This is a genomic window from Niabella beijingensis (assembly GCF_020034665.1).
In the GTDB taxonomy this organism is placed as follows: domain Bacteria; phylum Bacteroidota; class Bacteroidia; order Chitinophagales; family Chitinophagaceae; genus Niabella; species Niabella beijingensis.
This window is the reverse complement of record NZ_JAIQDI010000001.1, coordinates 1,780,083-1,837,753: the sequence shown is the minus strand read 5'-3', so window position 1 is coordinate 1,837,753 and position 57,671 is coordinate 1,780,083. Positions and strand designations below refer to the sequence as shown.

Annotated in this window: 49 protein-coding genes (2 of these 49 cut by a window edge); 25 read left to right on the top strand and 24 right to left on the bottom strand. The window is 48.7% G+C overall.

The window, feature by feature from the left end:
- Positions 1-187, top strand: the end of a protein-coding gene (locus K7B07_RS07705; protein WP_223708702.1) for a helix-turn-helix domain-containing protein. 752 nt of this gene lie to the left of the window's left edge; the window shows 187 of its 939 coding nt (coding positions 753-939); its start codon lies beyond the left edge, outside the window; its stop codon occupies positions 185-187.
- Positions 188-246: 59 nt separating this feature from the next.
- Here K7B07_RS07705 and K7B07_RS07700 read toward each other — a convergent pair whose 3' ends face one another.
- Together K7B07_RS07700 and K7B07_RS07695 are read right to left on the bottom strand one after the other, a co-directional pair.
- Positions 247-1,536, bottom strand: coding sequence for a sugar MFS transporter (locus K7B07_RS07700; protein ID WP_223708701.1), 1,290 nt, complete (start codon positions 1,534-1,536; stop codon positions 247-249).
- Positions 1,537-1,670: 134 nt separating this feature from the next.
- Positions 1,671-2,246, bottom strand: a complete 576-nt coding sequence (locus K7B07_RS07695) for a DUF6580 family putative transport protein (RefSeq protein WP_223708699.1) — start codon at positions 2,244-2,246, stop codon at positions 1,671-1,673.
- Positions 2,247-2,646: 400 nt separating this feature from the next.
- On the opposite strand from K7B07_RS07695, the gene K7B07_RS07690 reads away from it, so the two are divergent.
- From K7B07_RS07690 to K7B07_RS07680, 3 genes are all read left to right on the top strand, one after another.
- The gene (locus K7B07_RS07690; protein WP_223708698.1) at positions 2,647-3,438 is read left to right on the top strand and encodes a M12 family metallopeptidase; all 792 of its coding nucleotides are present in this window, start codon (positions 2,647-2,649) and stop codon (positions 3,436-3,438) included.
- A gap of 97 nt (positions 3,439-3,535) precedes the next feature.
- Complete coding sequence (locus tag K7B07_RS07685; RefSeq protein WP_223708696.1) at positions 3,536-4,417, top strand: hypothetical protein; 882 nt, start codon at positions 3,536-3,538, stop codon at positions 4,415-4,417.
- 245 nt (positions 4,418-4,662) lie between these two features.
- Positions 4,663-5,958 (top strand): glycosyltransferase, encoded by a 1,296-nt coding sequence (locus K7B07_RS07680; protein ID WP_223708694.1) that lies wholly within the window; start codon positions 4,663-4,665, stop codon positions 5,956-5,958.
- 9 nt (positions 5,959-5,967) lie between these two features.
- Here K7B07_RS07680 and K7B07_RS07675 read toward each other — a convergent pair whose 3' ends face one another.
- The 5 genes from K7B07_RS07675 to K7B07_RS07655 all read right to left on the bottom strand — a co-directional run bounded on the left by K7B07_RS07675 (position 5,968) and on the right by K7B07_RS07655 (position 14,945).
- On the bottom strand, positions 5,968-7,638 hold the full coding sequence (locus K7B07_RS07675; RefSeq protein ID WP_223708693.1) for a C45 family autoproteolytic acyltransferase/hydrolase: 1,671 nt from the start codon (positions 7,636-7,638) through the stop codon (positions 5,968-5,970).
- Complete coding sequence (locus K7B07_RS07670) at positions 7,631-9,130, bottom strand: phytoene desaturase family protein (RefSeq protein ID WP_223708692.1); 1,500 nt, start codon at positions 9,128-9,130, stop codon at positions 7,631-7,633. The genes K7B07_RS07675 and K7B07_RS07670 overlap by 8 nt, the downstream gene beginning before the upstream one ends.
- Positions 9,123-12,974 carry a 1-acyl-sn-glycerol-3-phosphate acyltransferase gene (locus tag K7B07_RS07665; RefSeq protein ID WP_223708691.1) on the bottom strand — a complete coding sequence of 1,284 codons (3,852 nt, stop codon included), beginning with the start codon at positions 12,972-12,974 and terminating at the stop codon, positions 9,123-9,125. The genes K7B07_RS07670 and K7B07_RS07665 overlap by 8 nt, the downstream gene beginning before the upstream one ends.
- A gap of 10 nt (positions 12,975-12,984) precedes the next feature.
- Positions 12,985-14,214, bottom strand: coding sequence for a DUF2062 domain-containing protein (locus tag K7B07_RS07660; protein ID WP_223708690.1), 1,230 nt, complete (start codon positions 14,212-14,214; stop codon positions 12,985-12,987).
- Between the two features lie 254 nt (positions 14,215-14,468).
- The gene (locus K7B07_RS07655; RefSeq protein WP_223708689.1) at positions 14,469-14,945 is read right to left on the bottom strand and encodes a hypothetical protein; all 477 of its coding nucleotides are present in this window, start codon (positions 14,943-14,945) and stop codon (positions 14,469-14,471) included.
- A gap of 238 nt (positions 14,946-15,183) precedes the next feature.
- On the opposite strand from K7B07_RS07655, the gene K7B07_RS07650 reads away from it, so the two are divergent.
- Positions 15,184-16,068, top strand: a complete 885-nt coding sequence (locus K7B07_RS07650; RefSeq protein WP_223708688.1) for a LytTR family DNA-binding domain-containing protein — start codon at positions 15,184-15,186, stop codon at positions 16,066-16,068.
- A gap of 15 nt (positions 16,069-16,083) precedes the next feature.
- On the opposite strand, the gene K7B07_RS07645 is transcribed toward K7B07_RS07650, so the two are convergent.
- The 7 genes from K7B07_RS07645 to K7B07_RS07615 all read right to left on the bottom strand — a co-directional run bounded on the left by K7B07_RS07645 (position 16,084) and on the right by K7B07_RS07615 (position 23,661).
- Entirely contained in the window at positions 16,084-16,605 is a 522-nt protein-coding gene (locus tag K7B07_RS07645) for a hypothetical protein (protein ID WP_223708687.1), read from the bottom strand.
- 227 nt (positions 16,606-16,832) lie between these two features.
- Complete coding sequence (locus K7B07_RS07640) at positions 16,833-17,348, bottom strand: hypothetical protein (RefSeq protein WP_223708685.1); 516 nt, start codon at positions 17,346-17,348, stop codon at positions 16,833-16,835.
- An 80-nt stretch (positions 17,349-17,428) separates the two neighbouring features.
- On the bottom strand, positions 17,429-20,356 hold the full coding sequence (locus K7B07_RS07635) for a serine hydrolase domain-containing protein (RefSeq protein ID WP_223708684.1): 2,928 nt from the start codon (positions 20,354-20,356) through the stop codon (positions 17,429-17,431).
- A gap of 144 nt (positions 20,357-20,500) precedes the next feature.
- Positions 20,501-21,208: a response regulator transcription factor gene (locus K7B07_RS07630; RefSeq protein WP_223708683.1), complete on the bottom strand. Its 708-nt coding sequence runs from the start codon at positions 21,206-21,208 to the stop codon at positions 20,501-20,503.
- A gap of 25 nt (positions 21,209-21,233) precedes the next feature.
- Positions 21,234-22,226, bottom strand: a complete 993-nt coding sequence (locus K7B07_RS07625; RefSeq protein ID WP_223708682.1) for a sensor histidine kinase — start codon at positions 22,224-22,226, stop codon at positions 21,234-21,236.
- Positions 22,226-22,699, bottom strand: a complete 474-nt coding sequence (locus K7B07_RS07620; protein WP_223708681.1) for a gliding motility lipoprotein GldH — start codon at positions 22,697-22,699, stop codon at positions 22,226-22,228. Before K7B07_RS07620 ends, K7B07_RS07625 begins: the two co-directional genes overlap by 1 nt.
- A gap of 86 nt (positions 22,700-22,785) precedes the next feature.
- Positions 22,786-23,661 (bottom strand): YicC/YloC family endoribonuclease, encoded by an 876-nt coding sequence (locus K7B07_RS07615; protein ID WP_223708680.1) that lies wholly within the window; start codon positions 23,659-23,661, stop codon positions 22,786-22,788.
- A gap of 552 nt (positions 23,662-24,213) precedes the next feature.
- On the opposite strand from K7B07_RS07615, the gene K7B07_RS07610 reads away from it, so the two are divergent.
- The 4 genes from K7B07_RS07610 (at position 24,214) to K7B07_RS07595 (ending at position 29,278) form a co-directional block, all read left to right on the top strand.
- Complete coding sequence (locus K7B07_RS07610; RefSeq protein WP_223708679.1) at positions 24,214-25,158, top strand: UDP-3-O-(3-hydroxymyristoyl)glucosamine N-acyltransferase; 945 nt, start codon at positions 24,214-24,216, stop codon at positions 25,156-25,158.
- Positions 25,159-25,191: 33 nt separating this feature from the next.
- Positions 25,192-27,579, top strand: coding sequence for an ATP-dependent helicase (locus tag K7B07_RS07605; RefSeq protein ID WP_223708677.1), 2,388 nt, complete (start codon positions 25,192-25,194; stop codon positions 27,577-27,579).
- A 214-nt stretch (positions 27,580-27,793) separates the two neighbouring features.
- Positions 27,794-28,423, top strand: a complete 630-nt coding sequence (locus K7B07_RS07600; RefSeq protein ID WP_223708676.1) for a hypothetical protein — start codon at positions 27,794-27,796, stop codon at positions 28,421-28,423.
- A 99-nt stretch (positions 28,424-28,522) separates the two neighbouring features.
- On the top strand, positions 28,523-29,278 hold the full coding sequence (locus K7B07_RS07595; protein ID WP_223708675.1) for a glycoside hydrolase family 25 protein: 756 nt from the start codon (positions 28,523-28,525) through the stop codon (positions 29,276-29,278).
- A 27-nt stretch (positions 29,279-29,305) separates the two neighbouring features.
- Here K7B07_RS07595 and K7B07_RS07590 read toward each other — a convergent pair whose 3' ends face one another.
- Together K7B07_RS07590 and K7B07_RS07585 are read right to left on the bottom strand one after the other, a co-directional pair.
- Positions 29,306-29,635, bottom strand: a complete 330-nt coding sequence (locus tag K7B07_RS07590; RefSeq protein WP_223708674.1) for a c-type cytochrome — start codon at positions 29,633-29,635, stop codon at positions 29,306-29,308.
- A gap of 101 nt (positions 29,636-29,736) precedes the next feature.
- Complete coding sequence (locus tag K7B07_RS07585) at positions 29,737-30,054, bottom strand: c-type cytochrome (protein ID WP_223708673.1); 318 nt, start codon at positions 30,052-30,054, stop codon at positions 29,737-29,739.
- Between the two features lie 165 nt (positions 30,055-30,219).
- Here K7B07_RS07585 and K7B07_RS07580 point away from each other — a divergent pair, with 165 nt between their 5' ends.
- A complete protein-coding gene (locus tag K7B07_RS07580; protein WP_223708672.1) occupies positions 30,220-31,020 on the top strand; it encodes a hypothetical protein in 801 nt (266 codons plus the stop codon).
- Between the two features lie 5 nt (positions 31,021-31,025).
- Here K7B07_RS07580 and pnuC read toward each other — a convergent pair whose 3' ends face one another.
- Both pnuC and serS read right to left on the bottom strand, forming a co-directional pair.
- Positions 31,026-31,700, bottom strand: a complete 675-nt coding sequence (pnuC, locus tag K7B07_RS07575) for a nicotinamide riboside transporter PnuC (protein WP_223708671.1) — start codon at positions 31,698-31,700, stop codon at positions 31,026-31,028.
- Between the two features lie 202 nt (positions 31,701-31,902).
- Complete coding sequence (gene serS, locus K7B07_RS07570) at positions 31,903-33,177, bottom strand: serine--tRNA ligase (protein ID WP_223708670.1); 1,275 nt, start codon at positions 33,175-33,177, stop codon at positions 31,903-31,905.
- Between the two features lie 309 nt (positions 33,178-33,486).
- Between serS and K7B07_RS07565 the strand changes: the two genes are divergently transcribed.
- Positions 33,487-34,569, top strand: a complete 1,083-nt coding sequence (locus K7B07_RS07565; protein WP_223708668.1) for a COX15/CtaA family protein — start codon at positions 33,487-33,489, stop codon at positions 34,567-34,569.
- A gap of 17 nt (positions 34,570-34,586) precedes the next feature.
- Here the strand turns inward: K7B07_RS07565 and K7B07_RS07560 are convergent, their stop codons facing one another.
- Positions 34,587-35,207 (bottom strand): helix-hairpin-helix domain-containing protein, encoded by a 621-nt coding sequence (locus K7B07_RS07560; RefSeq protein WP_223708666.1) that lies wholly within the window; start codon positions 35,205-35,207, stop codon positions 34,587-34,589.
- A gap of 156 nt (positions 35,208-35,363) precedes the next feature.
- Here K7B07_RS07560 and K7B07_RS07555 point away from each other — a divergent pair, with 156 nt between their 5' ends.
- Together K7B07_RS07555 and K7B07_RS07550 are read left to right on the top strand one after the other, a co-directional pair.
- Positions 35,364-36,083, top strand: coding sequence for a ThuA domain-containing protein (locus K7B07_RS07555; RefSeq protein ID WP_223708664.1), 720 nt, complete (start codon positions 35,364-35,366; stop codon positions 36,081-36,083).
- A 53-nt stretch (positions 36,084-36,136) separates the two neighbouring features.
- Positions 36,137-36,724 (top strand): Crp/Fnr family transcriptional regulator, encoded by a 588-nt coding sequence (locus K7B07_RS07550; protein WP_223708662.1) that lies wholly within the window; start codon positions 36,137-36,139, stop codon positions 36,722-36,724.
- Positions 36,725-36,732: 8 nt separating this feature from the next.
- Here the strand turns inward: K7B07_RS07550 and K7B07_RS07545 are convergent, their stop codons facing one another.
- Genes K7B07_RS07545 through K7B07_RS07535 form a run of 3 tightly spaced genes read right to left on the bottom strand, consistent with a single transcriptional unit; the run spans position 36,733 to position 38,079 of the window.
- On the bottom strand, positions 36,733-37,098 hold the full coding sequence (locus tag K7B07_RS07545; protein ID WP_223708660.1) for an Hsp20/alpha crystallin family protein: 366 nt from the start codon (positions 37,096-37,098) through the stop codon (positions 36,733-36,735).
- A 43-nt stretch (positions 37,099-37,141) separates the two neighbouring features.
- A complete protein-coding gene (locus K7B07_RS07540) occupies positions 37,142-37,492 on the bottom strand; it encodes a hypothetical protein (protein ID WP_223708658.1) in 351 nt (116 codons plus the stop codon).
- Between the two features lie 11 nt (positions 37,493-37,503).
- On the bottom strand, positions 37,504-38,079 hold the full coding sequence (locus K7B07_RS07535) for an RNA polymerase sigma factor (RefSeq protein ID WP_223708656.1): 576 nt from the start codon (positions 38,077-38,079) through the stop codon (positions 37,504-37,506).
- Between the two features lie 169 nt (positions 38,080-38,248).
- Between K7B07_RS07535 and K7B07_RS07530 the strand changes: the two genes are divergently transcribed.
- From K7B07_RS07530 to K7B07_RS07475, 12 genes are all read left to right on the top strand, one after another.
- Entirely contained in the window at positions 38,249-38,980 is a 732-nt protein-coding gene (locus K7B07_RS07530) for a FadR/GntR family transcriptional regulator (protein WP_223708654.1), read from the top strand.
- 18 nt (positions 38,981-38,998) lie between these two features.
- Complete coding sequence (locus tag K7B07_RS07525) at positions 38,999-41,137, top strand: heparinase II/III domain-containing protein (protein WP_223708652.1); 2,139 nt, start codon at positions 38,999-39,001, stop codon at positions 41,135-41,137.
- Positions 41,137-41,472 (top strand): cupin domain-containing protein, encoded by a 336-nt coding sequence (locus K7B07_RS07520; protein WP_223708650.1) that lies wholly within the window; start codon positions 41,137-41,139, stop codon positions 41,470-41,472. The genes K7B07_RS07525 and K7B07_RS07520 overlap by 1 nt, the downstream gene beginning before the upstream one ends.
- 163 nt (positions 41,473-41,635) lie before the next feature.
- A complete protein-coding gene (locus tag K7B07_RS07515; RefSeq protein ID WP_223708648.1) occupies positions 41,636-42,517 on the top strand; it encodes an alpha/beta hydrolase in 882 nt (293 codons plus the stop codon).
- 9 nt (positions 42,518-42,526) lie between these two features.
- The gene (locus tag K7B07_RS07510) at positions 42,527-43,546 is read left to right on the top strand and encodes a right-handed parallel beta-helix repeat-containing protein (RefSeq protein WP_223708646.1); all 1,020 of its coding nucleotides are present in this window, start codon (positions 42,527-42,529) and stop codon (positions 43,544-43,546) included.
- 10 nt (positions 43,547-43,556) lie between these two features.
- A complete protein-coding gene (locus K7B07_RS07505; protein WP_223708644.1) occupies positions 43,557-44,849 on the top strand; it encodes an MFS transporter in 1,293 nt (430 codons plus the stop codon).
- 3 nt (positions 44,850-44,852) lie between these two features.
- Positions 44,853-45,605 carry an SDR family NAD(P)-dependent oxidoreductase gene (locus K7B07_RS07500; RefSeq protein ID WP_223708642.1) on the top strand — a complete coding sequence of 251 codons (753 nt, stop codon included), beginning with the start codon at positions 44,853-44,855 and terminating at the stop codon, positions 45,603-45,605.
- A gap of 378 nt (positions 45,606-45,983) precedes the next feature.
- Positions 45,984-49,187 carry a SusC/RagA family TonB-linked outer membrane protein gene (locus K7B07_RS07495; protein ID WP_223708641.1) on the top strand — a complete coding sequence of 1,068 codons (3,204 nt, stop codon included), beginning with the start codon at positions 45,984-45,986 and terminating at the stop codon, positions 49,185-49,187.
- Between the two features lie 18 nt (positions 49,188-49,205).
- Complete coding sequence (locus K7B07_RS07490; protein WP_223708640.1) at positions 49,206-50,798, top strand: RagB/SusD family nutrient uptake outer membrane protein; 1,593 nt, start codon at positions 49,206-49,208, stop codon at positions 50,796-50,798.
- 17 nt (positions 50,799-50,815) lie between these two features.
- A complete protein-coding gene (locus K7B07_RS07485) occupies positions 50,816-52,102 on the top strand; it encodes a hypothetical protein (RefSeq protein ID WP_223708639.1) in 1,287 nt (428 codons plus the stop codon).
- Positions 52,089-54,428, top strand: coding sequence for a polysaccharide lyase 6 family protein (locus K7B07_RS07480; RefSeq protein ID WP_223708638.1), 2,340 nt, complete (start codon positions 52,089-52,091; stop codon positions 54,426-54,428). The genes K7B07_RS07485 and K7B07_RS07480 overlap by 14 nt, the downstream gene beginning before the upstream one ends.
- Before the next feature lie 23 nt (positions 54,429-54,451).
- Entirely contained in the window at positions 54,452-55,855 is a 1,404-nt protein-coding gene (locus K7B07_RS07475) for a polysaccharide lyase 6 family protein (RefSeq protein ID WP_223708637.1), read from the top strand.
- Between the two features lie 13 nt (positions 55,856-55,868).
- Here the strand turns inward: K7B07_RS07475 and K7B07_RS07470 are convergent, their stop codons facing one another.
- The gene (locus tag K7B07_RS07470; RefSeq protein ID WP_223708636.1) at positions 55,869-56,621 is read right to left on the bottom strand and encodes a LytR/AlgR family response regulator transcription factor; all 753 of its coding nucleotides are present in this window, start codon (positions 56,619-56,621) and stop codon (positions 55,869-55,871) included.
- 19 nt (positions 56,622-56,640) lie between these two features.
- Positions 56,641-57,671, bottom strand: the 3' portion of a protein-coding gene (locus K7B07_RS07465) for a sensor histidine kinase (RefSeq protein WP_223708635.1). Its footprint extends 577 nt past the window's final position; only the last 1,031 of its 1,608 coding nucleotides appear in the window; the start codon falls outside the window, past its right edge — the gene reads right to left on this strand; it ends in the stop codon at positions 56,641-56,643.

Sequence of the window (57,671 nt, the reverse complement as noted above, 5' to 3'; positions counted from 1 at the left end):
CTCCACGATCTTTGATTTCTATCAGAACCAGCGCATGGAACACGCCAAATACCTGCTTTATGAAAAGGGGTTAAGCGTAACGGATGTATCCATGATGCTGGGCTATTCTTCCATATCCCATTTCAGCACTGCGTTTAAAAGATTAACCGGTTTAAAGCCCTGCGAACTGCTGTTTGCATCCAGATAAAAGCCCTGCAAGGCTTTTCTGAAACCTTACAGGGCTTGCCTGCGCATTGCGCGCAGCAATTATTTTTTCAATCTGCTCAGTCCTACCTTATGGCCGCTTACGGCAAAGTACAGGATGTAGAGGTAACAGGGAAGTACCAGTATAAAATAGGCTAACTGAAAGTTAACACCCAAATGGTCCTTAATATAACCATACGTTAAGGGAAGAATGGCGCCACCGGCGATACCCATGATCATAATGGCCGAACCGGTTTTGGTAAATTTACCCAAATGACTAATTCCCAACGGGAAGATTGCCGGCCACATGAGTGAATTGGCAAGTCCCAGTAACGCAATAAAGATAACGGATGTGTAGCCGGAACCGAAGTAGGCAATAATGGAAAATGCTATTCCCAGCAGGGCACAGATCCGGAGGGCGAACTGCTGCGAAATCAATTTAGGGATTGTAAAAATACCGACCACATAGCCCAGCAACATTCCGCCAAGCGTTAATGAGGACAAATATTTAGCCACATCCGCATGAATACCCAGTTCCTTTCCATAAATGCCGATCACATCTCCCGCCATTACTTCTGCACCCACATAAACAAAAATACAAAGTGCACCCAGGAACAGGTGGGGAAACTGAAAGACACTTTTATGATGAACAACTTCGCCGCTGGCTTCATCCACTACATCTTCTTCCGGGTTCACTTCCGGAAGATGGAGCGTTTTAATCAGTAATGCAAACAGCACAAATACAACAGCCAATACGATATAAGGAGTATTAACACGTGCTAAAACATCGCTCAGTAATTGTTCTTTTTCTGAACCGGTTGCTGCAGTGATTTTAGCTTCAGTTTCGGCGGCATTTTTCATGAACAGCGCCCCCATAATAAAGGGTACAATCATTCCGGCGAATTTGTTACAGATGCCGGCCATGCTGATGCGCTTGGCAGCACTTTCGATAGGTCCGATAATAGACAGATAGGGATTGGCCGCTGTTTGCAGTAATGCGAGCGCAGCTCCCTGAACAAAAATACCGCCCAAAAAAAGCTCAAATGATCTGGACCGGGCCGCCGGGATAAAGATCAGCGATCCAAGCGCCAAAACAATCAACCCCAGGATGAGGCCATTTTTAAAACCTGTTTTTTTCAGGATCCAGGAAGAAGGCAGCGCAAGAAAGAAATAAGCAATATAGGAGGAAAAAGTTACTAGAAAGGCCTGCGTATCCGATAATCCAAATGATAATTTAAAAAAAGGAATTAAAGGAGCATTCGCCCAGGTGACAAATCCGAAAATGAAAAAAAGTCCGCAGATCGTAGCTAATGGTAGCAATATGTTTTGGGAATTGGAATTTGTTCCTGCCATTACAAATCGTTTAAAATGAATTAATGGCTCTAAAAATAGGGAAATTATTCCTGTTAACTGCTATTGCTGCAACCGTTTGCACATAAAAAAAGCATGAATGGTCGATTCATGCTTTCATGATTTAGATTTATATATCAGGCTTTTGAATACCGGAGAGAAGGAAGGCGCTTTTGCGCCAGTGCATAAACACCAAATAGCACTGCTGTATAGAACAGATCACCACCAAAGGCGCCCAGGAACAGCTGATTGCTGAACTGGTTGTAAAACGGAAGCGCTCTCAGGTAGGTCATGCCCAGGGTAAGTCCCGGCTCATATTCAATGCTGCCGGCAATACCACTGGCTACCCATACGCCAAAATTGGATACGATCCAGAAAATAGCGGAACCGGTGAGCGAATAACCCAGGAGCTTTAACGCCTTGGGCTGACGAAGCGTGGTACCAAGCGCCGTTACCAGGATCATTCCGCCGTACACAAAGAGCTGACTGATGCCATAAAACCCCCTTGCGCCGGAAAGACTCATTACAAGATCCGAAAGTAAATAAGCCAGCAGGGGCATTATATACGCCATCCATTTTTTATCAAACGTGGCCCCGCTGAACAGCGCCATGGCTACCAAAGGGGTAAAATTATAGGGATGGGGGAGTATGCGGCTTAATGCAGCGATCAGTATCATCAGGGTGATGACCTGGAATTTGTTTGTTACTTTCATGATCCGAAATCCGATTTATACAGTGTAAAAGTAAAAAACTTTTGGGAATTGGGTAAAAAACCCTGTTTTGGCCGATCCGTGGGTCGCAGGATGGACATTTGGCTGTAAAACAAATGGCTGCCTGCGGCCGGCTGCATCCTGTGGATATAGCCGGTCCTGCCGGGGAACTTAATCGCAGTCAAAAAAAGAAAAACGGGCTTTTTTTTAAAAGCGGCATCGTATATTTATCATGCTTTTATATGAATACCTTTAATCCGTTACAACAAAGTTTGTTGTAAGTAACACAATGTGATTTACATGAGAAAGAACCTGAGTGACCCGCTATGCCCCTGTGTCAATTTCCACGCAACCGCTGACCGCCCCGCTATGTGTATTATTCACCAAATCAAATATCCGAATTATGAAGCAAATCAAAATTGCAGCGTTGGTGTTGTTTGCCAGCGGCGCTTTTACCGCCTGTCAGAAAAGCGGAGTAAATGAACAAAGCCAGCCCACGCCCGAGGCAGCCGCATCCATTTCTCCCGAATTTCTAAACCTGAAAGTATGCACCGAGCTTTACCCGGATGGAACATCGCCAAGAGGTGCCACCATTAAAGCGAAGCAATGGCCCAACGGAAGCACGATCACCGTGAGCCTGAACGGAGGCACCACCTTTGTAAGAAACAAGGTCATCCAGTTTGCAAGACAGTGGGAGACCTATGCCAATGTGAAGTTCAATTTTGTTACCAATGACCGGAAGGCTACTATCCGCGTGAGTTTCTCTCCCGGTGGCTCCTGGTCGTATATAGGTACCGATGCCTATGCCATAAAAGGCGGTAAGGCCACCATGAACTTCGGATGGTTCGATAACACCACGCCGGATGAAGAATTCAGCCGTACGGCGATCCACGAATTTGGGCATGCCCTGGGCCTGATCCACGAACATCAGCATCCCCTTGCAGGTATCCCCTGGGATAAACCCAAGGTATATGAATACTATAAACAAACACAGGGCTGGACAACGCAGCAGGTGGATGTAAATCTTTTCCAGAAATATTCGACCTCCGAAACAAACTACAGCACCTATGACCGGGCTTCTATTATGCATTACCCGATAGAGGAGGAATTAACCATCGGTAATTTTTCGGTGGGCTGGAATACGGTGCTTTCCAGTACCGACAAATCATTTATTGCCACCGTTTATCCGAAATAACGAATCGCAATTTTGTACCGGAAGGTACCCGGCAGCTAGCTGATCCTGCCGGGTACCTGTTTTAAGATGTACACGGAAACCGGTAATTTTATTTTGTATGTATCACACAAAGATTTTCTTTATCTGTCTGTTATTACAATGCGGCAGTGTATTTTATTTGTCTGCACAGAAAAACGAGATCTGGCTGTCTGCCGGTTACAGCGAGGCCGATCTGCATTGGTCCATAGCCGGTAATGCGAATGGCAAGGACCCGGATATCTTATCGGAGTTGATCTGGCACCGGTTAAGAGGACCGCTGTGGAGCGCGGGCAGCCGGTATTATTTTAACAACAAATGGGGTGTTGAACTTAATGGCGGATACCATGCTGTTAAAAAAGGGAGGGTGATCGACAGGGACTATGCGGATGATGACCGGCAGAACAATTATTATAACGAACAATTTAACAGCGGCGGAAAGGAACTGTTACTGGATGTCGCTGTAAATTACAATGCCGGAAAACTATCCGGCTTTACTATCCGCCCCTTTATAGGATATACATTACAAAAGCAGGAAGCGCTGATCATCGGGGATGGAGCAAATGAAGCCGGATTGCACAGCTCTTATAATACAACATGGATGGGAGCACAGGCAGGGGTGGATGCCTCGGGTGCCTTTGAACAGTTTGATATACGGTTGGGTTGCTCCGGAGGGCTTTTAAACTACAGGGCTACGGCCTTATGGAACCTGATCGAGGAATTTGCCAAGCCCGTAAGTTTCCGGCACAATACAGGGGGATATCAGCTTAAAGGCAGGGTGGAGATGGGCTACAGCCTGAAGCAGAAAATACGGGTGATGGCGTACTACCAGCTGATGCATGCCGATGCCTGGAACGGCACGGATAAAGCCTATTATACCGATGGGCGTACTGTGGAAACCCGTCTGAACTGGGTGACCACTACCAGCACCGGTTTTGGAGCAGGCCTGGGCTATTTATTTTGACCACTCCGCACCGTGATTGTTTTTCCCGGTATGCGCTCTGATAAAAATCATAGGAGCTAAAGCAGCAGATCTACCCGGCACACAAGCGCAAAAAAACAGAACTGACTGACCGGCTGGCTTGCTCTTCATTGAGAATTATTTTATATAAAAATTATTTTTTATATAAAATAATGAATAAATACTATTTTTACCCCTGATTGCAACCCTTGAATTGCATTTTTTTCAAACTAACCCAATTACAGCACATGCATTATGGTATCATTACTTTCGGTTCCAGGGGGGATGTACAACCCTATATCGCACTGGCACAGGAACTGACCGGCCGGGGAAACACCGTGGGAATTGCCGGAAATGAGAATTTTTCCGATTTTGTACGGTCATACGGAATTCCTTTTTATGCGCTTCCCGGGAATACGCAGAAAATGCTGCAGTCTTCCGAAATGACCGGGATCCTCAGATCCGGCAATGTGATCGCATACCTTCGTGAACTGCGGAAGCTAATGCAACCGGAACAGGAGCGGATTCTGGAAAAAATGGTCGATTACTGCGCGGCTTTTGATGTGCTTATCGCAACACCGCTTACAATGGTATGGGTATTTTCAGTAGCGGAAAAACTGAAAAAACCCTGGGCGGTTGTTCAGCTAACCATTCCTTCAGTGCCTACAGCCGCCTTCCCTTACATGGCACTTCATTTTTTTGATACTCCTGTCTATAACAGGTTTACATATCGGCTCATGCGCTGGCTTTTCTGGAAGGAGAATAAAAAAGAAGTGCAGGCACAGCGGGCAATATTAAAACTACAGCCGCTTGAAAAATCATTGCTGAAAAAGATGGATGAACAGCAGATTTTACAGCTACATGCATTCAGCCGTTTCCTTATTCAACGGCCTTCCGACTGGCCTGCGGAAGCTGCCATCACCGGTTTTTTAAAACTGCCGGAAACAAAAGAAGGATCAGCAGGAATCGATCCTGCAGCCATGATCAGTGACTGGCTGGGGCAGGGAGCGCCACCCGTCTATATCGGCTTTGGGAGTATCCCTGTTCCGGACCCTGAGCTCTTTTATACGATCCTGGAATACCTGCTGCGCAATACGGAAGAACGGTATATTTTCTGCCAGGGCTGGAGCCAACCGGTTGCACTGCCTGAAGATGACCGGCTTTTGATAATAAAAGCAGCAGCTCATTCCTGGTTGTTCCCGCAATGCAAGCTGGCGGTTATTCATGGAGGAATCGGAACGATCGGGGCCGCACTCCGTGCTCGACTTCCCGTAGTTGTAGTGTCCATCTTCGGTGATCAGCCGGTCTGGGGCAGGTTCATTGAAAAAAAAGGCTGGGGAACGCATATACGGTTTAGAAAACTGACCGCACAAAAACTTTTGAGTGCCATTAGAACAGCTGACCAGGCAACGGTCAGGACCTCCGTACAGCATATGGGCAGCATGATGGAACAGGAGAACGGAACTGCAGAAGCGGCATCACGGCTTGAGACCTATTTTAAATTATCGGCACAGGCACTAAACAGCGAGCCTGTGATGATGTGAAAGAACAGGTCAGTTTTCAGTTTTATGCAGTGCTTTTTTTAACTGGCTCCGGGCATGTTCCTGTTCGCCATGATTGGCGATCTCAAGCGTCAGCGATTTTTGATAAAAGCGGGCGGCTTTTGAATACTCCTTTTTCTTAAAGCAATAGTCTCCTGCCAGGATATAGCTGTTGTAAAAAGTGGGATTTTCTGCTACCAGACTATCCGGGTTAATGGTTTCGCCGTCCCGGACCTTTGCCTGGTAATTGCGGAACTGCTCAAAGTGTTTGAACTGAGGGGTATAAATGAACGGATCGGCAGGGAAGGCCAATTGCGGCTCGTTAATTTCCCGGTTTGTTTTCATTCCCTGTAAGGAAAACACTTTGTTAAGATCATAGCAAACAAAAGGTCCCAGCTGCCAGGGAGAAGTAGAGACCCAGACCAGCAGCTTCTGTGGTTCGAATACAATGGAGTGATGCGCGATAAACTGGTTAACGGCTTTCTCATTTCCCAGTCCGATATCTGCATTATTTATTCCTTTATAATCCCGGAGCACTGCGATTGTCTTTTGCACGGAGTTTTTTCCGTTTTGGGTTAACAGTTGATTCAGCCGGTTGTAGCGGTATACCGAAGAGCTTTTATCACGCATTTCCCTGTTGGGCGCCGAATTCCAGAATTCAGCGCTCTGGAAATGATTGGTACATTGAATCGCATTTTTACCAGGATCGTATACCGCAAGCGAATCCGGTGTTTTTTCAATGATCACGGCTTTGCCGTCTGCTGCAGACCCTACCAGGAAGGATTCCGATACAAACATCTTTCGTTTTCCGGCAATAGCCAGTGCTTCACGAATGTTCTGCGCGTATTGCACGATCTCCCGGGCTACCAATGACACAGGGGTTGCGGCGCCTGTGGGATAACTGCTTTTAGCAGCATTGATGGTTACGGTAAGTCCTTTCTCATTCATCCCCGAAACCACCCCTGTAAACCCGCCCCAGGTCACACTCATGAATTTATAGCCGGAGGAAGGGTTGATGAATGCCACGATCTTGTTCTTCGCAAAATCATCTCCCACGTAAAAATCAAAATTCCTTCCGATGATCAGGGAGCTGTCTTCCGAAGCGGTACCCCAGGTACCAAACGAGGTGCAGCCCACGAGTGCCAGGTTTTGGAGTGCATGCCCGATATCGTGTGCGGAGTGGTAATTAAGGATACGCTGGTATTTATCGCCGATATAACCATAGTTATCAGAAGCCGACCGGGAAACGCCATAGATCTCTTCCTTGTATTCTTCCGTTACATAGTCGGGCAGCTTCCGGTTAAAAAAACCGATAAAATATTTTAGGAAATGGCGGTAGAATTTTGAAGGCACCAGCTTATTGATCTGGGCACTGAAATAATCTTCCTGCAGTTGTACCAGCTCTTTGCTCAGTTTGCCGTTGATCACCCCCCGCTCAAAAGGCGTTCCTTCGGCATACAGTTCGTATAAGCCGGAGTTGCTTTTACGGAACCAGCTGTTATTGATGGTATACAGGCCGCTGTCCGGCTGCTGCCGTTGTAATTGCAGGGCGGCCGTATCTTTTATTTTGGGCGCTGGAATATCAGACACCCATACCAGGTACGCAAAGAACAGACCGAACAATAAAACGGTAACGGCCAGAACCCGTAATAGTCTTCTTAAAAATTTACTCCGTTTAAGCATTTCTTATTTTATCAACCAGTGTGTTGTCGTTTAGCAACAAGGTACAGGTGAGTACCGCACTGAGCGAAGTTCCCAAAATTCCATGTAAATTGAGGTTTTGTCCTGTTAAAAACAAGTTCGGGAGCTTGGTGCGGGGGCTGATGACCGTTTTCAACGGGTCGTTAAAGTCTTTTTGAATGCCGTACATACTGCCGTCTTCACTGCCGATATAATCCCGGTTGGTAAGCGGGGTGGCTGCATAACTGTGCCGGATATGTGCTACCAGTTCCGGGAACCGCTCTTTTACAAGATCCAGCAGCTGGTTGATCCTGGATTGTTTAAATCGTTCATAGGACCGGCCGCGTTCTTTTTCTTTTCCCACCCGGTTATAGGTATTTTCCCATTGCTTTACATCACCGGAGCGCATCGGTGTTAAAATGGAAACCGCAGCGGCAAATTTTTTGTTCTTCCGGTCGGGTGAAAAATACAGCCCGTAGCCCAGGGGCCAGTTCTGCTCCGTATAATCATTCAGATGCCATAATGCCCCTTCTTTATGGAAATAATAATTGTGGTTGGGGCAGGCAATGGTTCCCGGCTCCAGCACGCCGTATAGTGAAAAAGACGCCACGGTATTGGGCTGACTGCTGATGCGGTTGCGGTAAGCAGCTTTTAACAGATGAGAGCTGGTCCTGTTCAGTGTTTCCGCCGGACTGATATTGGAAATAAAATGCCGGGCGCAGATAACCTGACCGTCTTCCGTTTCCACATGTGAAATAATGCCACCGGTCTCCACGATTTTTTCAACGGCACAGTTGCGGATGATGGTGCCCTGGTGTTTCCGTATTTCAGCGGCCAGCAATTTGGCGATCTGTGAGCCGCCGTCAATGCATTTCCAGCTGCTTTCGATATAGCTGTTCACGATCAGGGCATGTACATGAAACGGTGTTTTCTCTGCCACACCGGAATAGAGCAGGTTATTGCCCGCCAGCACCGCCTGTAATTTTTTATTGGAAGTGAGGGCGCTGATGGTCTCTTTGGCGCTGAGGCCGAGCACGGCATCTTTCGAGATGGTATCGTCCAGCGTTAAATGATACAATGGAAACCTGCTGCATACTTCTTTAACCAGGTCGCAATAGCGGGTGATGGCCGTTTCTTCTTCCGGAAAGTCGGCTACCAGGTTCTTTATAAAGGATCCGTAGCCCTGGCTCTGAACATAGGTCTTCGGGTCATTCCCGATGAGGATATGATCAAAATCCGTGTCCATTTTTTCTATCCGCAACCGGTCCATGATCCCTACGTATTTGAAGATCTGGTGCAGGTTCTGGCCCTTGTCCAGTCCGCCGATATAGTGAACCCCGGTATCAAAAAGCTGTTTATTTCTTGAAAAGGTCTGCAGGTTGCCGCCGAGTTGTTTGTTCTTTTCGATCACACAAACCTTATGCCCCTGCTTTGCAAGGATGCTGCCACACAAAAGGCCGCCCAGTCCGCTTCCTATGATAAGGGTGTCAAACATTGTCCGTTTCTTTTCGCAGTACCCAGATCACGTTCGAGGTGTACTTCGTCTGATCGATCCTTTCAAAAGAAAGCTGGTGCTGTATGGCCAGTTGTTCGATCAGTTGCCCCGACAGGAAATAAAGCTCATTGGCGGTTTTGTTGAAGGAAAACACTTTGGTGGAAAAAAATTCGGTCAGCCTCGTTCCCTTATGTTTCTCCTTCAGGTCCTTATCACCCTCGCGGATGACCAGCACCCCACCAGGTCTCAGACTGCGGATGGCCTTTTCCATCACGGCCACCTGTTGCTCGGGTTGCAGGTAGTGCAGCACATCACTGATGATGATCCCGTCGTAGGTTTCAAATACAAATCGGGTGATGTCTGCATGAACGAACCGGACCTCCTCCGTCCTGCTGAAACAATGCGCGGCCGTAGCAATCTTCTCTTCATCATAATCCACGCCGGTAAGGCGCCGTTGTTCCTGGCTGCTCCAGTACAGGATATAACTCATAAAGCCATATCCGCAACCGAGATCCAGGATGTTGCCCGAAGCGGGCATCAGTTCATGAAAAGGCTGGTAATAATTTTCAAGTTTCAGTTTGATCTTCAGGTACCATTCCAGTACCGGTCCCTTATAGATATAATTAAAAAAGAGGTGCTCTTTAAAATATTTCGGTTGCTCCAGCTCACGGGTCAGCTGCAGGTGCTGTTCTTTAAAATACCGCGAAACCGCTTTGGTACGTTCCTGGTAATTCGTGCCCCAGCTGGTATCGGTCGCCCTGATCCTAGGTAAATACGCGGCAGTTACCGGACCGTTCTTAAGAAGATAGTCGCCCTTTGTCATGGTATATCCCAATCCGTGCAGTAATACGGGTACAATATCCAGTTGTAACTTTTCGGCCAGGAAGAAAGCGCCTTTGTGAAACCGCTTTATGGGCGGACGGGTACTTCGTGTTCCTTCCGGAAAAACAACGATCGAGTAACCCTCATCCACAAGCTGCTTCAGAAGCGGCACGCTGTTCTCGATCCCGTTCGCTACCGGATAAAAATCAGCCATACGGATGGCCCAGCCAAAGACCGGCGATTTCCATACCCATTGATTGGTGAGCAGGATGAGTCTTGGGTTCAGCATGGCCATCTTCAGAATGTCTAAAAAGGATTGATGGTTGGCAATGACCACCGCCGGTTTGGTGAATTTTTCATTGTCCGGATTGATGATCTTCTTCCGGAAATTGCCCATGATGTAGAGCACGGACATGCAAAATTTTGAAAGCAGGATGTGGTAAAGGTATTTTCCTTTTTTCCGGTTGAAAGGGTTCAATCTTACCAGGAAAAGCCCCACAAGGGTCAATAAGACACTGGTGGATGCAAAGTAAACGAAGGAGAACGAGGAGCGGTGCCAGCTCCACAGGGTCCAGGGATGGAAGTGTTTTTTGACACGGCTTTTTATCAGCAGCGAAAAAAAGAACGGGATCAGTACCTGAGCCATCAGTACCACGCAGATAATACCTGTTACTGAAATAAAAGCAATGGAGCGCAATGCGGGGTGTTTTGCAAAAACCAGTACCCCCAGTCCGGCAACGGTGGTAATGGCAGAGATGATGATGGAGGATTTATAGGAACCCAGTAGTTTTTTCCCCGTCTTGTATTCGGATAATAAACCATCCATAACAAACAGGCTGTAATCATCTCCCAGCCCGAAGATCAGGGTGGATACGATGATATTCACCAGGTTGAATTTGATGCCCGCCATTCCCATGATCCCAAGGATCCAGACCCAGCTGATGAGCATGGGGATGAATGCCATCAGCATCAGCTCAATACGTCCGAAGGTGAGGAACAGGACCACGGCCACCAGTATGGAAACGATCCAGGCGATCCGGTTGAAATCTTCGTTTACCATTTGTGTCAGTCTTGCGGTAAGATACTGACGGTCCAGCACGATCGCTGTATTACCGGCTTCCAGCTCATGGATGACGTTCTTTTTAAAAGCATCGGGAACTTTCAGCAGGGTGACCACCGTCGCATGGCCGGGTGTTTCCGTTATATAATCGTCCAGGTAGCTTTTGCGGATCGCTGAAAGCTGCGCGGTATCTACTGTTTTAAAGTCGGTGCCGAGCAACTGCTCAAAGGACCCGAAGGCATCTGTTTTAAATCCAAGCGGTACGCCCTGTGCTTTTATATCCGCCAATAGTTTTGTTTTCTTTTCAGCTGTCCAATAACGGTTCCAGCGGGCAATGCGGGCCTGCTGCAGCGAGTCCGACAAAAAAAGTGCACCGGCACCGGCAGTACTGCTGATGGCGCCTTCCGACCGGAACCGGTCGATGCGTTCCTGCAGCCGTTCATTTTTCCGGAGGGCCTCATCCAGATCATGGCCTTCCGTTACCAGGTATACCGATTTTAGCGCCGCGCCGCTGATACGGTGCAGTTGCTGTTCGGATTGTTTGACTTCGGCAGACATATAGTTCAGCTCCATCATGTCCGGTTCAAACTGTACGTTCCGGGCAAAAAAAGCAAATACGATGGTCAGCAGCAGGATGCCTCCGATCAGCCAGCGGTTCGATTCCGGCCGGAAGTCGGCGATCCGGTCGATCCAGGAAGACTGGTGATGGTCCTGTGTTGTGGCTGTTCCGATGAAATGCGGCAGGAAGATGAGGGAGCAGACAACAGCACCGATCAGACTAAGACCGGCGAAAAGCCCCAGGTCCTTCAGCATATCGGAAGCGGCATATTGCAGGGTAAGAAACCCGGCGATGGTGGTGAAGCTGCCGATGGTAAGCGGAAACGAAAGGTCCCTGATCACCTGCCGCATATTGCCCGTATGCCGGAAATGGTTGAAAACATGCAGGGAATAATTGACCACGATCCCCAGCACAATAGAACCGGTGCCCAGGGCAATAACCGAGATGCTGCCTTTGAGCAGACTGATCATACCGAGAGCAAATGCCGCTCCGTAAATCACGGGCACCAGGATCAGCACCGGTGCGCGTTTCTTTTTAAAATAAATGCTGATAAAAAAGACCAGGAAAAGAACGGTGATGGTTAGCGTGAGCTGTGTATCTTTTTTCAGTTGTGCGGCATTCCCTTCGGAAACAAGTGCACCACCAAAATACTGTGCCTGTACCAGCGGATAATGCTGCCCGAGTGAATCGATGGTGTGGCGAAGCGTCTCAAAAAGCCATTTGTTCCTGCCCGTATTACCGGCAGGAAACCCGGGCGTGATCAGCACCAGCATGGTTTTCTGATCCCGGGTGATGATATGGTTGCTGTACAATTCAAAATTGTCGTCCACCTGCAGCTCCTGCAGTTTTTTTAACGCAAGAAAGGAAATGCCGCTGGGATCATTGCTGATGATATTGGTAAGGGCAAAGCCCGTCGGACTGCTCAGCAGCCGGATGTCGTTTTCCAGGGTGGTTTTCAAGGTGGCCGGCTGGATCAGCGTATCCATTTTCCGGTAATCGCTTTCCGATAAAAAAACAGGAAGATGGTCCTGGATGGTCTGGAACAGTTCCATGGTGAAATCGTCCTCAACCTTATACCGTATGTTTTTGATATAAGGAGCGGTGTTGTTTTCCAATGCACCGGCCAGGGCGTCGGTAAAGGCTGCGAGGCTGTCCGGCGCTGTTTTTGAGGTGTCTTTTAAGGACACCATTACCGTCAGTTTATCGGCAAATTTTGAATTTCCAAAAAGCTGCGTAACCTTCTCCGTCTTTTTATCCTTGGGAATGATCGCATAGACATCTTCTATAAACGTGATGCGGGAAGCCAAAAGAAGAAATAAAAGAAACGTGATAAGGAACAGCGTATAAAGCAGTCCCTTCCTGGGTTTTAAAAAATCATATATGGAAATAAAAAACTGTTGCATGCCCGCGCGGTTATTCCGGATTTGAATTGGCCAGGGATGTTTTTTGTTTCCTGGTGAGTTTTAAAATAAAAAAAGTAAGGATCCAAAATAACAGTGCGGCCAGTACCGCAAGAAGGATGCTGCCATAAAGATATTGTTCCAGGTTCTGACTGATATCTTTTAATGTAAGTTGCTTGTTGAACGACAGTTCCATTGCCCTTCCCCGCATCAGGGGCTTGCCCATCTTGTAACTGAGAAATACGATCAGCGGGATCATGGGGGGGATGCTGATATTGGCTGCAAGGATGAACAAGGCTTTGTTCATCCGCATAAAATGCGCCAATGGTATACCTACCAGCAGCTGAAAGCCCCATATAGGGATAATGCCCATAAAGGCACCAAATGCCATGGAATTGGCTTTGGTAACGGTGGATTCATTTGTATTGATCAGCCGCTGCCGGAGCTCCTGTTTCCAGTTTTTTTTTGTAAAGAGCCACCGGAAAAAATCACGTGGCTTGATGTACAGGAATGTGATCAGTACCAGAACAGTATTCAACACACTGATACGGCTGAAGTCCTTAAAGGGTCTGAAATGTGTGATCCGTTCCTCTTTAGGCGGGTAATAAACCGTAATGGGCACCCAGGTTACAGGAACGCCGGCCCAGGCCAGCCGCACGATCACTTCTATTTCGAGTTCGTATTTACGGGTAAAAAGGCGCATCCGGCCGATCGGCTCCAAAGGATACAGGCGGTACCCGGTCTGTGTATCCGGGCAGCTGATCCCTGTTTCTACCTTGAACCAGAAGTTGGAAAATTTATGACCGAAGCTGCTTTTGCCGGGCACATTGGCGGTTTGCTCCATATTCCGGCTGCCCATGATCAGCGCCGGACTTTCCTGCTCCAGCTTATCAAGGAACAGGGGCAGATCCTTTGCAAAATGCTGTCCGTCCGAATCGATGGTAATGGCATATTTATAACCCATCTCCAGCGCTTTCCTGAAACCGGTACGTAAGGCGACCCCCTTGCCTTTATTGGGCATATAGGATACTACCGTGATGCCGGGAAATGCATTCAAAACTGCTGTTGTGGAATCTGTGGAACCGTCGTTTACCACGATGATACTGGTAGTAAAACGAAGCACACCGGTGATCACGTCCCCGATACTGGCGGCATTATTATAGGTGGGAATAATAACACATACTTCCAGTGCCGAGAAGCGCTCCGGGGAACCGGCAACAGTTGAAGGAAAATCTGGTTTCACAAAGTCCCAAAAGTAAAGCTTGTGCGGGGATTTTCGTGATTCTGTGTTTTAAATTTATGCATACCAGAACGGCTGCCCGGGTCCGGATCTGCCTTGAGGGAGGATTTCCGGAGCGCCATTCCCTTCTTTTACGTTTTTACACAAAGCGTTACAGCACCGGAGCCGATATGCCGCAGGACCCGTTCCTGCCGGATGAGTTCCGGGCAACGATCAGTAAAAAGACCCCCGGTTTTTGTATTACGGATCCTGTGGGTTCAGGGTACCCTTTTAAAATCAAAAGTGAACGTTTCTTTATCTGCTTCAGCATTATTGGATGCCGGTGACGCTGTTTGCGAAAAGACCAGTTGCTGACCGGAAAGGGTCAGCACGGTTGCTTCGGTATGTTCCCCGGCTTCCGCGTTTTCCAGAATAAGGCTTCCGGTACCGGGGGTGTAAATGTAAGTTCCCCTGGCATGCCATGTTACTTCCCATTTCCCATCCTCCAGACTGCGCTCATAGGTTTCAAAACGGCCATCTTCAAAAAACTGTATCGTTATCTGTTCATCACCTGCGGTGGCTTCGGTATATTCTTCTATAACCTGCGTTCCTTTATAGGCCTTGTAGTGAAGCGAGGTCTCCGACCACAGGCCGGTTAATGCATCAGGGGTGCTGATCTCCTGCCTGTTTTTAGTACAATTGAAAACGGTAACTGCAATCATTACCAAAAGAAGCGGATAAGTGATTTTTTTCATATACGAGTGTTTAGGGTTTTTCAAAAGCCGGAACTAAAAGCCCGGCAGATCGACCCTGCAATGATAAGATCTAAATCGGCGATTGCGCTGTTTTGCGGATGGATAACAAGGGTTTGTGACAGACAGCAGGTTGTTGTGACGAAGTACAGGCTGCTGTGATGAACTTCAGGGCGGTTTTTATGGTTGTGCGGGATATTTTGGCCGTAAAAAATATTATTTTCGTTGGTAAAGCACATTTTTGAACAGGCTGATCAATACCTTAAAGCAACCACACCCGGGATATGGAGACCTGCGTATTTATTTCCGCACGGTATTGGGTATCGTCTTGGTTGTTTTTTTAATATTAAGCATTCTGCAACCGTTTAAGATCGGCGAACGAAATATAGAAGGGAATGCTTATATAACAGCTGCCGTGTATGCCGGGGGCGCTTTTCTGGCGATGAGCCTGAATGCCTTATGGCTGCTGCTATTCCGGGATTGGTTCCGGGCGGAAAGCTGGACCCTGGGAAAGGAACTGATCGTAATGGGCTACCAGTTCTTCAGTATTGGCATTACCATCTGGCTCATCAACCATTTCCGGGGAACGCTGGCGCCGGAAGACACGGGTTTTGCCCGGTCTTTTTTCCTGGCTATTGCCATTGGTATCCTGCCGTACATCATCGCTACTTTCGGACGGCACAATTATTTATTGAGGCATCATCTGAAGGCGGTTGCAGCGTTTAACGAGCAACTAAAAGAGCTGCAGATGCTGAAACAGGAAGACGCCGGCCGGAAAACAGGAACCGGCTATTTAAATATTCCCAGACTGGAGCACCCTGTCGGGGTGGATGATTTTTTGTTCGCCGAATCAAAAGGCAATAACCTGCTGATACAGTTTGTTGCAAATAACCGGGTGCAGACCCATACCGTAAGAAGTACGTTGAACGATTTTGCACAGGCAAATGCGGATATCAGCCATCTTTTCCGTTGTCACAGATCCTTTATTATCAACCTTGATAAAATAATGCAGGTGCAGGGCAATGCCGCCGGATACCAGGTTGTATTGCACCCTGAACTGCCGCCTGTTGTTGTAGCCCGTTCGAATGTGGCGGCATTTAAACAACTGCTTGCCGAAAAGGGCTGAAAACCGGCCTCCCTGTCAGAAAGTATAACGTGCAGCAATGCCAAACGTGTGCCCGTGAAATGTGCCAAAACCCGACGGTGCTGCAATATGAAGCACCGGGCGGAAGTCCGCAGACAGGTTCAATGGGATGGCCGGAAACTGATAATCGATCCCGCCCGTGGCCAAAATACCGGTACCAAAACCATCATAATAGTTTTGCTTGGAGAAAGAATTGAATATCAGCAAACCTCCGCCCACAAACCATTTCAGACCGTCCACCGCAGTGATCTTAAAATGATGCTGATAAGCGCCCGAGAGGCAGACACCGGTGGTATACCAGTATTCACCGTCATAGATCGAGTAACGGTTCCGTCTCCCGAATCCCGCGTTCAGTTCAATGGCGCCGGGGTCGGAAATATAAAATTTATACGAGGCGGCTACTGCGGCATAATCAGTATGAGAACTGATCCGGATGCCGACAGCCCTGGAATACCGGGACTGCGCAACGGCGCAACCCGCAATTGCAATGTATGCAAGGGATAGGATTATTGTTTTCATTTCAGACCGCCGGTGATGGGGTTTACAGGGCATTCCGGCATTAATCATAAAGCGATTGCCGTGCCAGAAAACAATAAATCCGGCTGTAGCCGGAACTGTTTTTTGACAGACCGGTCCATATTGTTTAAAAATGCAGGGAACAATTTCAAAAAACGCCGTTTAGGCTTCCGGAATAAAAAAAGGACCGCAGTGCTGCGGTCCTTTTCTATAACCATCAGGTCGACAGATCAGAAGGTAAAGCGGGCGGCTATTCCCACTGCATCGGGATGTACCGTGTTATAGCCATCCGGTGCTGTTAGGTGAAAGGTAGGCCGGAAATCCGCGGAAAGGTTCAGCGGGATCTTTGAAAACTTGTAATCAATGCCGCCTGTCGGGTAGATGCCGGCACCAAAACCATCGTAGCGGTCCAGTTTGGAGCTGGTATTGAAGAAGACAAGACCTCCGCCTACAAACCATTTAAGACCCGGAACGGGTTTGATGGGGAAATGATGCTGGTAGGTGCCCGAAAAACTTACGCTGGGAGCATTTCTCCGCTCATCAAAATAGTGGTAACGACGATCGCCGAAACCGAGGTTCAGTTCAATGGCACCCGGACGGGAAACAAAAAATTTGTAGGAGGCCGATACCGCATCATATTCGGTATTGGTGCTAAGCCGCATACCTATTGCCTGTTTGTAATTGGATTGGGCCGTTGCAACAGCTGCTGCAGCGAGGAACGCTGCAAATAAGAAAATTTTCTTCATGTGTACTGGATTTAATTAGGACGAGTTTATCAATAAACATACCAAAAGGTGGAATGTTTATTGATTTCCCGGACAACGTCTTATAAATCCGGAATCAGTGCTTTATAAAGTGCATCCTGGATGTGCCCGCGGATGCTGAGACTGCCCAGGCGCGGATTGTTGCGTGTGGGGTAAACCCTGTTGGAGAGGAAGATATAAACAATATTGTACCGGGGATCTACCCATACGCAGGTGCCGGTGAACCCGGTATGCCCATAAGTCTGAGCGGATGCGTACCTGCTGGGATAAGGGTCATCTGCGGTGGCATTGTCCTTTTCCGGTTTGTCGAACCCATAGCCGCGTCTGCTTATGGTACTATGGTAGCCGGCAAAGTACTGGATGGTTTCCCATTTCAGAAACCGTTGTCCGTTCAGCTCCCCGCCGTTCAGCAGCATCTGGTAAAGTTTTCCCAGGTCATAGGCATCTGAGAATAGTCCGGCATGACCTGCCACACCACCACCCAGTGCCGCTCCTTCATCATGAACCGTACCCTGTATGAGCTGGTTGCGGAAACCGGTTTCTTTTTCCGTAGGCATGATGCGGTTCAGCGGAAAGCGTTCCAGCGGATGATAGCCGGTAGTGGTCATGTATAACGGCTGGTAGAACGTTTTCTGTACGTAATCCTCCAGGGGCATTTTTGTGATCGCTTCCACGATCCTGCCCAGGAACCAGAAATCATTGTCGCTGTAGACATATTTTTTACCGGGCGGCACAACCGGACTTTCCAGGATCGTTTTCCAGATGCTGTCCTTATAATCGTTACGGATATAAAGATCCCGGGCTACCTGCGTGGTAAATCCCTCTGAAGGGGCTTGCCGGTAAAGATCGGAACGAACGCTGCCGTCTGCATTCAGGGTTGCTTTGTAAAAAGCTATAAAGGGAACCATCCCTGCCTGGTGCAGGATGATGTCTTCTAACGTGAGTTTTGCCTTACTGGTCTTTCGGGTCCAGGGGAGGTAATCTTCCAGTTTTTTTTTAAGATCGATCTTGCCCTCTTCATACAGTTTCATGACAGAAACAGTGGTTGCCGAAACCTTTGTTACGGAGGCCAGGTCAAAAATACTGTTCAGGGCAGTGGGGTTCAGCGTATCGTATTCGTAATTGCCAAAAGCCTTGTGGTATACAATGTTGCCGTCTTTAGCGGCCAGCACCACGCAACCGGGATAGGCTTTTTTTTTAATGCCTTCTTCTGCGATGGAATCCACTGCGGCAAAACGTGCGTCACCAATGGGCTGCATATAGCTGACCGCGGATCCTTTCTGAAGGACCCCGGTCCCGTATTTCCAGTTACAAACGGTTACAGGCAGGGTCCCTGTTGCATTGAATTTGGATGCCAGCCAGTCGGCTGCTACGTTCTGGAACACCGCATCATCCTCATAGGCGGCCACCAGTGATTTTGCCATGCAGAAATTTGCGAGAGACAAGGGGTTGCCGAATACCATTGTTACCGCATTCTTCTGGTTCAGTTGCCGCCAGTTTTGAAGCGCTGTTGCCGAAATACCAAAATTGGATGCTCCTTTACGGAGGGCAATATCATGAAAGCCCAGGATCACCGCATCGTACCTGCCTTCGAGCACTTTTTTTACAACAGTGCCGCCTTTGCCAACGGCGTCCTTATAACGGATATAGTAGATGTCTGCATTCAGGTCATCCCTGAGGCGTTGCGCAAGCGTGGTATTGCCATTATCGTCAAAACCTACATAGGCGACCTTTTTACCTTTCAGCGGACGTCCGAAGAATTCATTCCGGAAACCATCCGGGTTGATGAGGTTCACCACTGTGAGCGCCTGACGGGCGATTTTTTCACGTACCTGGTCAGTGGTTTCATTCAGGTCCTCTGTAAGATGATCGGTGCTGACAGGTGAAAGATGGTTGAGACCAAGATTGTATTTTGCGAGAAGGACCCGCTTCACCTTTGCTTCAATTTCGTTCCAGCCCAGCCGTTTCTTTTTGATGGCTTCGTTTACCGCTTTGATGGTGCCGGGTACACTTTCGGGCAGGCAAAGCATATCGTTACCGGCTATCAGCGCTTCAACAGCAATGGTGCCGCCGGGAAAATATTTTGCCACTCCCTTCATTTCAAGTGCATCTGTAAATGTAAGTCCGTTAAAGCCCAGCTGTTTCCGCAGCAGGCCGGTAACCGCGTTCTTTGAGATGGAAGTGCCCCGGTGCGGGGTATTATCGATCGAGGGTACAAACAAATGCCCGATCATGACGCTTTGTACGCCTGCTTTTATCAGCTCTTTAAAGGGATAGAGCTCCAGCTCTTGGAGCTGGTCCACGGTTTTGTTGATCACCGGAAGGTCCAGATGCGAATCCACCGCTACATCGCCGTGTCCGGGGAAGTGTTTGGCGCTGGCCATAATGCCGGCATCCTGCATGCCCCGCATATATGCAACACCCATACGAGCTACCTTGTACTTGTCTTCGCCAAAAGAGCGGAAGCCGATAACCGGGTTATTGGGATTGTTATTGATATCTACCACAGGAGCATAGTTCACATGCACGCCCAGGCGTTTGTGCTGCCGGCCCACCGCCTGGCCCATTTCATAAGCAAGGGCATCATCCGTAACGGCGCCCACCGTCATCTGGTAGGGGAATTTGATCACACTGTCCAAACGCATACCCAGGCCATATTCCCCGTCAATGGTGACCATGATCGGGGTTTTAGCGAGTTGCTGATAGTAGTTGGTGAGGTTGGCCTGGCGTACCGGCCCGCCCTGGAAAAAACAAAGCGCCCCCACATTGTATCTCTTTATGTCATTGGCAATGGCGGCAACATGATCGGCTCCTTTGTTGGAATGGGCCCTTACAATGATCAGCTGGGCAATGCGCTGGTCCTTGCTCAGGCTTTTATATACACTGTCTACCCATTTATCTGCAGGGAGATTACTGTTGTGCTGGGCCGTTGCCATAAAAGGTGCCAGACAGCAGGCCAGTAACAGCCTGCACCATCTTGAATGCTTCATGCTTTGAGATTTTTCAGTTACGATGACCACAAATGTAACTGATTCCTTGTAGAACTCGTATGCAGTCCGGTGAAAAAGGGACCGGCAGGGCTGCTCCTTCAGGGCACGAAGGCAACCGACACCTGCAATAGAAACGGGGCTGTTCTATTCCGTGTATTTATAACCTACACCGCGTACAGAATGGAAGAACTTGGGGTTGCGGCTGTCCTTTTCAAAATATTTCCGGAAGTTAAGAATGAAATTGTCGATGGTGCGGGTAGTGGGATAAACGTTATAACCCCATACCGCCTGCAGGATCTTTTCGCGGGGCACCACTTCATTTTTGTTTTCAATAAGCAGCTTCAGCAGCATCGCTTCTTTTTTGCTGAGCTGTATCTTGCCGGCATATTTGGTAACGGCTTCCTGGGCTTTAAAGTCGATGATATTATCTCCGAATGTATAGGAATTGCCTACGGTACTTTTGTCCTGGAGTTTCTGGTTTTTATTGATGAGCTTTTGTATCCGCAACAACAACTCTTCAAGGTTGAACGGTTTGGTCAGGTAGTCATCGGCTCCTTTTTTCAGTCCCAGCACTTTATCATTACTGGTGTTCTTAGCACTGAGCATCAGAATAGGCACTTCATTATTGCCGAGCCGTATGGTTTCCGCAACGGCGATGCCATCCATTTCCGGCAGCATAATATCCAGTATCACCAGGTCGAAGTATTCATTCTTTATGGCTTCTATCGCCAGTACGCCGTCAAAGGCGGAGGTAACGGCATAGCCTTCCAGTTCAAGATTCAGTTTCAACGCTTCATGAAGATTTTCTTCATCTTCTACCAGTAATATAGTAGCCGTTTTGTCTCCGTTCATAGTCTTGTTATCTTTTATCGAACTACTAGGTGTGAAATTTAACCGCAAAAGTACTCCCGTTCGGTTCATGATTTGTCACTGAAATGTCTGCATTGTGATCTTTAGCGATTTTATCACATAAATAAAGTCCCAGTCCTGTGCCCTGTTTTTTACGTGTGGCTTCATTGCCGATCCGGTAGAACTTGGTGAAGATCTTTTTCTTTTCTTCATCGGGAATGCCGGGCCCTTCATCTGTTACGGACACAACAACCGATTGCGGCTGTTTGTTCAGGCGGATGGTGATCATACCTTCCTTGGGGCTGTATTTGATCGCATTCTCAATGAGATTGTTCACCAGTATCTGCAACAGCAGCGGATCGCCTTTTATGTCTGCATCCGGCTCAATGGCTTCATCAAAGATCCTGTCATGAAATCTTTTTCTGAATGCCGCCACACAGTCGGTCAGGAGGTTGGAAAGATTCAGCTCTTCCTTGTTTATTTTATGCCCCTGGCCTTCCAGTTGTGCAGAGACCAGGATATTGTTGGTAAGGAAATGAAGCCGCGCTGTTTCTTCCAGTGTCATGGCGATCAGCTTTCTTCGCTTGTCTTCATCCAGGTTATGTTTCAGCAGGGTTTCAAGATTGAGCCGGGCCACGGCAATCGGGGTCTTTAATTCATGGGTCACTGCCATGGTAAAATTCTGCTGCTGCTGCTGGAGCCGGGCCTGCTGGGTGATGTACCTGTAAATAAACAGCGCACCGATAAGGATCAGGCCGAGGAAAACGATCCCTTCTCCGGCATATTTTACCCGGTTGCGCCGGTATTCGTCCTCCAGTTTGTAAAGTTGCTGCCGGTAGCCGGGGGAACCGGAGTCTGGATGGGCGATTTTCAGGTGCTCTATTTTTGACTGGTGCAACTGATTATTTTGCAGCTCCAGTGAAATGAACCACCATACCAGGGCCGCCAGGATATAAACCATCAGCAGGTAAAAAATGACGGTGGCCCTTCTGGAGTATTTCCTGCGTTTCTGTTCCATCATCACTGGGGTGGAGTTGTTTTTTCAATGCCCATGCCCACATTTAATATATAGGGCAGGGGATCGTCTTTCATCAACTGGGTGATCACGAACCGGTACCGGTTCTTCTTTAATGTAACGGCCGTGTTCAGCCGGATCCGGTGATCATACAGGTCATCGATATTACTGCCCGCCCAGTTGCCCGAAGGGGTAACCAACGATGCGTTGACCCTGAAGGAGTTTAACGACCGGTTGGCAGTATCTTTAATGGCAACGTTCACTACAATATTGTTATAGCGGTACTGGAGCGAATGGCGTACGATAAGGAAAAGCTGGTAGGTGGCGGTGTCTGTTACATCCAGTTCAACAACTGCCGGGGACTTTTTATTCCATTCATGTCCGGGAATATCCGCCACCCGTTCCTTTACTTCAACGTGTTTGCAGGAAATAACACCGCCGATCATTACCAAAAGAAAAACATACACGAACCGGTTCATCGGAGAACTTTTTGCAAATGTACTACTATAAGGCACATCTAGACCGGCGGAGGAGTAAAAAGGGCATTGGTGGCAGCAGTGCGCTGCTAAAGCACATTCAGCACCTGCTCTTTTGCCTTTTCCAGTTCATCCTTCATCATTACCACCAGTTTCTGTATGGCTGCATGATAGGCTTTTGATCCGGTGGTATTGATCTCCCGGCCGACTTCCTGGAGGATAAAGGAAAGCTTTTTCCCTTTGATGTCAGACGCCTCTTTAACGGTTTGCATAAAATAATCGCAATGATTTTTAAGACGCACCAGCTCTTCCGTAATGTCAATTTTTTCGATGTAATAGATCAGCTCCTGTTCCAGCCGGTTGGTATCGAAATTATCCTTTCCTACTTTTTCTTCAAGCAGCTTTACGATACCATCCCGGATCATTTCCTTACGGGAGGGATCCAGTTTTTCAACTTCGGTCTGTAAGGCTTCTATATTGCGGATACGGGTGGTGAGTTCCTCTTCCAGGATCTGTCCTTCATTTACACGATGGCGGTTCAGATCGGCAATGGCTGCTTTCAGGAGCTCAATAAAAACAGTGGTGTCTTCCTCTGTGAGTGTTTCACTGGTAGGAGTGATCACTTCCGGAAGTTTGATCAGGGCATTCAGGATATTGGATGTATCAATGTCCAGCTCTTTTGAAAGTGCAGCAAGGGAATGATAATAGGCTTTTGCCAGATCGGTATTAATGGTCACCGGTTTGGCATCGCCGGTATCTTTTAAACTGATGCTGCATTCCACACTGCCGCGGCTCAGCCCTTCCGCCAGTGTTTTGCGTATGTTGAACTCCTGTGATTTTAACAGGGCAGGCAGGCGTAACGACAGGTCAAACTGTTTGCCGTTTAAAGATTTGATGTCTACAAGGAATGTTTTATTGCCAATCGTTTTTTCAGCACGGCCAAAGCCCGTCATTGATTTGAACATAAAGTGGTTTTTGTAAAGATAAATATTCGTACCGTCTCTTTTGAAAAATAAAAAGAAGCTAAAGCGGCTGCAACAATTCCCGCAGTTCCATAAAAAAATCCCTTCGAAAGTGAAGGGATTATTTTATAAAGATGGGTTAGTAAGTATGGGAACCAAAATTTCCCACCACAATATTAATTATAATTTTGTCGATATAAAAATTATTTAGTACAAATTTTATTCACATTTTAAAACAGCCTGTGGATATGTAGGATGTGTTTGCAGCGGCGTTAACTGCAACGCGACGGTCAACAATACTCGGAGCAACACAACACTTTTTTATAGAACGGCTGAAATGTTGATGAATACAGCGTTTCAGCCGATGCGTTATCAGTTGTTATAACGACCGGAAAAAATAAAGCACCTTGTTGCCAGTTGCTATACGCTATGTTTTGACCGGAGCAATCGTTAAAAAAAACTTTTATAAATAGCCCGGAAAAATGCCGGGTATGTGAAAAACTTTGATGTTTTATGCACCAACCACCAGTTACTCCTACCTTTGAAAAAAAAGATATGCGATTCGAAAATCCTGTTCCACTGTCAGAAATTGCGCAGCTTATTGATGCCCGTCTTGTTGGTAATACAACTGCCGCAGCTACGGGTATCAATGAGATCCATCAGGTGGAAAAAGGCGATCTTGTTTTTGTAGATCATCCCAAATACTATGAGGCGGCCATTCAGTCGGCAGCAAGTTTTATCATCATTAATGCAGAACGGGAAGTGCCGGAAGAAAAAGCCTTGCTGATCGTTGACGAACCGTTTGAAGCCTACCTGAAGATCGTGGATACCTTCCGTCCTTTCCGCCCTTCCATGGAGCTGCATGCCAGCACGGTGACCCTGGGTACCAACACAGTTGTTATGCCCAATGTTTACCTGGGCAATCATGTTACCATCGGTGCCCATTGCATCATTTATCCCAATGTAACGATCATGGATCACTGCACCATCGGCGACCACGTGATCATCCAGAGCGGAACGGTGATCGGCAGTGACGCTTTTTATTATAATAAGAAAACAAACCGGGAACTGCATTATAAAAAAATGACAAGCTGTGGTACGGTCGAGATCGAGTCCGGTGTGGAGATCGGAGCGGGTTGTACGATCGACCGGGGTGTAACAGGTGTTACACGTATCGGCGCCGGAACCAAGATGGATAACCTGGTACATATCGGGCATGATACGCTGGTGGGCCGGAATTGTCTTTTTGCCGGGCAGGTGGGTATTGCCGGTGCATCGGTTATCGAAGATGAAGTGATCCTGTGGGGGCAGGTGGGCGTCAGTAAAACGCTGACGATCGGTAAAGGCGCCGTAGTTAATGCACAGAGCGGCGTGCCTTCCTCACTGGATGGCGGCCGTGCCTATTTTGGAACCCCTGTCGGACCGGCAAAGGAAAAAATGAAAGAACTGGTATGGATCAAACGGATCCCCCAGATATGGGAAAAGCTAAATAAAAGCTAATCATACTTTTAGCAAAAAACTTACGGAATCTTTTTGTACCAGCGTTCTGCTTCGTACCTTGCGCCCATGCAGGATTATTTAGCAGGATTGAATGAGCGGCAGCGAGAAGCCGTGTTACATATTGATGGCCCGTTGATGATCATTGCCGGGGCCGGCAGCGGAAAAACCAAAGTACTTACCACCCGTATTGCACACCTCATGGCCCGGGGCATCGATGCCTTTAACATCCTGGCGCTTACCTTTACCAATAAGGCTGCGCGGGAAATGAAGGAGCGGATCGAACGGATACTCGGCAACAATGAAGCGCGCAATTTATATATAGGCACTTTTCACAGTGTTTTTGCAAGAATCCTCCGGTCTGAGGCGCACCGCCTGGGGTACCCCAACAGCTTTACCATCTATGATACCGATGATGCGAAAAGCGTGGTAAAGACCGTGATCAATGAGATGCAGCTGGATGATAAACTGTACAAACCGGCTACGGTTTATAACCGGATCTCTTCTGCCAAGAATGCATTGGTAAGTCCGATGGAATACGCTACGGATTACCATATACAGCAGGAAGACCTGCGCGCCAACCGCCCGGCTATCGCAAAGATCTATGATGCCTATTGCAAACGTTGTTTTAAGAACGGTGCCATGGATTTTGATGACCTCCTGCTGAAATTTTATGAGCTGTTAAAAAGCTTTCCGGAGGTGCTCAGCAAGTACCAGCATAAATTCCGGTACATCATGATCGATGAGTACCAGGATACCAACCCGGCACAGTATGAAATTGTAAAACTGCTGGGTGCCATGCATGAAAATGTGTGCGTGGTGGGAGACGATGCCCAGAGCATTTATAGCTTCCGGGGCGCAACCATTCAGAACATTCTGCAATTTCAGAAAGACTATGACGATGTGAAAGTGGTAAAGCTGGAGCAGAATTACCGCAGCACACAAAATATCATCCATGTGGCGAATGAGGTCATCAGCAACAACAAGGCGCAGATCCCTAAGGTGCTGTTCACCGAAAATGCCCATGGCGAAAAGATCAAGATCGTCCGTACCATGACGGACAATGATGAAGGCAAATTTGTAGCGGATACCATCCAGGAGCAGAAACTGCGGAACCATTATTCGAACCGCGACTTTGCGATCCTGTACCGCACCAATGCACAAAGCCGTGCATTTGAAGAATCGCTCCGGCGGATGAACATTCCCTATACCATGTATGGAGGCATCAGCTTCTACCAGCGCAAGGAGATCAGGGACCTGGTAGCTTACCTGCGGCTGATCGTAAACAGCCGTGATGAAGAAGCCCTCAAACGGATCATCAATTACCCGGTACGGGGCATCGGAAAAACCACCATCGACCGGATATTGCTGCTGGCGAACACGCATCAGCTCACGATGTGGGAGGTGCTTGAAAAAGCGGACCAGTTTGGTTTCCGCTCGGGCACACTGAACGTGATCCAGGATTTTGTAGTAATGATCCGCAGTTTTTCCAGCATGCTGGAAAAACAAAATGCCTATGATGTGGCCTTTCATGTAGGAAAACAAACCAACCTGGTAAAAGAACTTTTTAACGATAAGAGCACCGAAGGGCTGCAGCGTTATGAAAACATACAGGAGTTGCTGAATTCTATTAAGGAATGGGTGGAAAGCCCGGACAATGAGGAAGGCGAGGTCATCGACAAAAGCCTGGGGGCTTACCTGCAGCAGATCACCCTGCTTACGGATGCCGACAATAAGGACCCCAACTCCGATACGGTAAAACTTATGACCATCCACGCGGCCAAGGGGCTGGAGTTCTCCTGTGTTTTTGCTGCGGGAGTGGAAGAACAGCTGTTTCCCAATGCCATGAGCATTAATACCCGGGAAGAACTGGAGGAAGAGCGCCGGCTGTTCTACGTGGTGGTAACAAGGGCAAAAGAAAAACTATGGATCACTTACGCAAATACCCGCTATAAATTCGGATCCCTGGTTCAGAATGAACCGAGCCGCTTTATAGAAGAACTGCCCAAAGATTATATCGACAATACCTATGCCGGTGGCGGCACCCGGATGCAAAGCTCGTATGGTTTTGGAAGCACGGGCTCTGTTTACGAGCGGATGCAGGGAGGATGGGGTGCCGGAAAAAGCGCGGCTGCTGCGGAAAATAAATACGGGCCACCGCCTTCAAAAAAAACAACACCGGAATACCTGGGCCCAAAACCTGAACCCAAAAAAGTAGTAGAGCATACTCCTTCTGCTGATTTTCAGGCCAGTGATATCAGTGAGATTGCTGCCGGACAGAAAGTGGAGCATCAGAAGTTCGGTTTCGGGGAAGTGATGCGGCTGGAAGGAAACCAGCACAATAAGATGGCAATCATCCGGTTTGACACCAACGGAGAAAAGAAAATCCTCCTGAATTATGCCCGTCTGAAAATTTTATCCTGATTTTTTTTAAAATATTAAGAAAAAGCCTTATTCTTACTCCTTGATTATTAGTCAAGTAAATTTTGCGTGTTTGTGTTTGTGGTGATTTTCGTGAAATTTATACGCGGATTGCAATAATTGGAACAAGTTTTGCCCTGAATAGACATTAACAGTTAATGCACATTCTGCGGAATGAACATGAAATCACTGAATCAAATGTTCGGATAAATTAGTCATGGAGAACGAACGGGTTATATCATTTGATGATCATGGTTGTTATTTTCTGACGCTCGAGACCATGGATCTCACCGATGTTTTTGTAAGGCCGGTGTACAAACAGATCATTGTACACACCCTCAACCATTATATTACCAGCAAGGGGCTGATTGTATATGGCTGGTGTCTGATGCCCAATAAACTGTACATCATCTGCCAGGTTCAGAAAAATGTTTCCTTTAAGGAATTAAGAACCGCTTTCATGCAGTTTACTACAGAAAAGGTAATGGAGGCGATCTCCAATGAGCCGGAAGAGCGGCAGCAATGGCTTATGGGGCATTTTCAGAAAAGCCACGGGTTCCTGGGTACACAAAAGAAACTGGAAGTATGGAAGCGTGTAAAAGAAATGCTTTCCATTGATCTTGCACGCCCGGAGATCATGGCCGAACACCTGGAGCTGATACACAATATACCCGTGCAGGAGCGTATTGTGCGGTATGCTTCTGATTTTATTTACAGCTCGGCCACCGATTACGAAACCGGGCGGGAAGGCCTGGTCAAAATCACCCGCCTGGGTGCAGTGGAGCAGGCCCTGGATGATATTGAAAACCGGAAAAGCGTATTTAAGACAAAATTTAACAGGCGCTAGAAGAATATCAGCCTTAAACAAATAATTTTGCCGGGTCCGTGAGGAGGACCCGGTTTTTTTATGGCTGTCAGGAAAAAACGAAAAAGAAAAAAGAATAAGATGTTGTCTTACCGGTGGCGGATCCTATTGTCCCTGCTTGTACTGGTAGTGTTAATCGGAGCGCTGTTTTTGCTGGACTGGAGCCGGCGGTTTGAAGTGGAAGTAAAACGTTATCCGGAATTCGGTATCGAGATCCCGGTGGATTATTCGGTTCACGGCATCGACGTGTCGCGTTATCAGAAAAATATTGATTGGGCTGAGGTGCGCGCCATGAACATCCAGAACATCCGGATCAGCTTTGCCTTTATCAAAGCTACGGAAGGGGAACGCGACCTGGATATCCAGTTCCGGCGCAACTGGAAGGCGGTCCGTAAAAACGGGATACCGGGCGGGGCCTATCATTTTTTTATTCCGTCAAAAGATCCGGTAAAACAGGCCATGAACTTTATCCGGAACGTAGCATTAAAACCCGGGGACCTGCCGCCTGTGTTGGATGTGGAACAGACCAATAACCTTTCCCCTGCCGAGATCCGGGCACGTGCAACAACCTGGCTGCGGCTGATAGAGCAGCACTATGGCGTAAAACCGGTAATTTATACCAATGCTGATTTTTATGAAAAATACCTGGGAAAATCATTTGATGAATACCCGCTGTGGGTGGCACATTACTATGAGAAGCGGAAGCCGCGGATCAAGCGCTCCTGGACCCTGTGGCAGCACAACGACGCCGGGCATGTGAACGGGATCAATGCCAATGTGGATTTCAACGTGTTCAACGGCGATTCCGTTGCCTTTCGCACCCTGTTGCTGAAGTAACAAAAGCGGGGCACCCGGTACGGTTACCTACTGCTTCGCATTGGCGTTCACATATTGGGTTACCTGTGAGATCTGCAGCTCGTTGAGCTTTGCTTTTTTTACCATCGAATTCAGGATGGGCTTCCATTCCTCCTGTGTCCAGTCGGTCACATTCTTTTCTTTATGACAGGTCGTACACTTGATCTTGTAAATGGCTTTACCGGCTACCAGGGGATTGCTGGAGCTGAAGTCCGCTGTATCAACTTTGTTACCGCTTACTGGTTCCACCGGCCGCTCGGGTATGGTGGGGGCCGCTTTGCGGGTACATCCGAAAATGATAACAGTAGCTACAACAAACGGAACTGCTAATTTCTTCATATTTTTCTGATGGGTTTCTGCAATATTAATTATATGATGTTAAAAAAATAAAAAACCTCCTGTTAAAAGGAGGAATGGTATTTCTTAAAAAGAAGAGGCCCTTATTTTTTTGCATTGGCATAAACATAAGCGGAAACCTGCTGGATCTCTTCCTTGCTCAGTTTTGCCTTTTTAGACATAGAGGCGAGAACCGGTCTTAACTCTTCGTAAGATTTGGATGCGACAGCCTTGTCCTTTGCGCCATGGCATTTTGTACATTTTGTGGTAAAGATCGTATGACCGGCATCAACCGTTGCCTGATCACTGCTGACACTGGCAGCCTCCGGGATGACGGCGTCCGTAGCTGACGGAGACGCCTTGGGCGTACAGGCAACTGCTGCAACGATCAGCATATATGCGCCTATGATTATCTTTTTCATAAATGATGGTTTTTATAAAATTAGCAATAAATAAGCCAACTTACAATTCTGTGACAATTATTTTTATGTTTTGGGATAACGCCGTTAAAATACCGGAAAACCGGTATGTTGCGAACGATCATTTTCCTGCGTTCTGAACGGTAACGTAAAATCAAACCTCCATTTATGTTATTATTTATGAAAAAACAACCGCTGACCTGCTGCCTGCTTGTTATTACCAGTTACTGTTTCAGCCAGGACAAAATTGTTACACTGCGAAAGGACACGATCGATGCCTCCATCATAAAAAACGGAAGGCATACGATTGTATACAGCATGCCCGGCGACAGCAGCGGCCGGCAATACCGGATCGATAAGCGGCAGGTACACACGATCGTTGAACAAACAGGAACGGCAGGTCCGGATCCGCAATCGTTCCGGGAGCGCGTCCGGACCCGGGTCCGGCGTCCTCCTTTTGAGCCCGGTAATAACCTGCTGGCTGCGGGTTTCAAGCGGTTTGGAGTGGACGAGGGCATTTCTGCAGTGTACCTGAGTTATGAAAGGCGTTTTTTGTATAACCGGCTCAGCGCTGCGGTTGCCCCACATGCCGGTATCGGCAGGAGCTCCTTCGGCGGAGCTGTAAGTCTGCGTTATACCCCCCATCCCTATACACGCGTTAATTTCCTGATAGGGACGGATCTTTTTCTCTGGAGTCAGGACCAGTTATACAGGGAACAGCTGGTGCTCACCGAAAAATATGTTGCCAGGTCTGTTACGGAGCGGATAACGCGCGGAGGCTTTTTGTTTGTCACGGGCTGCAAAATCAATACCGGCAACCACTGGGTACTGATCCCGGAACTGAGTGCCGGTGTGCCGTTGGGTGATGACCGGTCTTCGGTATGGAAGGATGGTGTGGAATACCACCGGGAAAGATCTTTTGCCGAGCTGATCTGGCAGGCACAGATCGCGGTCGGTTACCGGTTTTAGCCGGTTTAAATGGTTTCCCGGTTTGCTGTATAAGACCTGTATTCCCGCATCCAGTGAATCAGGCCAAAGATCACAACAAGCGTAAGAATGCCGTATTGTAAACTATAGAATTTAATTCCCTTGACGTAATATAAAATGGTGGCAGCTACATCCACCAGCAGCCAGATGATCCAGCATTCGATCTTTTTCTGGATCATGTAAAACGTGGCCAGGATGCTCATCACCATAATGAAAGAGTCGGCAAAAGGAAAAGAGCTGGGCGCTGAAAAAATGTTGGGGAACCAGTAGTGGAGGCGTCCGGCAAAATTACCCAGCAGCAATGTGCCTGCACCGGCGAGGACAATGGTAAGCGTCCGCTGTGCCGGTTTCATAAAACTTATTTTCAGCTGTCTTTTTGTATCTGCTTCAAAAGTTCCGGGATGCGCCCACCGCCACCATCCCAGGATGTTGGTGATAAAGAAAAAAACCTGCAACAGCATATCCGGATAAAGATGCACCTGGTAATACAGCCAGAAAGAGAGTGCTACATTAATAATGCCCACCGGCCAGCTGACAATGTGTGCCCGGGCAGAAAGCCAGGTAGCTGCAAGACCGGTGAGCACGCCAAAGAATTCCAGGTAACTCATGGAGTAGCCCAGGATGTTGAAGAATTCAGTTTGTATGTCAAAAATATTGTTCAACGATTTTTATGTGGCGTGATATCAGGAGATGCGAAGAGATCAGGAATTGAGGGCGGGAATTGAGAATCGGGATCGAAGAAACGGTTTCAAACAACACAATCATTCCAGGTTGAAATATCATTATGTTCATTGATAACTTATAGCGGACTTCCCAATTCTCAAACCGGACAGCTCATCGCCTTCAGCTCTCAGCAAAGGCCCTTTATTTTGTGATGGCTTCCTTTCCAAAATAGGGTACCAGTGCCTTGGGCAGAAGGATCTTATCGTCCTGCTGGTTGTTCTCCAGCAAGCAGGCTACGATACGCGGCAATGCCAGGGAGCTGCCATTCAGCGAGTGGGCCAGCTGCGTTTTTCCGTTTTCATCTTTAAAGCGGATCTTCATCCGGTTGGTCTGGTATGCTTCAAAGTTAGACGTAGAGCTTACTTCCAGCCAGCGTTGCTGGGCGGCGCTGTATACTTCAAAATCGTAGGTAAGGGCAGAAGTAAAGGACATGTCCCCTCCGCAAAGCCGCAGGATCCGGTAAGGCAGTTCCAGGCTTTGTAACAATTGCTCTACATGGGCCACCATTTCTTCCAGTGCCTCATAGCTTTTATCCGGATGGGTCAGCTGAACGATCTCCACTTTTTCAAACTGGTGCACCCGGTTGAGCCCGCGCACGTCTTTGCCAAAGCTGCCGGCCTCACGGCGGAAGCAGGGAGAATAGGCCGTCATCTTCACCGGCAGCTGTTCCGGTTTTAAGATGGTATCGCGGTAGATATTGGTTACAGGAACCTCTGAGGTCGGGATCAGGTAAAAATTATCCGCCGGCATATGGTACATCTGTCCTTCCTTATCGGGCAGTTGTCCGGTGCCATAGGCAGAAGCCTCATTTACCATAAACGGCGGCAGGTACTCGGTATACCCTGCTGCTATATTATGATCCAGGAAATACTGCACCAGTGCACGTTGCAGCCGGGCACCCTGGCCCTTATACAAGGGGAATCCGCTGCCGGTTATTTTTGCCCCGGTTTCAAAATCCACGAGGTCAAATGTTTTAATAAGATCCCAATGCGGAACCGCATCAGCCTTTAACTCCGGCTTGATGCCATTTTCACGTACAACCTCATTGTCTTCCGCGCTATTGCCCGGAGGCACCAGGGGGGAAGGAAGGTTGGGCAGCTGCACCAGCTTTTCCTGCAGGTCTTTTTCTGTCCGGGCCAGTTGTTCGCTGATGGGTTGTAATTTTTGCTTTGCTGCGGCCACTTCCGCCTTTTTGGCCTCGGCACCTTCTTTATCGCCTTTGGCCATCAGCTGGCCGATCTCTTTTGATGCACTGTTGACAAGTGACTGGGTCGTATCAAACTCTAACTGCGATCTTTTGCGCTGGTCGTCGAGTGCAATGATGGCATCTACCAGTTCCGGTTCTTTAAAGTTTTTTACTGCCAGGCGTTTCTTAACAGCCTCTGTGTCCTGTCGTAATACTTGTAATTGCAACATGCTTCAAAAAAATTTTGGCAAAGATAACTGAGAATTGAGAATCGGGCGATAAGCTTTGAGATGTCTGCCTTCGGATTTCAGCAGCGGGGCCTGAAAATGCAGCACCGGAGATCAGGGATTCGGCAGCCGGTGTGCAGCTTTACTCCCGTCCGTTAGCTCCTGCCGATAATGGCCGCGTTGGGCCGGTTGCTGCCTGCTCCGAACGCCCGGGTCTCTAATCTCAACGTTCAATTCTGAATTCTGAATTCTCAAATCTCCAATCTCAATTCCCGGCCCCGAAACCGGAATAATTCAATAATTTTGCGCGTTATGCAATTACAAAAGAACCGGCCAGTGGCTATCTGGCTGTTTATCGGCGCTGGAATGCTGATTATCCAGGTTTTATTAGGAGGACTTACAAGACTCACCAGTTCAGGACTTTCCATTACAGAATGGCAACCCATTTTAGGCGCACTGCCCCCCATGAATGAGCAGGCATGGATGGAAGCTTTTGATAAGTACAAACAGATCGCACAGTTTAAATACATTCACAACCATTTTACCCTGGCTGATTTTAAGGGGATTTATTTCTGGGAATGGCTGCACCGCGACTGGGCAAGGCTGATCGGTATCGTGTTCCTGATCCCGTTTATCTGGTTCATTGTAAAAAAGAAAATCGACCGGAGCATGCTGACACCCATGATCATATTGTTTTTGCTGGGAGGATTGCAGGGGGCCATCGGCTGGATCATGGTAAGCAGCGGTGTGGGCACCGACCTTGTATATGTAAGTCATATCCGGCTGGCCGTGCATTTTCTGGCGGCCTTGTTGCTGCTTTGTTATGTGGTATGGTTTGCCCTGAAACTAACCGTGCGTGAAGACCAGCTGGCAGTGGACGGAGGAACCCGGAGTTTCAACATATTACTGTTAGTGATCATTACCCTCCAGCTGACCTACGGCGCATTTATGGCCGGAACGCATGCCGCAAATGCCGCCGTAACCTGGCCCGATATCAATGGCCGCATGTATCCGGGGGAGCTGATGTTCCGGGAAGGGGGCTTTTTATGGAACATCACCCATAACCTGATCTCCATCCAGTTCATACATCGCGGACTGGCTTATCTCATCACCCTGCTGATGGTATTTTTCACCTGGAGGCTGACCCGGTTGCCCCAATCCTCCCTGCTTTATAAAATGCGCTTCTGGCCCATGACCCTGGTACTGGTTCAGGTAGTACTGGGCATCCTGGCCCTTGTCAATTACCTCACCCCCGATAAATTATTGCTGAGCATCCTGCACCAGCTGGTAGGTATGTTGCTGTTGGTTTGCATGGTGGTTACCGTATTTCTTGTAAGACGCGTGCCTGCAGTACAAACAAAAACGGTCGCAGGCGCACCAACAACCGTTTTCTAAAAAAAAATTTGTAGATCTTACTTTCCGCCCAGCAGCTCCTGCTGAAGCGCTTTCAGGTCCTCCCATTTTTCCGCTGCTGCCAGCTTTGCCTGTTTGGGCCAGCTTTTAGGATCATGCGGCGCAAATTTGCTTCCGGCCGCATCCAGCACGGCTTTCAGCTTTTTTATAGTAGCCTTCGAAAGGTCCTTGAAATTATGAATGCCTTCCTGCTCCAGTAATTTTGCAATGGCCGGACCAATACCTTCAATTTTTGTCAGATCATTCTTTACCATTTCCGCTGCTTTTTTTGCAGCTTTGGAAACGGTCCTGGCAGTTTTACCTGCAACCTTCGCCGCTGCCTTTTTTACAACCACCATTTCTTCTTCAACCGTAATAACGGAATTGTCGATGCCAAAATGGTGTTTATGTACATAGCCCTGTGCGGCCCAGTCGTTCACCCATCTGCCGTCGTTCAGTAAAAAACGGTACTCGTAGGTCTGCCCCGGCTGTAGTTTTATTGTTGCTTTTAATGTGCCATCCTTGTGCGGCTTCAGGGCAATGGCCCTGTCAATATCCCAGTTGTTGAAATCTCCCAGTAAAACAGCTGAACTGGCAGTTCCGAGTGCTTCGCTTGGCAGCGAGAATACGACATCTTTCATATTCAATAAAATTTGTATAATACGCAAAATTAACGATTCCCGGGCGATTTTTTTTGCGAATCCCGATTTCTTGATAAGAATGTGAAGCCTACAGGGTTATATTTAAGTTAAGCGTGCTATCTTTAAAACTGATTTTAAAAAAGATTAAATATTGCTATGAAAAAGGCGGGTATTTTTCTGCTGCTGGTGGTAGCAGCAATAAGCGCGATGGCTGCCAGACCAAGGGTACTGGTGTTCTATAAAACGGCGGGCTTTTATCATCAGTCGATAGAGGCCGGTTTGCCGGCTATTTACAAGCTGGGGACGGAAAACGGGTTTGATGTGGACAGCACCAAGGAGTCTGCGGACTTTTCGGATGCCAATCTTAAAAAGTATGCAGCAATTGTTTTTCTAAGCACCACCGGTACGCTGTTTAATGCAGAACAGCAGCAGGCCCTGCAGCACTATGTGCATAACGGAGGTGGTATTGTAGGCATTCATGCCGCCACGGATGCCGAATACGACTGGCCCTGGTACAACCAGATGATGGGGGCCTGGTTTTTGAGCCATCCCAAACAGCAAACCGCTACATTGAATATTACCGACCGGAAACATGGCAGCACCCGGCACCTGCCGGCGCAGTGGACCCGCAAGGATGAATGGTATAATTTTAAGAACATTAATAAAGATGTTAAAGTGCTGATCACGATCGATGAAAAAAGCTATGAAGGCGGGAAGAACGGAGCCTTTCATCCCATGGCATGGTACCATAATTTTGAAGGGGGCCGTGTTTTTTATACAGAGCTGGGGCATGTGGACGAGTCGTACACGGATCCGCTGTTCCTGAAACATATTTTAGGCGGTATCCGGTATGCCATCGGAAAACAAAAAAAATAACAACAGGGATGTCCTTCCTGTTTGCTGCGCCTTATTACTTAAGATAAAACCTGATGTTTACCAACCTGATCAAAAACCTGGAAGACTACCTCCATTTCGAAGAGGATGAACTTGCTTTTTTACTCGCGCTTATGGAAACGAGAGTGGTAAAGAAGAACGAAATGGTAGTACGTGTGGGTGAACCGGCTAACTATGTTTATTATATCGATAAAGGACTGGTGCGTTTTTATCATGAACTGGACGGGAAAGAACATACCTACCGTATTTTCAGAGAAAACATGTGGATCAGCGACTATGCGGCCTTCCTTACCCGTTCAAAATCGATAATGAATATCGAAGCGCTGGAAGACTGTGTGCTGATCCAGCTGCACTATGACCATATGCAGAAAGGGTACGAGCGGGCTAAAGTGTTTGAGCGTTTTGGCCGTAAGATGGCGGAGTCCCTTTTTCTGACCACCGTTCAGCGGACGATGGATATAATGGCAAAATCGCCGGAAACCCGTTACCTGGAGCTGTTAGAGCATGATGCGGAAATGATCCACCGCGTACCGTTGAAGTACATTGCATCCATGCTTGGAATTGAGCCGGAAAGTCTCAGCCGCATCCGGAAAAGAACCGCCCGGTTTCATACAAAATCCTGATGAGCGTTTTACCCGGGAAGTGCCGCCTCCAGCTGCTGCCGGATGTGCCGTAATGTTGTTTCCTGTTTTTTGGGTAAAAATATGGTCAGTACGCCATTGCTGAACCGGGTGTTCACACAGGCCGTGTCCACCAATCCGTTCAGGTGCAGGCTGCGTTCAAAGTCTCTTACAGGAAATTCCTGTTTCAGAAACTCAACGATCCCGCCTTCTTCATCGCGGCTGCCGGTGATAATGAGGGTGTCGCTGATGATGCGTGTGCGGATGTTCTCCTCCGGAAATCCCGGTACAAACGCTGTTAACCGGTAACAGTCGTCCCGTTCTTCGATATTGATGGGTACATTGTATTTAGGCCTTCGGTATTCCTGTGTGTGCATAAAAGGGGTTTATGGGGTTGAGTCATTTGAGATTCGTATCTGTTCAGGATTCCTGGTCGGGGAAACGCCGCCACTGGCCGCAGCGCTGCCGCCATGCTTCGCGGAATGCTTTCCGCTCTTCATCGCTCATGTTCCGGAACTTCTGGCGCAGCCGGTCTGAAGGCCCCCCGTGGTGCCGGTGATGCCCGCCGCCATGGCCAAAGCCGAAGATGATTTTTGAAAGGATCAGTAACCCGACCGCCTGCCAGAAGGAGATCTGTTTGGTGTTCAGCAGATCCGGCAAAATGGCATTCCATAAGAGCATTACCACCCACCCGAATACCAGGATGGCCAGGAATCCCAGCAACACAAAAAGAAATGCGCGCGGCCGCCTGCCTCTTTTTTTATAGTTCATAATAATATCATTTAATAATTCATTAATTCGTCGTATAAATACTGCAGCCGGCTGCGCAGGTGCAACACGGCATACCGCTTCCGGCTGATAATGGTTTTCAGGTTCTCGCCGGCCTGATCGGCAATTTCCTGGAGGGTCTTATCCTCCAGTTCATTCAGGATAAAAACATCCCGCTGGCTGGCGGGCAGCTCCTCAAGGGCCGCAAACAGCTCTTCCCAGAACAGCTTCTTAATGTCGGCCAGCTCCGGATCATTGTCCAGTGTAAAGAGCAGTTCCCGGAACTGGATCTCCCCCTCTTCATTCTCATACTGATAATCATCAATAAGGTGATCCTTCTTTTTCCGGTATTTGTCCGTGATCTTGTTGCGGGCCACTTTAAACAGCCAGCCACTGACCTGTTCAATGGTTTGCGTGGCAGTTGCATTGGCATACTGGTACCAGACATCCTGCAAAATATCTTCAGCGTCCGCATCGGTATTTACGTTTTTACGAATAAAACCAAAGAGACGTTTACCATAATCCTTTACGGTCTGAATCACGTTTTGCCTGCTGTCTTCCGCCAATATGGACAGTTTTTGCTCCTGCATCAGAAAGATAAGACGAATGGCGGGATAAATTACTTTAAAACAGGGGGCTGATTTTTAAATTTTACTTCACGGGGGTTCCGGAAAGGAAAAAAACGGAAAAAATTTTTGCAGTTAAAATCAAATCGGCTATTTTTGGTTTACCAATTTTTGGTAAACCAATTTATTTTTTATGAGCAACGTTTTGGTCAATAATATAAAAGCAATACAAATAGAGTCACCTGTTGATAAGATCATCAGCCAGTTAAGACAGCTGATTGCATCCGGTCAGCTAAAGCCGGGCGACCGTCTTCCGGCAGAAAGAGCGCTGGCAGAGCTGTTCCAGGTAGGACGCAGCTATGTGCGGGAAGCCATTATGAAGCTGGAATTTTATGGCCTGCTGAAAACAAATCCCCAAAGCGGTACCTATGTATCCGGACTCAGCCTAAAAATACTGGATAATATCATAAACGATGTCATTAATTTCAACAAGGACGATTTTAATGCACTGATCGAAACACGTTACCATCTTGAGCTGACCTCCGCCAAGCTGGCTGCGGAGCGCCGGACGGAAGAAGATATTGAAGCCATCCGGGAAGCTTCGAGCGAATTTGAGCGCAAAATCAGGGCCAATGAAAATGCCGTGGAAGAGGATATGATCTTCCATATGAAGATTGCCAAGGCATCCAAGAATCCCGTGCTGGAATCCATGATCGTAGTGCTGGTACCCGATCTGATAAAAAACATCATTGAGAACAATGTGTGCGGCAAGAACCGGAGCAAGGAATCGATTCCCCAACACTTTTTATTACTGGAGGCGATTGAAAAAGGAAATGTAAAAAAGGCAGAAGCCGCCATGGCGGATCACCTGGCCGACCTCCTGAAAATAAGCAAGGCTGCCCTGTCGAAACGCACGGCTTCCTGATCTAAATTTTTCTAACGAATGCGCTGTCTGAAAACCGGTTTATTGTTTTGTTTATTGCTGCACGCCATTTTATCATTAGGCCAGGAACATCCCGGACTGATGATCACGGGTCCGCACCTGGAAGCATTGCGAAAGGGAACAGTGCAATATCCCTTAATGAAAAAGGCTTTTGCGGCGGTTAAACAACGCGCGGACGCGGCACTGGCAACAGCGGTAAATGTACCGGTGCCAAAGGACGGTGGCGGCGGGGTAACCCACGAGCAACATAAAAAGAATTACAACAGCATCCTCAGCTGTGGCATTGCCTACCAGATCACACAGGATAAAAAATATGCACTTTATGTAAAAGAGCTGCTGCTGGAGTACGCGCGGCAGTACCGTTCCTGGCCGCTGCATCCTGCCCGGAAACCCGGTCAGGAACCGGGGCGTATCTTCTGGCAAAGTCTGAATGATTTTGTATGGCAGGTGAATGTGATACAGGGGTATGATATGGTATATGAGGCACTGCCGGAACAGGACCGGGAAAAAATAGAAACCGGATTGTTTCTTCCCATTTTAAAGTTCTTTACAGTTGATTGCGGAAAGACATTTGATAAGATCCATAATCACGGTACCTGGGCCCTTGCGGCAGTAGGACTGACGGGATATGTTTTGAACAAACCGGAATATGTAAAAAAAGCGCTGAACGGAAGCCGGGGCGACCGCCGTTCGGGGTACTGGGCACAGCTCGACCAGCTGTTTTCGCCGGACGGATATTATGCGGAAGGCCCCTATTACCAGCGGTATGCACTGTTCCCTTTTGTAATGCTGGCAAAAGCCATCCATAACTATCAGCCGGAACTGCGGGTGTTTGAATACCGTGGTAATATCCTTTCAAAAGCGATTGCCACGGCCCTGCAAACCACTTATACCAGCGGCCTGTTTTTTCCGGTAAACGATGCTATAAAGGATAAAAGCTTTGAGAGCAGTGAGATCGTTTATGCGGTAAACATCGCTTATGCGGATATGACGCCCGATCCTTCATTGCTGGATGTGGCACAGCGCCAGAACGATATTACCGTTTCGGATGCAGGGCTTAAAGTTAGTGCTGCCATTGCCGCGGGAAAAGCAGTCCCTTTCAGGTACGCTTCCCTATGGCTGCGCGACGGGCAGGATGGAAAAAAAGGCGGCCTGGGTATTTTGCGCAGCGGATCCAATAACGACCAGCAATGCCTGGTGCTGAAGGCCACTTCCCAGGGTATGGGGCATGGGCATTTTGACCGGCTGAACCTCCTGTACTACGACAAAGGCAATGAGGTGTTCTACGATTACGGCGCGGCCCGTTACCTGAATATTGAAACAAAGGGCGGCGGGGGATACCTGCCGGAAAACGAAAGCTGGGCCAAACAGACGGTGGCACATAATACACTTGTTATCGATCAGCACTCTGATTTTAACGGCGATGCAAAGCAGGCCGAAATGCATCACCCGGAACTGTTTTATTTTCAGAACGACAGTTCGGGTATACAGGTAATGAGTGCGGATGAGCCGCATGCCTATCCCGGTGTGCAACTGAACAGGACGCTGGCACTGGTACCGGTACCCGGAACAGAACGGCCGCTGGTCGCAGATGTGTTCAAAGCCACCTCCGCAGGACAACACCGGTTTGATCTTCCGTTCTGGTACCAGGGCGATATGGTGAATACTTCTTTTCCGGTTCATGCCAATACAACGGCGCTGCATCCTCTGGGAACCGCTTCCGGTTATCAGCACATCTGGCTGAATGCGGCTACTGCAATAGCATCACAGTCGGGATTTGTAAGCCTGCTGAATGACTACCGGTTCTATACCACGCATTTTGTAACCGGTAATGCTCTGGAAGTAAAGCTGGTTTCCACCGGGGCCAATGATCCTTCCATGAACATCCGGCCGGGCCGGGGTTTCCTGCTGTCGCAGCAGGGAAGCGGCACCATTTATTTTGTAAGCATTACAGAGTCGCACGGCAGTGTCGATCCGGTAAATGAGACCGTCTCCGGCGCGGGAGGGCATTTATCCGGACTGCGGATGGATAAAGGAACAAACGGCGTCCGGATCTTTTTTTCGGTAGACAGGAAGGACTATGAGCTGCGCCTGGATTATACAGACAAGAACAATTTTATCCGATTAAAACAATTGTAATGATTCAAAGTGATCTTTTTCAGACAGACAGGGAAACGCCCTGGCAGGATGTGGGACAGGGAGTACAGCGACAGGTATATGGATATGACGATAGGCTGATGCTGGTAAAGGCCAGATTTGAAAAAGGCGCAGAAGGCACCCTGCACGAACATCACCACTCGCAGGCTACCTACGTGGCAAGCGGCTCTTTTGAAGTAACCATCGGAGATCAGAAAAAAGTAGTGGCCGCCGGTGATGGCTTTTATGTTCCGCCACATGTATTGCACGGATGTGTTTGCCTGGAAGCCGGGATACTGGTGGATGTGTTCAGTCCGCACCGGGAAGATTTCCTGTGAGTCCTGTTCCGCTGACAGGTGGATAACTAAATACGAACAGAAAATAATATACTGAGGATATAGGTCTGGTGAAGGACAGGCAACCGCCTGAACCATTGACCTGATAGTGCGCTGCATTATCGGGAAGGAACCTCCTTTGCCATAAAATAATAAATACAAAGCTATGATCACAAAAATCAAACACGGAGTACTGGCGTCGTTCTTTTTTCTTGGCACCTGCTGGTGCAGCGGTCAGGAAACAGCAGCAGTAAAAAAGGTGATTTATCCCCAGGGCTATTCCGAACAGCTGAACCTGGTGTATGTAAAGGCCGGTGACTGGGAAGGCCGGATGGATATATACCTGCCTGCAAAAGAAAAAGGTCCTGCGCCCGTGGTGATCAATATACATGGGGGCGGCTGGAATAAAGGCAACAAGGAATCGCAGACAGGATTCAGCACCTTCTTTAAAAAAGGCTATGCGGTTGTAAATGTGGAATACCGCCTTTCGCAACAGGCCACGGCACCGGCTGCAGTGCAGGATGTGCGCTGCGCACTGATCTATCTGGTGAACAATGCGAAGGAACTGAACATTGATGTGAACCGCATCGTGGTAATGGGCGGCTCCGCCGGAGGGCATCTGGCGCTGGTGGCCGGACTGATGGGCAATGACAACCGGTTTGATGGAAACTGCCCGGCAAAACAACCGGTTAAAATCGCCGCCATTGTGGATAAATACGGGATCACCGACGTAAAAGTCTGGCAAAGTAAGTCGGCTGGTATGTGGCTGGGACCCAAAGCGGATGATCTGGAATTTTCAAGATCGGTCTCCCCGCTCTACCTGGTAAAAAAGAACAGTCCGCCGGTATTTATTGTACATGGCGATGCCGATCCCATTGTGCCCTACCAGCAATCGGTCGACCTGAAAAAGAAACTGGATGAAGCAGGTGTAAAAAACCGGTTCATCACGGTACCCGGAGGACAGCACGGGAAATTTGAAAAGGAGGCCAACAGCCGGGTCAACAACGAGATCATTGCCTTTCTTAAAGAGATCGGTATCCATCAGTAACCCATTCCAATGAAACCTGTGCTATTATATACCGCCACCGTATTTGTATTGCTTTTTGCCTGCAGCGGCAAGCCGGAACCGGTAACGGCGGATCTGCCGCGATCAACGATCCGGGCTATACACGTAAGAAACAGCGGGGAGCTCAAAAACGCACTGGCGGCGGCAACCGCAGGGGATTCGGTGATCCTGGCAGACGGGATCTATGAAGGCCGGTTTGAAATTACCGCATCGGGTAAGCCGGATGCACCGATTGTGCTGACCGGCAGCCGGAATGCCGTACTGGACGGCGGTTCTACAGAACAGGGGTATGGACTGTATATACGGGCGGCCTATTGCAGGGTAAGAGGAGTTACGATACGGAACAGCCTGAAAGGGATCGTGGCCGATGAAACAACGAACTCCCTTATTGAAGGAGTGCTGGTAACAAAGGTGGGGGAAGAAGGCATCCATCTCCGGAAGTTCAGCAGTCGCAATGAGATCCGGAACAGCACCATAACACATACAGGCTTAAAGCCGGAACGTGCGGGATACGGGGAAGGGATCTACATCGGCTCTGCCCATAACAACTGGGAAAAATACTCCGGAGGAAAGCCCGATCGTTGTGATCAGAACAACATCATACAGAACACGATCGGTCCTTTTGTTACAGCGGAGTGTATCGATATCAAAGAAGGAACAACCGGCGGGTGGATCGAAGGGAACCGGTTTTATTCGGAAGGGATCAGCGGCGCCAACAGCGCAGACAGCTGGATGGATGTAAAAGGAAATAACTACCGGATAGAGAATAACAAAGGCGATAATCCCGGAGGTTCCCTGCTGCTGGATGGGTACCAGGTGAACTGTGCCTATGAGGGATGGGGCAACAATAATGTATTCAGGAAAAATCACTCCATAGTCAATGCCCCGGGGTATGTCATCCATGTAAGGCTGAAAAGCAGTAAGGGGATTGTTACCGGAACCGTGGTAACGGAGGACAATACAGCGGAGGGCGCCGGAAAAGGGCGCACCAATATCAATACCACTTTATAAAACGAGCACCATGAAGATAAAAGGATTACGCTGGTACATCATTGCATTAATTGCTGCGGCAACGGTGATCAATTATATCGACCGGAGCGCCATTAATATTCTCTGGCCCTATATCTATAAGGACTTTGGCATAGCGGATGCCGACAGCAAGAATGCGCTGGCACTGATCACCACCTTCTTTATGATCGCTTATGCGCTGGGACAGACCTTTACGGGAAAGATCATGGATCAGCTGGGTACCCGCATCGGGATGACCATGACCATTGTTGGCTGGAGCATTTCCATCGGGCTGCACGCGGTGGCGCGCACCCTGATGTCGTTCAATTGTTTCCGTTTCTTCCTGGGCTTCTTTGAGGCCGGCAACTGGCCGGGAGCCACCAAAAGCAATGCAGAATGGTTCCCGGCAAAAGAGCGCGCCATTGCCCAGGGGATATTTGGAGCAGGTGCTTCGCTGGGCTCGGTGGTTTCGGCACCCATAATTGCGCTGCTTTATATTGCGTTTGGGTGGCATGCCACTTTTATCCTGATCGGGTTGCTGGGTTTTGTATGGCTGATCCCCTGGCTCGTGATCAATAAGAATACACCGGATAAACATCCCTGGCTTACAGAGGAAGAACGCCGGCATATTGCGGAAGCCGCGGACAGTACCGCTGCCGCAGCGGTCAAAGAACCCCGGGTGCTTTCCTGGAAAGAGTTGCTGCAACTGAAGAATACCTGGGGTATCATCGGTGCCCGTTTCTTTATAGATCCGGTGTGGTGGCTGTTTGTGACCTGGCTGCCCACTTTTTTAAAGGAACAGTTCCTGTTTGATATAAAACAGATCGGCGCGTTTGCCTGGGTGCCGTTCTTATTTGCCGCGGTAGGCGGACTGGCAGGCGGGTTCTACTCATCACACCAGATCAAAAAAGGAGTGGCGGCAGATAAGGCCCGGAAGAAGGCCGTTGGCATCGGATCGGTGATCATGCTCGCCGCACTGATCATAATCCTGCTGCGCCTGGACGGACTTAAAAATACACCGATGTTTGCCATGGTACTGATCGGATGCACCCTGTTCGGCTTCCAGTTCCTGATCAATAATATCCAGACATTGCCCAGCGATTATTTTAACGGGAAAAATGTAGGTGTCGTTTCCGGTATGGGCGGAACGGCTGCCGTGATCGGTACGCTGATCACCACCTGGGCGGTGCCGGTCATAACCAGGACCAGTTATGTATCATTTTTTGCACTGGCTGCGGTGCTGGTGCCGCTGGCCTGGGGCACGATAAAATATGTATCATCCAATTCAAATCATCATAAAACTTAAGAAATGCGTTTAAAAAACAAGGTAGCTATTGTAACCGGAGGTTCGAGGGATATCGGCAGATCCGTATGTGTAAAGCTCGCCGGCGAAGGTGCTAAGGTGGTCATAAATTATTTTGGCAATGAAGCCAATGCGCAGGAAACCCTGAAGGAGGTAACCGCAGCGGGCGGGGAAGGAATTATCGTAAAGGCGGATGTAACAAAAGCTTCCGATGTGGACCACCTGGTACAGGAGGCGCTGAAAGCTTTTGGCAGTGAGATCCACATCCTTGTGAATGTAGCAGGGGGGATGGTGGCCCGCAAAACCGTCCTGGAAATGGATGAGGCCTTCTGGGACACCGTGATGGACCTCAATCTGAAAAGTGTATTCCTCGCAGTAAATAAAACATTGCCGCATATGCCGGCGGGCAGTTCCATTGTAAATCTTGCCTCGCTTGCAGGCCGGGATGGCGGCGGACCCGGGGCCAGCGTGTATGCCACTTCCAAAGGTGCCGTGATGACGTATACACGGGCACTTGCAAAAGAACTGGGGCCAAAGAATATCCGGGTGAATGCCGTGGCGCCGGGAATGATCGCAACGACCTTTCATGATACGTTTTCCAGGCCGGAGGTCCGTACCAATGTGGCCAATGCAACTGCTTTAAAGCGGGAAGGAACCGCTGATGAAGTGGCCGGTCTGGTGGCCTACCTGGCCGGACCGGAATCGGGCTATATCACAGGTGCCAGTGTTGATATCAACGGAGGGCTTAATTTCTCCTAAAGCTCTTTTGAGGTATCCGGGAATTATCTTCAACCCGGCGGAATACCGGTCATTAAGATAACTGCCCTCGTCGGGGCCGACCAAAAAGTCTCTGTTGTCCTGCTGTCCGATCCATCGGGACAGAACGACAAATGCTCTGTAAGCAGACTTTTTGGTCACTCCGGCCGGCAATACCGGAATATCCCTCTTTTACAATCCTTCTTCGGTATATCATATATGCTGCTGACCGGTGTCCGGTATTCAGAAAGCCGGTAAAAATATTTGGAAGTTAATCCCGGAAGTAATATTTTTGGTAAACCAATAATTGGTAAACCAAATTTTGGTGCACCAATATAACGAAGCTGCGGTGGTTCTGTCCATCAATGCCAAAAAGAAAATATGAAAATACATATAACGATAGCAGGCCTGGCGTTCCTACTCGCCCTGTTCCATCCTGCCGGCGGCTATGCCCAGGGCAGGCTAAAGATCCACGGAATTGTAAAGAATACCGATGGCGAAGCGCTCAGCGGTGTTTCGGTTACTGTAAAAGATTCCCGCCAGGGAACCACTACCGATTCGGCAGGAAGATTTTCGCTGAACGTGGAAAAAGGAAAGATCGTACAGTTTAATTACGTAGGCTACCTTCCCTATGCGCAGGGCATCACTGCGGCGGGGGAGCTACCGGTAACACTGGAAAAGAATGATATCAAAATGGATGAGGTAGTGGTCATCGGGTATGGCACCCAATCCAGGGGCGTGGTAACGGGCGCCGTCAGCAAACTGGTAAATAAGAACCTGGATGAGATCCCTTCCTCCCGTTTGGATCAGGCATTAACAGGAAAGATCGCCGGGGTGAACATCCAGAATGTTACGTCCGAAGTGGGCGCAGACCCCGTGGTGCAGGTACGCGGGTTCAATTCGATCAGCGCCAATGCCGCACCGCTGGTTGTGGTGGACGGTGTTCCGGTGCAGGATGGGCTCTCATTTGTGAACCCGCAGGATGTGGCATCCGTGGAAGTGCTGAAGGATGCTGCATCTGCAGCAGTATACGGTTCCCGCGCCGCCAATGGGGTGATCATCGTTACCACGAAATCCGGTGTGGCGGATAAACCCAATTTTAACTTCAAAGTATATTACGGGCGCAGTAATCCCTATAAGCTCAATCCCATAATGAATTTTACCGAATATGTGAACAAGCTTTACAAAGAGGCCGCATTCCGGGAGCAGGACTCCTCCGTTGCGGCCAACCGCAAAAACCTGATCCTGGAAACCGAGCGCGCAGCTTACATCCTCGAAAACCAGATCACCGGTTATGCGACGGACTGGCAGGAAGTGGGATTACAGGACGCCGGCATTTATAATGTTCAGCTGGGCCTTTCCGGCGGCAAAAAGGAAGTGAAGTATTACCTGTCGGGGAATTACCAGGAGAACAAGGGCATCATGAAATTCAGCGAGTCCAACCGTTTATCGCTGAAAGCCAAGCTAGATGCGAATCTCAGCCGCAAGTTCAAAATGACCTTCAATGTGAACCCCACGATCATCAAAACCACAAAGCCGGCGGTGAATTATACCGACTATTTCCGGATGTACTCCTTCATACCGGTATACCACAATGATTTTACCACTGCATTTGTTCATCAGAATACACAGTGGGCGGGCGTGTTACCGGGGGATTATGCACAGGCAAGGCATTTTAACGGACTTCCTTACGCCGGCCGGATGCCGGACGGCAGCTGGTGGGAGAGCTCCGGCCCTGTGGATCCCTGGAGTACCCAGAACAATACACCGATCTCTATTGCCGACCGGGAAAGCATCAAACAATATTTTTACCGCGTGCTGACAAGCGCTGACCTTTCTTACGAGATCCTGCCCCGGCTGACATTGAAGTCTTCGGTTTCGGGTTATTATAACGATCAGACCCTGAATGACTTTACCCAAAGCAATGCCAAACAGGACGGGGCGGTGAATTCCGCGGAGATCTATAAACAACAGACGCGGGACCTGTTGTGGGAAAACACCCTGAATTATAACCGGCGCATCGGCGATCATAACCTGACCGGCCTGTTATTGTATTCCGTTCAGCAGACCTGGCTGGACAGTATCAACATGGTGGGAAGAGGTTTCCCCATCGAGGACTTCAGTTCCATCAGTCAGGCCGCTCAGATCGATCAGGCACTGACCAATACGCGTAAGGATAAGACCGGACTGATCTCCTATATGGGCCGGGTGCTTTATGATTATAAATCCAAATATCTTTTTGCTGCCAGCATGCGTGCGGACGGCAGCTCCAATTTTGCACCCGGACATAAATGGGGTTATTTTCCTTCTGTATCCGTAGGCTGGCAGTTGAGCCGGGAACCTTTTATGCAAAAAATAAAGGACATCAGCAACCTGAAACTCCGCTGGAGCTATGGTGCTACCGGAAATAACCGTATTCCCAGCTTTGCCTATCAGGACCTGCTGTATCCCGCCAACTATCCGTTCGGAAGCGGAACCGGCACCACAGGTTTGGGCCTCTCGCCCAATGGAAACATACTGGCCAACCGGCAGATCACCTGGGAACGGACCTTTGCCACCAATGCCGGTATCGACCTGGGGTTGTTCAACAACCGCCTTTCATTAACACTTGAATATTATAACGCGATCACCGATAAATTGCTCTACAGTCAGGCCACCATGGCATTCAGCGGCTCCAACCAGTTCTGGAGCAATGCCGGCAAACTGCGGAACCATGGTTTTGAAATTGAGTTCAACGCCAGCCCGGTAAAAAATAAAAACCTCGACTGGAGCACCGGTATTACATTTGCGGCCAACCGCAATAAATTATTGTCGCTCGGTGGTGAAGCCTTTCAGTACAATTACGGAGAACGGAGTGAAGTGTATGCAGCGATCGTTGGTGCCCCGGCCATCCAGTTCTTTGGCTACAAGACTGATGGGGTCTGGGTTTCCGATGCCGAGATCGCAGCGGCAAAAGCAGCCGGACAAACATCTGCACTGTCCCGGTATTTCCAGGCCGGTGGTCTGAAATATGTGGATGTGAACGGGGATAATATCATTGATGGAAAAGACCGCGTGCCCATCGGCACACCCTTTCCCGATTTTACCTGGGGCTTCAATAACACATTCCGGTATAAAAGTTTTGACCTGTATTTTCTTTTCCAGGGTTCGCAGGGTGGCAAGCTGGTGAACGGGGACCTGAACTACAACGAAACAAAACGGTTCAATAAAAATGTAAATACCGACGACCGCTGGCTGAGCCCGATGTTCCCCGGTGACGGCAAAACACCTTATTTCACCAATGGTGAAAACTGGATGTTGTCGGATTATGCGCTGGAAGATGCTTCCTATGTTTCACTGCGTAACGTAATCCTTGGTTTTACCATGCCAAAGGGCGGCTTCCTGAAAAGAGCAGGTCTGAAGAGCCTGCGGATCTATGCTTCCGGTGATAACCTGCTTTACTTTATGGGGAGCAGCTACCGGGGTATCAACCCGGAAGCACGCATTACTTCCGGTGCCTACCGGTCGCCGCTTATCAACGGCTATCAGCGGGGTGCTTTCCCGCTGATGCGTACCTACACTTTTGGACTGGATATTAATTTTTAACGTATTCAATGCAAGCTGATGAAAAGAATAATTTACCTGTTTGTTACTACTGCTGCTGCGGCACTGTTCACATCCTGCAGTAAGCTGATCGATATAGACCCGATCTCAAATGTGGGGGTAGATGCATTTTACCGTAATTATAACGAAGTAAACACAGCGCTGACAGGCTGCTACAACGGGTTACAGGGCCCCTTATACAATGAATGGATGCTGACCGAACTGAGGGGGACCAACTCCCTGCAGGGGGTACCCAACAGCAGCGCCACGCAAAACATAGAGCTGAACGATCTGGATATGTATACGCTGAATGCATCACACGATGAAGTGTACAATTACTGGATCGCCACCTACAAAAACATCCGGGCGCTCAATTATGTATTAAAAAGCCTGGGCGCCGTTTATGAGAACGGAGCCGTTGCGCTGAACGACGGAACGGCGAAAATGGATGCAGCCCAAAAAAATCAACTGGCCGGGGAAGCGCTCTTCCTCAGGGCCTATCATTATTTCAACCTGGTACGGCTTTATGGGGGCGTATTCCTGATTACAGATCCCGTAGTACCGCAGGAAGCCAAGAAAACGGGAAGAAGTACCGTCGAAGAACTGTACCGGTTCATTACCGCCGACCTGACCAAGGCCGTAGAACTATTACCGGAAACGGCCTATGCCGGACAGAATCCGGCGGATATGGGCCGGGCTACGGTGTGGGCCGCAGATGCACTCCTGGCGAAAGTTTATCTAACCAGGGGGAAAAAAGCAGAAGCATTATTATTGCTGAATGAAGTAATTGATAGAAGCGGTTACGGCCTGCTTGCGGATTTTGAAGACGTGTTTTCCATTGCCAATGAAATGAACAGGGAACTGATTTTTTCCGTACGATACAAAGCAGGCGGCTTTGGTCTCGGTTCTCCCTTTGCCAATTTATTTGCACCCACCGGCAGCGGTAATGCCGTAGTGAACAACGACGGTAACGGGTTCAATTTCCCTACGTTCACTGCACGGGGCATGTACCGCTATCCGGCGTCGGCTAATGGAAGGGACGCACGCAAAGATGTTACTTTGGCACAGTATACGGCCACCAAACCCTATGTAAAGAAGTTCCTGTCTCAGGTGGTGGCCCGGTATGATGCGGAGAATGATTTTCCGGTGATCCGTTTTTCGGATGTATTGCTGATGAAGGCAGAGGCATTGGGATACGACGGACCTGGTGGTACTGCCGTAGGGCTCATCAACCAGGTGCGTGCGCGTGCCGGAGCAGGGGTCTATAGCGGAGACGGGGATTTCGGGACGGTCTTTTATCAATACCCTGCCTCGGGCAGTGAGGCCATTTCGGACGCCGCAGCTTTTACCAATGCCTTATTGCTGGAACGGCAACTGGAATTTGCCTACGAGAACCAGCAGTTCTTCGATATGGCGCGGCTCGGCGATCCGGTTGCGATCCTGAAAGCACATTTTGCATCGGAGTATCCTGTTTTCTACGTAAACATCCGCCCGGCGGTAAGTCTGGCTGATCTACAAAGCCATGTAACGGCCGACCGGATGCTGTTACCCATACCACAAAGAGAGATCGACACCAACGATGAGATCAATATCGGTCAAAACCCCGGCTACTAACCGCTAAAATGAGTACAATGAAAAAAATCTTTTCTGGTTGTCTTTCCGTAGTATTCCTTCTGCTCTTTGGTTGTAAAAAAGAGCAAGCACCGGACAGTAAAATAAGCCCCGACCAGGTCACCACCAGGGAATATCAGTACAACACGGCCACTAAAAAGTTTTCGCCGGATGCTGCGATCCATATCGGCATCAGTTCCCCGGCGGGCGTACAGCTGATCTATCATTACCTGCAGCGCAGGGAACTTCCGGATTCGCTGATCTATATTTATTACGATTCCCTGGACCAGGGAAGCAATGTGTCATTTGAACTGCCGGCCAGCCTGTTTGCAAAAACGGATATGTCTGCCGCAACGGGTATCCGGATGATGATCAAGCACCCTGATAACTCCTTCTATGAATCGCTGGTAAAGATCACCGCTTTTACGCCGCCGTTGCCGCAGACGGAAGGCTTTCCCGCATCCCTGCTTCCGGATGCCGGCAATAAGATCCATATTTCCGGAAATGTTCGTTCAGAAAACGGGATCAAACAGGTGGATATACTGGACGATGCCACTGGCGCCTTTACGGTGGTACATTCCATCACTGATCTGAACCAGGCAACGACTTATGCCGTTGCGTACGACTATACCTACCGTCCCGGTGCGGGCAATCTCAAAGTGATCGTGACCGACGCATTCGATCTGAAGGCGGAAGTCCTTATACATATACCGGTACTGCCTTATGACATTTACCAGGATGTGAATATGGGCGCACAGGGGACTGCGACTGTAACGATCGCTAATAACTTTTTTATTGCAGCAACCGGCCAGACGATGGGCAGCTGCCAGCTGGCGGAGCAGGAAGCTGTTATGGACTTCCTGTTTTATGGCACCAGCAATGGTCCCACGCTTTACAGTCCTTCCAATACAGCCAATGTGGCGGCCAATTTCCGGTGCAACGGAACCGGCTGGACGATCACGAATTCATCGGCATTGAAAGCCACCCGCTTCCGGGTGCTGGTACCCGGTAGCACCGCTACAGACCGGATCTACGAACAGTTTGAAGCCAACAATATTCCCGACCTGGATGAAAAAGGTTTCTTTGACGGGGTCTCGCTTCCTTCTTCCAGTACGGCCCGCTATGCAGCGCCGCCGGCCACACCTGCCGCCAATCTGTTCAACACGGTTGATGCTTATCTGATCTGGGCAAGGATCCCCGGTACAGACGGATCATCCAGGAATTGCCTGCTGCGGGTAAAAGACATTACAGCGGCTTCAACTGCCGGACTGTCTACGATAAAGTTTGATATTTATGTGGCAAAATAAAATAGGATTTGGTGCACTGCTTTGTCTGCTGTGCAGCTGGAAAACGGGCAGCGGGAACACCATCCTGGTGCATACTGTTGATGAATTGAAACAGCAACGTTCTTTAGTGCAGCCGGGCGATACGGTTTTGCTTGCAGATAAAGAGTGGAGAGATGCGGTGCTGGATCTGGAAATGGATGGAACGAAGGAGCAGCCGGTGGTAGTGCGGCCGCAGACGATGGGTAAAGCGGTATTTACAGGAAGATCGGCCATCCGGATCGGCGGGCAGTACCTGCTGGTAAGCGGGCTGTATTTTAAAAACGGTTCAACCCCCGGGAATGCCGTGATCGAGTTCCGCACACCGGGAGGCAAACTGGCGAATAACAGCCGGGTGACCCAATGTGTGATCGAGAACTACAGTCAGCCGGGGCGTTTTACAGCGGATGTATGGGTGGTGCTCTGGGGGAAGCGCAACCGCGTGGACCATTGTATATTTAAAGACAAGCTGAATGCAGGCCCTGTGTTGATCGTGGAGCTCAATGATGAACGCAGTCAGCATAATGAGCACCTGGTAGATTCCAATTATTTTGCCGGACGGCAACGGTTCGGGGCAAACGGCGGGGAAACCATCCGTATCGGTGTTTCCCGCTATTCCCTGACAGCTTCCCGTACGCAGATACGGGCCAATTATTTTGAACGTTGTAACGGGGAAGTGGAGATCGTATCGGTAAAGTCCGGCGAGAATAAGATCAGCAACAATACATTTTTTGAGTGTGAAGGAAGCGTGGTATTGCGGCACGGTGCCGGAAATGTGGTCAGTAATAATATTTTCCTGGGCAATAACAAACCCTTTACGGGGGGTGTGCGTATCATTAATCCCGGTCATACTGTAACCAATAATCTTTTTAAGGAACTGAAAGGGACCGGGTTCCGTTCGGCACTGGCGGTAATGAACGGTGTTCCCAATTCTCTGATCAACCGGTATTTCCAGGTAACGGATGTTGCCATCAGTCATAATACATTCATCAGTTGCTCATCACCGCTGTTTGGCGCTGGCAAAGATGCCGAACGCACCTTGTCGCCGCAGCGCACCCGGTTTACCGGCAACCTGATCGTTGGTGCAGAGGGAGCGTTGTATGAAGATGCGAACGATGACAAAGGCATTCAGTTTCGTGATAACGGAGTGGCCGGAACCCGCAGGGCAACTTATCCGCAGGGGTTCCGGGCGGTTGGTGTTGCAGACCATGTACTGGGAAAGCTGCATGTAAAACTGAATGAAAAGTACGGTGTGCTTCCGGATCAGCTATCAGAGATGAACGCCGGCAATACCGGCGCCGGCTGGTACAGGCCCGAACCGATGCAGGCTGTGCGTCCGCCACGCGTGTTTACCATCAGTCCCCGGGATATTCCGGGTTTAGATCAGATACTTCAGCAAATGCATCCCAATGATACATTGATGCTGGGTGAGGGGGGGATCTACCGGCTTTGCCGCCCGATTGCTGTGGATAAACCGCTGGCAGTTGTTGCAGCACCCGGCCTGTCTTCAAGACCGGTGCTGGTGAACGGCTGTGATAAAAGTATGACCGCGCATGTGGTAATAGAGAACGGTGGTGCTCTTTTTATAAAAGGGATCGCTTTCGACGGAGCCTATGAGAGCTTTGGTGCGGTAACGGCTGGTATCCGGTCTTCCGAAAAGCCCATGAACCGGCATTACAAACTGCATATTGATGATTGTGCCTTTTATAATTTTAATGAAAGCAGTCATGCGGGCTTTGCGGGGACGAAATCAACCTATGCGGATTCCATTTTGATCACCAATTCCCTGTTCCGGAATATCTCCGGAACAGCGGTGAACCTTGCTGAAGAAAAAGAGGATAAGGGGTATTACGGAGCGGAGTACCTGGTAGTAAAAAATACGGTGTTTACAAATATCCTCGGCTCCGCAATTAATGTATACCGGGGCGGGAACGACGAAAGTACCACCGGGCCTTTTGCAACCATCGACCATTGCACGTTTAATGAAGTGGAGAACCGTGAACAGGGTACGGCGGTACGGCTGGCAGGCGTTCAATACGCGCGGATCACGAACAGTAATTTTGTGAACAGTGGTTCCGGTGGCAGGGTGATCGAGTTCCGCGAGTTCCGCAATGATCCGCTGTGGGTGGATCATTGCAATTTTTATAACTGCGGACGCCTGGAGTCATTCTATAATAAAGTATCGGGCCCGCATATTTATAAAATAAAACCGGTTTTCAGCAATCCCGCTGTATTTGATTTTAATCTGAAAAAGCCATCGGATCTGCAGGGTAAATCTTCTGACGGAAAAACGATCGGTGCAGCCTGGTGATCACCGGACGAAAAACAATGATAATGGTTTACAACATGAGCTTTTCAAAATGCTTTCACCGGGCAGGCAGTGCCCTGATGGTTATCGCCTGCCTTGTATTGACCGGCTGTTCTGCCACAGCCTGTGCAAAGCGTACGGATGACTCTGGAACGGCAACAGCGGCGATAACTCAGCGAACCTATAGTATAACCTCGGCTGCCGGGTTGGACCAACAACATTTGAACCCCGGTGATACTGTTATCCTGCAAAATGGTAACTGGAAAGATCAACAACTGGTGTTAAAAGCCAGCGGAAAAGAAGGGCAGCCTATTATTTTAAAAGCAGAAACACCGGGAAAAGTCCTGCTTACCGGGCACTCCGGGTTGCGGATCGATGGTGCCTGGCTGGAAGTAAGCGGACTTTCTTTTGTAAAAGGGTACTCGCTGAAGGAAGATGTTATCGTGTTTTCAAAAACATCGGCTCATTGCCGGCTTACCCAGACGAGCATTACGGGTTATAATCCTCCGGACAGAAAAACGGATTACAAATGGGTATCGCTTTATGGTACAAGAAATAAAGTCGATCATTGCGCATTTACCGGAAAGACGCATCAGGGCACAACGCTTGTAGTGTGGTTATCCGGCACGCCCAATTATCATGAGATTACCAATAATTATTTTGGCCCCCGTCCGTCATTGGGCAATAACGGTGGTGAAACCATACGGATCGGGACCAGCGACTGGTCCATGCACGATTCGTACACGACGGTGACACGTAATGTTTTTGACCGCTGTGACGGAGAGATAGAGGTCATTTCCATCAAGTCCGGTCACAACACCATAAAGGAAAACCTTTTTTATGAATGTGATGGTACGCTTACCTTCCGGCATGGCAATTTTAATACTGTAACGGGGAATTATTTCATCGGGAATCAAAAACCCAATACCGGGGGGATAAGAGTGATCGGGGAGCAGCATACCGTAAATAACAATTACCTCTATGGATTAACCGGAACGGGGCTGCGGGCATCCATTGCCGTAATGAATGCAGTGATCCATCCCAAACTGAACGAGTACTGGCAGGTAAAGCAGGCGATGATCGACAGCAATATTATCATCGGTTGTAAAGAAGCATTTGCTTTAGGCGCCGGCAAAAATGAGACAAGGGTCGTGCCGCCCGAAAACGTTACACTTCAGAATAATTTTGTGTTGAACCCCGGCCGGTTGATAACGGGTGCCTCCGAACAACAGGGTCTCAACATGCTGCACAATAAAGTTGGAGGGGCGGCAACGGCACCGGGGTTTGAGGAAATGGCGCCGGGAATGTTATTGAAGAATGAGAATAATATATGGCAGCTGGAAGGGGTGCCACGGGAACCCTTCTGGTTAAAGACAACCGTCGGACCAGCCTGGGATAGCGCCGTGCCCCGGAAATTTGTGATCCGGTAACCTGCGGCCCCTGTTAGCTGTTCTTCAGCAGCAGATTTTTGATGTATTCTTTTTTTTGCCTTGAAACCGGAATGCGTTCATCATTTTCCAGCAGCAGGGTGGTGCTGTCTTCCTTTAATATACTTTTTATAAAAATCCTGTTTACCAGGTATGAGTTGTGGCAGCGGAGAAAGCCATAATCTGTCAGCAGTTCCTCATATTCATACAGCGGCCGGGATATAACCAGTTGCTCTCCCCCGGTAAGACGGAACGAGGTGTAATTATTCTTCGCCTCGCAATAGATAATCTGTGCCGGATTGACAAAGCGGGTTTCTTTGGCAGAGGGCAATGCGATTTTGTGATCCTGTTTGTGATCTTTTTTTTCGAGGAACTTAAGCAGGTTCTCCAGCTGGGTATTCCGTTTTTTGGTTTCTGTTTTATGAGCCGCCTTTTCAACGGCGGTCTTTAACTCGGCAGTAACAATCGGCTTTAACAGGTAGTCAATAGCGGAAAACTTTACTGCCTGGATCCCGTACCGGTCGAAACCGGTCACAAAGATCACCTCGAAACCTGGTTCGGGCAATGATTGCAGCATTTCAAACCCGTTTGCTCCGGGCATTTGTATATCCAGGAATACCAGGTCGGGCTGGTGGCTTAGAATCGCTTCGCGGCCCTCATCCGCGTTCATGGCAGTAGCAACTACCTGCACATTGCTGCAATGTTCCTTCAGCAGCAGCTCAAGGTTGCGGATATTATTGGGCTCGTCGTCGATAATAATGGCTTTCATGTACCGAAATTAAGAAGTATCAGATCCAGTTTTTAAATTTCAGAGAGGCTTTTGTTTCGTCGCTTTCATTGCTGCTAAAGGAAAGTTCAATAGAGTGACCATTGCGTTTAAGTATGGCAATCCGTTCTTTAACCAGTTTTGTTCCCAAACCGGTGTACAGCTGCTTCTGGGTAAAGCCGGAGCCATTGTCAAGGATCACAATTAAAAGGTCCCGCTCCTGCAGCTGTATCCCTATTTTAAGCAAGCCCTTTTCACGCAGCGGGGAAAGGCCATGTTTGATGGCGTTTTCTACCAGTGGCTGCATAAGGAGTGTGGGAACGGGGATGGTCGCTGCTGCTATTTGCGTGTCGATCGTACATTCATACCGGAACCCGAAACGCAATTGCTCCAATGCGATATAACTTTCCAGTACCTGTAATTCCTCAGAAAGGGGTATCATTTCCTTTTCATTGTTGCTGAGCGAGCTGCGCAGCAGTGCACTGAACTCGGTAAGATAGTGATCGGCTTTTTGTTTTTCATTATTATTCATCAGGTACTGGACAGAACCCAGGGCGTTGAACATAAAATGCGGATTGAGCTGTGATTGGATGGCCTGGAGCTCCAGCCGGGTCTTTTGGGCTTTTTGCCTGGCAGCACGAAGTCGAGTCTTATAAATAAAATAAAAGACAGTGCCCGAAACTAAAATGCCTGCAAGTATCCACCATATGGCTGCATTGATCCGGTCTGGCACTATGTTGAACCTGTAAATAAGCGTTTCCGAGGCATTTCCCGTATAGGATACTTCTAATTGGTGGTCTCCTGCAGCCAGACTTTTCAATAGAATGGATGGTGTATTACTCAAAGAAGTATACCGCCAGTCGGTTTCATTGTCCAGTTTATATTTTAAAAGATTGGGAATATCCCTGTATTCAAAGCTTCCGTAGTGCTCAAACGACAGTAAAAGCGGTCTGTTATTAAACCGGGCAGGTATTGAATCCGGGTTTGCCGCCATCCGGTGCCAAAGGTTCGAAGCGGAGAAGTCGTAGCTGGGGTTGAGCTCTTTAAGTTTTA

Coding starts and splice junctions, on each gene's coding strand:
- K7B07_RS07640 (WP_223708685.1), bottom strand. CDS start 17,348: ATGAAGAAAATTTTCTTATTTGCAGCGTTCCTCGCTGCAGCAGCTGTT.
- K7B07_RS07620 (WP_223708681.1), bottom strand. CDS start 22,699: ATGAACCGGTTCGTGTATGTTTTTCTTTTGGTAATGATCGGCGGTGTT.
- K7B07_RS07495 (WP_223708641.1), top strand. CDS start 45,984: ATGAAAATACATATAACGATAGCAGGCCTGGCGTTCCTACTCGCCCTG.
- K7B07_RS07510 (WP_223708646.1), top strand. CDS start 42,527: ATGAAACCTGTGCTATTATATACCGCCACCGTATTTGTATTGCTTTTT.
- K7B07_RS07585 (WP_223708673.1), bottom strand. CDS start 30,054: ATGAAAAAGATAATCATAGGCGCATATATGCTGATCGTTGCAGCAGTT.
- K7B07_RS07550 (WP_223708662.1), top strand. CDS start 36,137: ATGTTTACCAACCTGATCAAAAACCTGGAAGACTACCTCCATTTCGAA.
- K7B07_RS07525 (WP_223708652.1), top strand. CDS start 38,999: ATGCGCTGTCTGAAAACCGGTTTATTGTTTTGTTTATTGCTGCACGCC.
- K7B07_RS07505 (WP_223708644.1), top strand. CDS start 43,557: ATGAAGATAAAAGGATTACGCTGGTACATCATTGCATTAATTGCTGCG.
- K7B07_RS07515 (WP_223708648.1), top strand. CDS start 41,636: ATGATCACAAAAATCAAACACGGAGTACTGGCGTCGTTCTTTTTTCTT.
- serS (WP_223708670.1), bottom strand. CDS start 33,177: ATGTTGCAATTACAAGTATTACGACAGGACACAGAGGCTGTTAAGAAA.
- K7B07_RS07565 (WP_223708668.1), top strand. CDS start 33,487: ATGCAATTACAAAAGAACCGGCCAGTGGCTATCTGGCTGTTTATCGGC.
- K7B07_RS07615 (WP_223708680.1), bottom strand. CDS start 23,661: ATGTTCAAATCAATGACGGGCTTTGGCCGTGCTGAAAAAACGATTGGC.
- K7B07_RS07490 (WP_223708640.1), top strand. CDS start 49,206: ATGAAAAGAATAATTTACCTGTTTGTTACTACTGCTGCTGCGGCACTG.
- K7B07_RS07685 (WP_223708696.1), top strand. CDS start 3,536: ATGTATCACACAAAGATTTTCTTTATCTGTCTGTTATTACAATGCGGC.
- K7B07_RS07690 (WP_223708698.1), top strand. CDS start 2,647: ATGAAGCAAATCAAAATTGCAGCGTTGGTGTTGTTTGCCAGCGGCGCT.
- K7B07_RS07600 (WP_223708676.1), top strand. CDS start 27,794: ATGGAGAACGAACGGGTTATATCATTTGATGATCATGGTTGTTATTTT.
- K7B07_RS07560 (WP_223708666.1), bottom strand. CDS start 35,207: ATGAAAGATGTCGTATTCTCGCTGCCAAGCGAAGCACTCGGAACTGCC.
- K7B07_RS07655 (WP_223708689.1), bottom strand. CDS start 14,945: ATGAAAAAAATCACTTATCCGCTTCTTTTGGTAATGATTGCAGTTACC.
- K7B07_RS07470 (WP_223708636.1), bottom strand. CDS start 56,621: ATGAAAGCCATTATTATCGACGACGAGCCCAATAATATCCGCAACCTT.
- K7B07_RS07700 (WP_223708701.1), bottom strand. CDS start 1,536: ATGGCAGGAACAAATTCCAATTCCCAAAACATATTGCTACCATTAGCT.
- K7B07_RS07665 (WP_223708691.1), bottom strand. CDS start 12,974: ATGCAACAGTTTTTTATTTCCATATATGATTTTTTAAAACCCAGGAAG.
- K7B07_RS07580 (WP_223708672.1), top strand. CDS start 30,220: ATGTTATTATTTATGAAAAAACAACCGCTGACCTGCTGCCTGCTTGTT.
- K7B07_RS07545 (WP_223708660.1), bottom strand. CDS start 37,098: ATGCACACACAGGAATACCGAAGGCCTAAATACAATGTACCCATCAAT.
- K7B07_RS07590 (WP_223708674.1), bottom strand. CDS start 29,635: ATGAAGAAATTAGCAGTTCCGTTTGTTGTAGCTACTGTTATCATTTTC.
- K7B07_RS07630 (WP_223708683.1), bottom strand. CDS start 21,208: ATGAACGGAGACAAAACGGCTACTATATTACTGGTAGAAGATGAAGAA.
- K7B07_RS07610 (WP_223708679.1), top strand. CDS start 24,214: ATGCGATTCGAAAATCCTGTTCCACTGTCAGAAATTGCGCAGCTTATT.
- K7B07_RS07625 (WP_223708682.1), bottom strand. CDS start 22,226: ATGATGGAACAGAAACGCAGGAAATACTCCAGAAGGGCCACCGTCATT.
- K7B07_RS07555 (WP_223708664.1), top strand. CDS start 35,364: ATGAAAAAGGCGGGTATTTTTCTGCTGCTGGTGGTAGCAGCAATAAGC.
- K7B07_RS07670 (WP_223708692.1), bottom strand. CDS start 9,130: ATGTTTGACACCCTTATCATAGGAAGCGGACTGGGCGGCCTTTTGTGT.
- K7B07_RS07540 (WP_223708658.1), bottom strand. CDS start 37,492: ATGAACTATAAAAAAAGAGGCAGGCGGCCGCGCGCATTTCTTTTTGTG.
- K7B07_RS07695 (WP_223708699.1), bottom strand. CDS start 2,246: ATGAAAGTAACAAACAAATTCCAGGTCATCACCCTGATGATACTGATC.
- K7B07_RS07675 (WP_223708693.1), bottom strand. CDS start 7,638: ATGCTTAAACGGAGTAAATTTTTAAGAAGACTATTACGGGTTCTGGCC.
- K7B07_RS07530 (WP_223708654.1), top strand. CDS start 38,249: ATGAGCAACGTTTTGGTCAATAATATAAAAGCAATACAAATAGAGTCA.
- K7B07_RS07595 (WP_223708675.1), top strand. CDS start 28,523: ATGTTGTCTTACCGGTGGCGGATCCTATTGTCCCTGCTTGTACTGGTA.
- K7B07_RS07500 (WP_223708642.1), top strand. CDS start 44,853: ATGCGTTTAAAAAACAAGGTAGCTATTGTAACCGGAGGTTCGAGGGAT.
- K7B07_RS07480 (WP_223708638.1), top strand. CDS start 52,089: ATGTGGCAAAATAAAATAGGATTTGGTGCACTGCTTTGTCTGCTGTGC.
- K7B07_RS07520 (WP_223708650.1), top strand. CDS start 41,137: ATGATTCAAAGTGATCTTTTTCAGACAGACAGGGAAACGCCCTGGCAG.
- K7B07_RS07635 (WP_223708684.1), bottom strand. CDS start 20,356: ATGAAGCATTCAAGATGGTGCAGGCTGTTACTGGCCTGCTGTCTGGCA.
- K7B07_RS07535 (WP_223708656.1), bottom strand. CDS start 38,079: ATGCAGGAGCAAAAACTGTCCATATTGGCGGAAGACAGCAGGCAAAAC.
- K7B07_RS07485 (WP_223708639.1), top strand. CDS start 50,816: ATGAAAAAAATCTTTTCTGGTTGTCTTTCCGTAGTATTCCTTCTGCTC.
- K7B07_RS07475 (WP_223708637.1), top strand. CDS start 54,452: ATGGTTTACAACATGAGCTTTTCAAAATGCTTTCACCGGGCAGGCAGT.
- K7B07_RS07680 (WP_223708694.1), top strand. CDS start 4,663: ATGCATTATGGTATCATTACTTTCGGTTCCAGGGGGGATGTACAACCC.
- K7B07_RS07645 (WP_223708687.1), bottom strand. CDS start 16,605: ATGAAAACAATAATCCTATCCCTTGCATACATTGCAATTGCGGGTTGC.